The following is a 56,958-nucleotide window of genomic DNA, read 5'->3' on the forward strand; positions in this document are numbered from 1 at the left end:
CGGGTGGCTGGCAGGGAAGCCGTGGCCGAACTTCCAGGCGAATTCCGCGGCGTGCGCCTTCGAGATGAAGGGGGCGGCCAAGGGGACGGCCAGGGCGCCCGCCGCGGTGGCTGCCAGAAACTGTCTGCGCTTGATCGTCATGGTGGGCTTGATCGTCATGGTGGTTCCTCCCTTTTTTGCGTTCTCTGCTCCGGTTCGGCTCCCAGCGCCGGCCCCTATCGGCCCGGATGCGACCCTGGGCGGCGCCCCTCCACCGCCGCGGCGAGGATGCCGCGCACGGCCTCCTCGGTCACCGGTCCGGGGTTGTAGCGGTTGTCGGTCTCGACGGTGATGCGGGCGGCCTCCGCGATCCGGTCGGCGGAGAAGCCGACCTCGGTCAGGCGCGTCGGCAGGCCGACCGTTTCCATCACGTCGAAGATGGCGGCGCCGACGTCTGCCACCCCCATGGCGGCGGCAAGCCGCTCCATCGCCTGGGGGGCGAAGGGCGCATTGTAGGCCGCGACATGGGGCAGCACCAGCGCATGGGACAATCCGTGCGACACGCCGTAGGTGCCGCCCAGCACATGGGCGACGCCATGCTGGAGGGCGAAGCCGCCGGCCAGCGCCGCACCGGCGAGATGGGCGCCGTAAAGCAGGTCGGCACGCGCCTCCGGATCGTCCGGACGGGCGGCCACCCGCGGCAGCGCGTCCATGATCGCCCGCGCGCCCTCCATCGCCGCCGGCACGATCACCGGGCTGATGGTGGGGGTGTAGATGGCGTCGACGCAATGGGCGAGCGCGTTCATGGCGCTGGCCATGCTGACATCCACCGGCAGCCCGAGCGTCAGCGAGGGATCGTAGACGACGGTGCCGGCCAGCATGCGCAGGCTCTGGTGCATCCGCTTGACGCCGTCGATGGTGATTCCGCAGAAGCCGGTCATCTCGGAGCCGGAATAGGTGGTCGGCACGGCGATGATCGGCAGCCCGAGTTCCAGCGCGATGGCCTTGCCCAGACCGATGGAGGCGCCGCCGCCGACGCTGACCAGACAGTCGGCGCCCATCTCGCGCGCCCTGGCCCGGCCCCGGATGGCCAGTTCGATGGGCACCTGGGAAATCGCTTCCGGCAGGATGCCGATGCAGCGGCTACCGAGGCGGTCGGCGACACGCCCGCCCATGGCGCTGCGGCCGGGCGTGGAGACGACGAGCGCGCGTTCGGCCCCCAGCCGCTCCACCTCTCCGTCGATGCGGTCGACCGCGCCCGCCCCGAAGACGACCCGCGACGGCAGCGCGTTGAACACGTCGCCCGGGGTGTTGAAGTCTCTCATGATCGAAATCCGTCCGATGAAACAGGAAGGCCGCGCCTTACCGATTGCGGCTTACCAATCGACGATGGTGCCGTCGTCCAGGACGGCGGAGGTCGTGTGCATCACCTCCGGCTTGAAGGGGTGCTTGGCCGCCTCATCCTCGTTCACCTCGATGCCGAAGCCGGGAACGTCCGGCACCTCCCAGTGGCTGCCGGTGCGGCGGATCGGCGTCTGCACGACATCGTCGTACCAGGGCACCGCACCGCTCATCTCCTCCTGGATGACGAAGTTCGGGGTGGAGATGTCGAAATGCAGGGCAGCGACGCCGGCCAGCGGGCCGTTGGGATTGTGGGGCGCGATGCCGATCAGCTCCGCCTCCGCCAGTGCCGCGATCCTCTTCCCTTCCAGCAGGCCGCCGGTGTGGTTCAGGTCGGGCTGGGCGATGTGCACCGCCTTCTGGGCGAAGACCGGCATGAATTCCCTCAAGCCCACCAGCCGCTCGCCCGACGCGATGGGGCAGTCGGCCTGCTCGGCGATGCGGCGCAGCGCCTCGGTGTCGCCGGGCTGGACGGGCTCCTCGCAGAACATCGGCCGGTAGGGCTCCAGTTCGCGGATGTAGCCCATGGCGGCGGCGATGGAGCCGGGTCGGCCGTGGAAGTCGATCATGATGTCGACGCCGTCACCCACCGTGTCGCGCAGCGCCTGCATCATCTTGCCGACATGGCGCTGGGCCGGGACCGGGGCGCTATGGGCACCATAGGGGATGAACACCACCTTCAGCGCGTCGTAGCCCTTCTCCGTCACCGCGGCGGCGCGCTCCTTCAGCGAGCCGATGTCGAAGGTCTCGTACACCGACTTCATCTCGCCGAGGCCGAGATGGGTGTAGACCCGCACGCGGTCGCGGACCTTGCCGCCCAGCAGGCGCCACACCGGCAGGCCGACGCTCTTGCCGAAGATGTCCCACAGCGCATGCTCGATGCCGCTGATCGCCGTAACGCCGACCATGCCCAGCTTGTAATAGCTGAACTTGTTCATCGCGCGGACACACTGCTCGATGTCGCGCGGGTCGCGGCCGAGCACGGTCGGCTCCAGATCCTCGACGGCGCCGGTGACGGCCCGCGTCTTCCAGTTCAGGCTGGCCTCGCCCCAGCCATACAGGCCGGGCTGGTCGGTCAAAACCTTGACGAAGATCCAGTTGCGCATCTCGGCGTTGACGACGAAGGTCTTCACGCCGGTGATCTTGATCGGCACGCCGGCGCTGCGGCGGGCGAGGTCCTCGGTGTCTCGGATCATGGGAAGCTCGTGTTCTGTAAGGCGGGCCGCGCTGCCGGAGCAGGCGCCCGCACAAGGTTCAGCAGCGGTTCGCCGGCAATCAGCCGGTCGATGTTCCGGGCGATGAAGGCATAGCGGCGTTCGGGCAGCCGGGTGGTCCAGGCCGAGGAATGCGGGGTGCAGACCGCGTTCGGCAGATCCTCGAAGCGGAAGCGCGCGGGCGCCACCCGGTCGTCCGCCCCGGCCGGATAGCCGTACCAGACGTCGAGCACCGCACCGCCGATGGTCCGGCGCTGCAAGGCGCCGTACAGCGCCTCCTCGTCGGCGATGGGCGCGCGCGATACGTTGATCAGCACGCCGGTCGGCTTCATGGCGGCGAGTTCGGCCGCTCCGATCAGCCCGCGTGTTTCATCGGTCAGCGGGCAGGCGATCACCACGAAATCCGACTGCGCCAGCATCTCCGGCAGGCGGTCCGGCGGCAGGATCGCCTCGGCCAGACCGTCGGGGTCAGCCGCGAATTGATCCACGGCGAGGATGCGCATGCCGAAGGCCGCCGCCCGCCGGGCAATCATCCGCCCGATGCGGCCGAAACCGATCAGCCCCAGGGTCAGGCCGTGGATCTCGCCATGCGGCACGCGCGCCCGGTAGACGTCGGACCAGCTGTCGGTGGCGAAGGAGCCGCGCAGGGCATCGGGACGGATTTCCCAGTTCAGCATCGCCGCCATGACGAATTCGGCGATGGGAATCTCATGTTCAAAGACGTTGCACAGGCTGGCTCCGGACGGCAGGGAGGCCATGTCGATGCCGTCCAGCCCGGCCCCCGGCACATGCAGAAGTCGAAAATCCGGAACGGACCCATCGTTGCGGGAGAAACGCAAAGACACGACCACGTCGTCCGCGGTGATCGCCGAATCGAAGTCTGGCGAGTGGGCGGCCTCACGGGGAAGGGAAATGATCTCGCAGGGTGTCGTCAGGAAAGCGCCGAGCTTGTCCTTGTGATTGGCTGCTTCCCCAATCATGAAGACTTTCATTGGCTTGATCCTCCGTTATGCAAACGATAGGGCCAACGAACTGAGTAGGTCCAACTTTTAAAAATGATCGATTGATAAGGAGAAGTTTTCACCGGCCCTGTTTCTACCGGCGGAGATCGTGCCGGAGGCACGTTCGCTCAGGAGACCAGTTCACCGACGGTCGCGGCGACATCGAGGAATGTCTGGATCGCCGGGGATGTGTCGTCGCTCTGGTAGGCGACCCCGAGCGTCAGGTAGGGAGCTGGCCCGTCCAGCGGGCGGTAGACGACACCCGGCCGCGCGAACTGCTGAAGATCGGAGGCGATGAGCCCGATGCCGAAGTCGGCGGCGGCCAGCGCGATGATCGATTGGGCAGGCGAGGCTTCGAGGATCAGCTCCGGACTGAACCCCGCCTGCTGGCACAGGCTGATGATCTCGTCGTACAGGCGCGGACCGATCACGCGCGGGAAGATGATGAAGCGCTGCCTGGACGATATCCTCCAGCCGCAGGCGGGGCCTCTCCGCCAATGGGTTGCGGTCCGACAGCACGACATTGAAACGGATGCGCGCGATGAGGTGCGACGACAGCGACTGGTCGTCGAGCGGCGGATGGAAGATGCCGACATCGATGGCCCCCGCCCTCAGGGCCTCCTCCTGCTCGGACGTCGTCATGACATGCACGTTCACGCCGAAATTGGGCAAGGCCGTGCGGAACCGGTGCATGATCTCGGGGAAGACGATGTAGAGCGCCGGTGCGGTCATGCCGACCGACAATTGCCCGATCTCGCCGCGGTCGGTCTGGCGCGCGAGCTGTGCGGCCCGATCCATCTGGTTCAGGATCTTCCGGGCCTCGCCCAGGAAGGACTCGCCGGCCCTCGTCAGGGAAACCCGCCGCTTGTTGCGGTGGACCAGCTGGACCTGAAGCTCGTCCTCCAGCTGCCGCAACTGCTGGCTGAGGGCAGGCTGCGTGATGTGGCACCGCGCGGCGGCACGGTGGAAATGCAGCTCCTCGCAGAGCGCGACAAAGAACTGGAGCCTGCGACGATCCATGCTGCGGAGATAAGATCATTGGGCCAGCGCTGTAAAGGCGGGATGGGCGGTCCGGCGCGCCTGCGCCCGCCACCTGCGGCGGCAGGACGGTGCGCGCATTGCGATAGGCTGCTCCCGGTTCCCCAGAAAAATCCAATCGAGCCAAACATCTGTTGCACCGGCCAAGAGTCGATGACTATAGTGCGAACGATTCGCATTATCGATGCGAATGATATGCATTCTCTTATATAAGTCACACGTTCGACTGGCCTGGGGGGAACCGTGCCGGTCGGCGGTGTCGTGCTGCAACCATCGTCAGGCAGGGGAACCGATACTATGAAACTAGTTCGCGGCACGGCAGATGCCCGTTGCACGACCATTGCGTGTGGCGAGCGCTCGGCCGGGCCTGACGCCCGCAGGTCCGGCCTGCGTCCGGCGGCCATCGCGGCCGGGCTCGCCGCCGCGGTTCTGGCGGGTGGCGCGTTCCCGGTCTCCGCGGCCCATGCCCAGACGACGGCCGCCACCGTCAACGCCGACATTCCCGCCGGTCCCCTGGGCGAGGCGCTGAGCCGCTTCGCCGCGCAGGCGGGCGTGACGGTCCAGGCGGATCCGGCGATGGTCCGGGGCAAGACCTCGCCCGGCCTGAAGGGTGCCACCACGGTGGAGGATGGCCTGCGCCGCCTGCTGGCCGGCAGCGGCCATGGGATCGCGCGCACGGCGTCGGGTTATGCCGTCGTCGCGCAGAGCGCCGCGGACCCGGCTACTTCCCCGGACAGCACGACCCTGCCGGCCCTCCAGGTGACGGCCAACGCCGGACTGATGACCGGCGGTCTGGCGCAGCCCTATGCCGGCGGGCAGGTCGCGCGCGGCGGATCGGTCGGCCTGCTCGGCAGCGGCGACGTCATGGACACGCCCTTCAGCACGGTCAACTACACCTCCGACCTGATCGAGAACCAGCAGGCGCGCACCGCGGCGGACACGCTGATCAACGACGCTTCCGTCCGGCTGACCACCGGCAGCAACGGCTTCGACGACACCTTCCAGATCCGCGGTTATGCCGTCGGGTCCGGCGATGTCGGCTTCAACGGCATGTACGGACTGGTGTCGTCCAACCGCGTGCCGGCGCAGATCGTCGAGCGGATCGAGCTGCTGAAGGGCCCCGGCGCGCTGGTCAACGGCATTTCTCCCGGCGGCAGCATCGGCGGCGGCATCAACATCCTTGCCAAACGCGCCGGGGACGAACCGCTGACCCGCGTCACCAACACCTACATGAGCGACGCCAATCTCGGCGTGCATCTGGATGTCGGCCGCCGGTTCGGCGAGACCAAGGAATGGGGCGTCCGCTTCAACGGGCTGATGCGCAACGGCGAGGCGTCGGTCGACGGCGGCAACCTCCGCTCCGGCCTGGGAGCCCTGGCGGTCGATTACCGCGGCGAGCGGCTGCGCTGGTCGCTGGACGCCATCAGCCAGCGCGACGACACCGACAATTTCCGGCCGCAGATCAGCATCCTGCCCGCCACCACCGCCATCCCCTCCCCGCCCGACGCGCGCAGCAACTGGTATCCCGGCACGGTTCTGGTGCAGAAGGACGTCACCGTCGCCTCCAACATCGAGGTCGACCTGACGGACAGCCTGACCGCCTATGCCGGCATCGGCTACCGCAAGGGCGAGAACGACCAGACCTTCCCCAGTTCGACCACCGCGGTGAACGCGCTCGGCAACTTCACGGTCCGCAACGCCTATTACGATTCCTATTCCCGCACGGTCAGCGGCACCGCGGGCGCCCGCTGGCGCTTCGCGACCGGCCCGGTCCATCATCAGCTGAATGTCGGCTACACCGGCTTCAAGCGCGACGAGGGGAACGCCTACATCCAGTCGGCCGGCTCCGCCCTGTCGAACATCTACAACCCGGTGGCGCTGCCCGCCGTCACCGCCGCCCGCACCTCCGCGCGCAAGTCGGCGGAAACCTCGCTGACCAGCGTCGCGGTGGCCGACACCCTGTCGGTGCTGGACGACCGGGTGATGCTGACGCTGGGCGCCCGCCGCCAGAAGGTCCATGTCGACAGCTTCAGCACCGCCACCGGCGCCCAGACCGGCACCTACGATGCCAGCGCGACCTCGCCGCTGGCCGGCTTCGTCGTCAAGCCGCTGTCCAACGTCTCCCTCTACGCCAACTATGCCGAGGGGCTGACGCGCGGCACGGTGGTCGGCGCAGGCTACGCCAACACCGGCGCGGTGCTGGCCCCCTTCAAGTCGAAGCAGTACGAGGCCGGCGTCAAGGTCGACTGGGGGACGATCACCACCACGGCGGCGGTCTTCCAGCTGACCAAGCCGAACTCGATCCGCACCGCGGCCAACGAGCTGGCCTATGACGGCGAGCAGCGCAACCGCGGCCTGGAGCTGTCGGTCTATGGCGAGATCCTGCCCGGCCTGCGCGGCATGGCCAGCGCCGCCTTCATGGACCCGAAGCTGACGCGCACCGCCGTCGCCGCGGTGCAGGGCAACGACGCCGCCGGCGTGCCGGACAAGACCCTGTCGGCCGGGCTGGACTGGGAAACCCCGTGGGTCCAGGGCCTCGCCCTCAACGGGCGGGTGATCTACACCTCGGGCTCCTACCTGACCGACGCCAACACCCTGCGCTTCGACGGCTGGACCCGCTTCGACATCGGCGCGCGCTATGCCACCACGGTCGTCGGCACGCCGGTCACCTTCCGCGCCAATGTCGAGAACCTGTTCGACAAGAACTACTGGCTGACCACTGGCACCTACGTGACCGTCGGCGCGCCGCGCACGGTGCTGCTGTCCGCCTCCGCCGATTTCTGATCCCCACCCCCCGATCCAGCCGGAGTGATCATGACCAGACTGTCCATCGCCATCGTCGCCCTGCTGGGCCTCGCGGCACCCGCCAACGCCCACCAGATCTGGATCGAGCAGGCCGACGGCCAGAATGCGGTGATCCGCTTCGGCGAGTTCGGCGACAACCTGCGCGAGGCGTCGCCCGGCCTGCTCGACAAATTCGTCAAGCCGGCCGCCACGCTGGTCTCGGCCAAAGGCGAGCAGACGGTGGACGCGGCCAAGACCGCAACCGGCTTTACCCTGCCCTTCAAGGCCGGCGAGGGCGAAGCCATCGTCGCCGACGACCCGCTCTATCCGCTCTATCCGGGCAAGGACAACGGGAAGGAGACCGCCAACTGGTACCACCCGTCGGCGCGCCTGATCACCGGCTTCAAGGAGCAGCAGCCGAAGCTGCCCCTGGATCTGGTTCCCGCCGGCGAGCCGGGCCGCTTCAAGCTGTTCTTCAAGGGACAGCCCAAGGCGAAGACCAAGGTGTCGTTGGTGACGCAGTCCGGCTGGGCCAAGGAGGGCTACACCGACGAACAGGGCGTCGTCGGCTTCGACCTGCCGTGGAAGGGCACTTACGTCGCCGAGGCCAGCCTGACCGACCGCAGCCCCGGCGAGCGTCCGGGCGCCAAGGGTCCGGAACGCTATGACGCCGTGAGCTACGCCACCACGGTCACCTACGTCCACGGCGACGGCCTGCCGCCGCTTTCCGCCGGCCCGGCGGCAGCGCCGCACCAATGATGCCGCGGATCGGCCCTGTCCGCCGCGCCGCACCGGTCGCCTCGCGCATCGTCGCGGCGCTGTTCGGCGGCTATGCGCTGGCGGCGCTCGGCAGCGTGGCGGCGCTGGCATTGCCGATGAGCAAGCCGCAGGCCGTGCTGACCGGCATGCTGGCGAGCTTCGCGATCTATGCGGCGGCGGTCGTCTGGGTCTTCGCGGCGCGCAGCGCGCTGCGGGCCTGGGTCGGCCTGCTGGCGGCGGCGGCCCCGCTGCTGCTGGCGGCATGGTCGGTCTGGTGAGGGGAGAGGTCCTGTGAAGACGGACAACGTAAGGCGGGAAAGGGAACAGCGCCCCGCCGGCCGCGGCATCCGCCAGAGCATGTCGGGCCTGCACATCTGGGCCGGCCTGCTGATGGGCTGGATCCTGTACGCCATGTTCCTGACCGGAACGGTGTCCTACTTCAAGGACGAGCTGTCGCAATGGATGCGGCCGGAACTTGCCCATCTGGCAGAACCGCCCGATCCGGCCCTGGTCGCCCAGCGCGTCGCCGATGAGCTGGGCACCATCGCGCCGGGCAGCCCGCAATGGAGCATGCGCCTGCCGGATGGGCGCACCAACAGCGTCTACGCCTTCTGGCGCATGGCACCCGGAGAAGCGGGGGCGGCGTCCGGTCGCCGCTCCTTCGCGGAGGCCGCCTTCGATCCCGCCACCGGCGGCAAGGTCACCGCGCGTGAAACGCTGGGCGGCGATTTCTTCTACCGCTTCCATTTCCAGTTCCACTACATGCCGGTTCTGTGGGGACGCTGGATCGCCGGGGCGGCGGCGATGTTCATGCTGGTCGCCATCGTCAGCGGCGTCATCACGCACAAGAAGATCTTCATCGATTTCTTCACCTTCCGCGGCGGCAAGGGGCAACGGTCGTGGCTCGACGCGCACAATGCGCTGTCGGTGTTCGGGCTGCCCTTCCACGCCATGATCACCTACACCGGGCTGGTCACGCTGATGGCGCTCTACATGCCCTGGGGCGAGCGGACGGCGATCACGACACCGGCCGAGCGCCAGCAGCTGACCGCCGAACTGAACGCCTTCATCCAGCCGGGCAAGCCCAGCGGACAGGCGGTCCCGCTCGCCTCTGTCGCCGACATGGTGCGCCAAGCGCAGGAGCGCTGGGGCCAGGACGCCGTCGGCCGCGTCACCGCCACCAATTCCGGCGACAGCACCGCCCGTGTGGCGGTCGCGCGCGGCGAGGCCGGCCGTGTCTCGATGAGCCCGCAATACATGCTGTTCGACGGCCCGACCGGCCGTCTGCTGGAGACCCGCGAGGGGGTGGGGGCGGCGGCGGAGACGCGCGGCGTGCTGTATGCCCTGCATCTGGGGCGGTTCAGCGACGCGGTGACACGCTGGCTCTATTTCCTCGTCAGCCTGATGGGCACGGCGATGGTCGGCACCGGTCTGGTGATGTGGACGGTGAAGCGCCGCCAGAAGCTGGCCGATCCCGAGCGGCCCCATATTGGCTTCCGCATCGTCGAGCGGCTGAACATCGCCAGCATCGCCGGGCTGTCGGTCGCCATGACGGCCTTCCTCTGGGGCAACCGCCTGCTGCCGGCGGGACTGGCGGACCGGGGAGCCTGGGAGATCCACCTGTTCTTCGCGGTCTGGGCGCTGGCGCTGGCGCATGCCGTGCTGCGCCCGGCCAAGACGGCCTGGATCGAACAGCTGTGGGCGGCGACGGCGCTGCTGGCGCTTCTGCCGGTGCTGAACGCCGTCACGACCGACCGGCCGCTGTGGCACAGCGTGGCCGAGGCCGATTGGGTGTTCGCCGGCATGGATTTGATGTGCCTGTCACTGGCGGCGCTCCACGCCGTGCTGGCACTGCGCACCGCCCGCCATCGGCCGAAACCGCGGGCTGTGCCCGCCAAGGGGCGGGGCGGCGTTATCGGCGGCGCGCTGGAGGAGGGACGCTCATGATGCATCTCCTGTCCTTCGCGCTTTGCCTTGCCGCCTTCGCGGCGCTGGCCCTGGCGACGGAGCGCCAGCAGCACGACCTGTTCGGCCGTCCGCTGCCGCCGGCCGCGACGCGCCTTCTGCGGGTCGCGGGAACGGGCGTCATGCTGCTGGCGCTGGGTGTCCTGCTGGACTGGCAGGGCTGGGGCCTCGGCCTCGTCATGTTCAGCGGCCACACCAGCCTGGCCGCGGGCGTCGTGTTCTGCGCCGCCATCGGCCTTGCCGGTGCCCGCCGCCGTGGGAAATCGGCCGCTATCTCACCAGCGTCGCGGCGGGTCTGACGAAGCTCTTGCGGCCGCGCTTGAATCCCATCACGGGCGTGGCGATGCCGCCGAAGGCGTCGGTTTCGTCGTCGGCGTCGAGCACGATCAAATCCGCCTGTGCGCCGACCGCGATGCCGTAGTCGGCAATGCGCATCAGCCGGGCGGCCGTGGTTGAGACCATGTCGAGGCAATCGCCGAACCGTTCGGGCCCCAGATGCATCAGGTTCGCATAGAGGTTGCCCATCCGGATCAGCGAACCGTCGCCGAAGGGCGTGAACGGGTTCAGGACATTGTTGGTCGCGACCGAGACGGTGACGCCGCCGTCCGCCAGCAGATGGACCGGCGCCACCCCGCGCGGCGCCCGGTGCTTCTGATCGCGCCCATTCAGATAGAGATCCGTCGCCGGCAGGGCCGTCACCCCCACGCCGGCTTCGGCCAGGAGCACGGTCATCCGCTCCAGCGCGGCATCGTCGATGGCGGCGAGCTTGGTGGCATGGCCGACGGCGACCCGCCCCTGCCAGCCCGCCGCCACCGTCCGCCGGCAGATTTCCTCCAGATGTGACCAGCTGGGGTCGAGATCGAAATCCAGATGGAAATCGAGATCGACGTCATGCGCCACTGCCAGGGCGAAGAGGCGCTCCATCTGCAAGGACGGGTCGGCATCGGTGTAGGGACAGCCGCCCAGCAGATCGGCCCCCTCCGCCAGCGCCTCGACCAGCAGCCGTTCGACCGCCGGGTCGTTGGTCATCCCCTCCTGCGGGAAGACGCAGATCGACAGGTCAATGGCGAAGGCATAGTCGCGCTTGAGCCGCGTCATTGCCTCGAAACTGCGCAGGCCGACCAGCGGATCGAGTTCCACATGCGCCCGCATATGCATGGTGCCCTGCGTGATCGCCCGTTCCAGGGTGCGGGCGCCGCGCTGGTAGACATCCTCGACCGTGAATGCCCGCTTCAGGCCGGAGACCGCGGCAATCGCTCCCTTCAGCCCGCCGCCGGCATCGCGGCAGCGGCAGAGCAGGCAGGATTTGTCGAGATGGATGTGGGTGTCCACCAGCCCCGGCAGGACGAGGCGCCCGCCGATGTCCTCTTCCAGGACGGCGGTGCCCGTCAGGTCGGGGCCGATGGCGGCGATCCGTCCCTGCCTGACCGCGATGTCCTGCAAGCCCTGCCCTGCCCTGAACCGGGCGTTGCGCAGGAGAAGATCGAAACTGTTGGTCTGCGGCATCTCGAAATCCGGCGTGTCGTTTGCATGCGGAAATCGCATGCAGTTTTGATACCAATATGCCGACACTTACGGAGGTCCAGATGAGTGAGACGACTGAACGCGATCTGCAGGCGGTGAAGGATTATCTGGAGGCGTCGATGGCCCCCGATCCGGTGCGCGCGGCCAAACACGTGGCACCGGGCTTCATCTGCCGCTTCACCGGGCATCGCGTCTTCGACACGCCCAGCGGGCCGACCGGTTTCAATGCCGCGCGCTACAAATGGGTGAAGAAGCGGATCGAGCGCTATGACGTGGTGCCGGGCGAGACGGAAACCATCGTCTACAGCCTGGGCTACCTGTATGGCGCCTGGCCGGACGGCACGCTCTTCGACAACAACCGCTATGTCGACCGCTTCGTGGTGCGGGACGGACTGATCGTCGAAACCGATGTCTGGAACGACAGCGCCGAATGGATCCTCGATCCCTCCTGCGCCCGCTGAGTTAAGCCTGCCGGTCCTGGCGCCCTTATTCGGTGTAGGGCGCCAGGATATCCATGAGGTCGCGGCTCCGGGCGCCCGAGCTTTGCAGCAGCGCGCGGGAGGCCACGGCCTCCAGATGCTCGTCCATCAGGGCGCAGGCCTTGTCGGCGGGGCCGGTCCGGATCGCCTCGATCAGTTCCAGATGCTCATTCACTGCGCATTCGGACGAATGGGGCCGGCTGAAGACCGCCAGCGACAGCCCGGCGCGGTAACAGATCTCCGTCACATAGCGGATCAGCACGGGCTTGCCGGTCATCTCCGCCAGCCGGACATGGAACTCCGTCGCAAGGCGGATCGAAATCCCCTCGGCACCATGCCGGGCCTGATGCTCGGCCTCGACAATCGCCGTCAGCTGCTTGACCTGGGCCTCGGTCAGCTTGCCGGCCAGATGGCGGACGACCTGCCGCTCCAGATCGACCCGGATGTCGAAGATGTCGCGCGCATCCTCGAAGGACGGCACGGCGACCACGGCGATGCGGTTCCGGCGCAGATCGACGAGCCCCTCAGCCGCCAGCTGCCCGAGCGCGCTGCGGGCGATGGTCCGGCTGACGCCGAAGCGTTCGCCCAGCGAATCCTCGGGCAGCCGGTCTCCCGGCGACAGCGCCCGCTCGATGATCGCGCGCCGCAAGGCGGTGCAGATCGCCGCGACACGGTCGCCACCGGTTTTCCCTGAACGCTTCTGCTCGCGCTTTTCCTCGGCCATCACCGCCCCCGCCTGCTCCGCCTTCCATAAGCGAGGCCGGTTGGGAATGCAACTCGCCAAGTGCCGCATTTGAATGCAGCAGCTCCGTGCACATGCATAAAATAAGTGCATGCAAAAACTGTATGCACTTTTTGTCAGCCGGTTTGCGGCTTCTCCTCCGTGGAGCTTGGCCCCTCAACGAAACTGGCGCACCCGTTGCATACAGTTTCACCGATCCGCCACGAGGTACGCCGCATGTCCCGATCCGAAGCCCTCCCGCAAGGCCACCCGTCCATCTCCCCAGCCATAGCCCCGGCCATAGCCGTCGAGCTTTCGCAGGCCGCCGTTTCGTTCGGCAAGCCGGGCAAGACGGTCGCGGCCTTGCAGGAGACCAACCTTCGGATCGCCGAGGGTGAATTCGTCGCCCTGGTGGGGCCGTCGGGCTGCGGGAAATCGACGATCCTGCGGCTGACGGCCGGCTTGCTGAACCCCACCCGGGGGGCCGTCATCGTCGGCGGGCGCGAGGTGGGGGCCAAGGCGCTGCGCATCGGCATGGCCTTCCAGAACCCGACCATGCTGCCCTGGCTGACCATCGAGCGGAACGTCATGCTGCCGCTGAAGATCGTGCGGCCCTTCCGCTCCGACTATCGCGCCAAGCGCAGGACGGAGTTCCGCGACCGGGTGCATGCCCTGCTGGCCGATGTCGGGCTCGACAAGTTCGCTAACCATTATCCCTGGCAACTGTCGGGCGGAATGCTGCAGCGCGCCAACCTGTGCCGCGCCCTCATCCATGAGCCGAGCCTGCTGCTGCTCGACGAGCCGTTCGGCGCGCTCGACCAGTTCACCCGCGAGGAGCTGTGGGGGACGATGCAGTCACTCTGGCTGACGCGCAAACCCACCGTGCTGCTGATCACCCACGATCTGAAGGAAGCCGGTTTCCTCGCCTCGCGCATCTGCGTGATGAGCGCCCGTCCCGGCCGCATCATCGACGATAGCGCCGTCGTCTTCCCCCGGCCGCGCACGGTCGAGATGACCTTCGACGCCGATTTCGTCGCCCTCAACCAGCGCCTGCGCGACCTCATCATCGATGCGCGCAGCGACACCGCGATCCAGGGAGCCTGAGCCATGAGCTACGAGCTTCGCCGCCGCCTCTGGGCCGCCCTCCTCATCCTCGGCTTTTTCGCCGCCTGGGAGATCCTCTGCCTCGTCCTCCAGGTCTCCGACCTGGTCCTGCCGCGCCCGACCCAGGTCTTCGCGACGCTGGCCGCGCGCTTCGGCATCCTGTGGCCGCATGTGATGCAGACCCTCTGGACCACGATGATCGGCTTCGTCCTCGGCGTCACCGTCGGGGTGGTCATCGGGGCGGCCATCGGCGTCTCGCGCACCGCCTACGACACGGTCTATCCCCTGCTGATCGGCTTCTCCTCGATCCCCAAGGTCGCGGTGGTGCCTATCTTCGTGTTGTGGTTCGGATCGGGTGCCACGCCAGCCATCCTCACGGCACTCGCCATGTGCTTCTTCCCCATCGTCGTCAACATCGCGACCGGCCTCGCCACCACCGAGCCGGAGCTGGAGGACGTGCTGAAGTCGCTGGGGGCCAGCAAACTGGACATCCTGTGGAATGTCGGCCTGCCCCGCACCATGCCCTTCTTCTTCGCCTCGCTGAAGATCGCCGTCACCTTCGCCTTCGTCGGCAGCGTGCTGTCCGAAACCGTCGCCTCCAACAAGGGCATCGGCAATGTGATGATGACGGCCTCCTCCAACTTCGACGTGCCGCTGGTCTTCGCCGGCCTTTTCCTGCTCGCCGCCCTCGGCATCCTGCTCTACGTCGCCTTCTCGCTCGTCGAGGCGCACGTCACCGGCTGGGCCACCCGCCGCCAGGGCTTTGCCTCCGCCTGACCCATCCTTCCGAAACGGAGCCTCCCCATGTTGAAAAAGCTTCTCGCGACGCTTGCGCTCGGCCTTTGCCTGGGCGGGACGGCGTCGGCCGACACCGACATCAAGTTCACGCTCGGCTGGAAGACCCAGGGCTCCGACGCGCCGTTCCTGCTGGCGTTGCAGAAGGGCTATTTCAAGGCGGAGGGGCTGAACGTCACCATCGACCAGGGCGAAGGGTCGGCGGCCACCGTGACCCGCATCATGTCGGGCGCCTATGACGCCGGCTTCGGCGACATCAACGCGATCATCCAGAATGCGGCGACCCGCCCCGGCGACATTCCGGTTATGGTCTATCAGCTCTGGAACAAGCCGCCCTTCGCCATCGTCTCGAAGAAGGCGACCAACATTGCCACACCCGCCGATCTCGTCGGCAAGAAGCTGGGCGGCGCCCAGGGCACCCCGACCACCCGCCTCGTCACCGTGCTCGGCACGCTCAACAAGGTCGACATGACCAAGGTCGCCATCGAGAACATGGGGCCGAACCTGCAGGAGCCGATGCTGATCAAGGGCGACATCGACGGCGCCTTGGTCTTCAACATCACCAGCTGGTTCAACCTGATCAACAACCGCCAGGATCCGGCCAAGGACTACAACTGGCTGCTGTTCGGCGATTTCGGCCTCGACCTCTATTCCAACGGCATGATGGTTTCCCAGAAGCTGATCCGGGACAACCCGGCCGCCGTCGCCGGCCTCGTCCGCGCGGTCAACAAGGCGGCGGTCGAGATCGGCGGCGATCCGGCCGCCGGGCTGAAGGCGGTCCTGGCATACGACAATCTGGCCAAGGAAGACCTTGAACGCGCCCGCATGATCTTCTCCTACGAGCATCTCATCGTTTCGCCCGAAGTCGACAGGCTCGGCCTCGGCGATGTCGACGACGCCCGCCTCGCCCGCTCCATCGGCATCGTGGTGGAAGGCTATCAGCTGACCGCCACGCCCAAGCCGGACCAGGTCTTCACCCGCCGGTTCCTGCCGCCGCCGGCCGACCGCAAGCTCGCCTACAAGACCAACTGACAGCGGGCAACAGGCCCGGCCGCAGCGACGGCCGGGCTCCACCAGAGGGGGAAAGAGATGAACGCCGCCCGGCCCGGAATGGTCACCAGCCCGCATCCCCTGGCCTCCGAAGCCGGAGCCGCCGTTCTGGCAAGGGGCGGCACCGCCATCGAAGCGGCGGTCGCCATCGCCGCCTGCCTGTCGGTCGTCATGCCGCATTTCTGCGGGATCGGCGGTGACGCCGTCTGGCTGGTGGCGGACCGGCAGGGGCGGCAGCGCTGCTTCCTCGGCATCGGACAGGCGGCGGAGACCCTGCCCGTCTATGACGGTGCCATCCCTCTGCGCGGACCGGCCTCGACGGTCACCTCGGCCTGCGCGGTCGACAGCTGGGGCCATGCCCTTGCCTACGGTGCGGACCTCTGGGGCGGCACCCAACCCTTCGCCGACCTCCTCGCCCCCGCCATCGCCCTGGCCCGGGACGGCTATGTCCCCAGCCGCTCGCAACAGTTCTGGTTCGATTTCCGCCGCGCCGAGATCCCGCAGTGGGAAGGCTTCGCGGAGCATTTCACCGCGGCCCCCGCCGCCCTCTTCAGGCAGCCCGGCCTCGCCCGCAGCCTCTCCCTGCTGGCGGAGGACGGTTACCGGTCCTTCTATGACGGGCGGCTCGGCCGGCAGCTGGCAGAGGGGTTGGCCGCCGCCGGCTCTCCTCTCCGTGCCGCGGATCTGGCGGCGACCCGGACGCGCGACGAGGCCTCCGCAAGCCTGGACTATCGCGGGCTGACGCTGCTGGCGCCGCCAGCGCCGACGCAGGGGCTATCCACGCTGGCGATCATGGGCATCCTCTCCCACTTCGATCTGGCGGCACTGCCTCCCACCAGCCCGCTCCGTTACCATCTGCTGGTCGAGGCGGTGAAGCAGGCTTTCCTCGACCGGCCGCTGATCGCCGATCCGGATCGTGCCGAACCGCTCCCCCATGATTTCCTCGATCCGCAGCGTCTGGCCGCCAAGGCCACCGCCATCGATCCGGCACGTGCCCTGCCCTGGCCCCATCCCTACCGGCACGGCGATACGGTCTATTTCGCCGCGGCCGACGAGCAGGGACGCTGTGCCAGCGTCCTGCAAAGCACTTATTTCGACTGGGGCAGCGGTGTCCCCATCGGCGACACAGGCATCCTCTGGCAGAACCGTGGCGCGGCATTCTCGACCGTCCCCGGCGACCGCAACGGGATCGAGCCGGGCAAGCGCCCCTTCTACACCCTCAATCCCGGCATCGCCCTCAAGGACGGGAACCCTCACCTTCTCTACGGCACCCAGGGTGCGGACGGCCAGCCACAGACCCTGTCCGTGCTGCTCACCGGCCTGATCGATCACGGCATGACACCCGAGGAGGCGCTTGCCCAGCCCCGCTTCCTTCTGGGCAAGACATTCTCCGACAGCCGCGACAGTCTCAAGATCGAGGCGTCCCTGGGTGAGGCCACGATAGGGACTCTTTCCGCTCTGGGGCATGAGGTGGCGCCCCTTCCTGCCTTGTCGCCGATCTTCGGTCAGGCGGGAGCCATCAGGCTCACCGATGCCGGCACCTTGAGCGGCGCCCACGATCCGCGTGGCGAAGGCAACGCGATCCTATGCCAGAGTTAGGGCTGGTCCCCATCCCCAGCCGGTCGGATAGGCTTGGTTCGCCCAGGATGAAGGACGGACCTTGAGGTGGCCCCTCTTGCCAAACGACCACCTCGAACGCCCTTCAGATTACTCCCAGACAGGCATGGGAGCTTGACCTGTCGCTGACCGCCGCCGCGGAACCATGTCGCATAGAGACGGGGAGGAACAGCAGGATCAGTACCGTGCCAACCGCCGTACCGCCGATCAGCGTGTAGGCCATCGACCCCCAAAAGACGGAAAGCGTGAGGGGGATGAAGGCCAGCACCGCAGCGAGCGCGATCAGTATCACCGGCCGCGTCCACTGCACCGTGGCTTCGATGACGGCGTGATGATCGTCGAGGCCGGCGGTAGAGATGGACCCCAAACGACATCCTCGGCACTCCCCCGTGAAGGGCGCCGAACCGTCGATAGCACAGTAGGGGGACCAGCCTGCTGGCTTCGCCCTATGTGCCTGATGTGCAATGATTTCTAGGAAAGGTTGGTTGGGGGACTAGGATTCGAACCTAGGCTGGCGGAGTCAGAGTCCGCTGTCCTACCGCTAGACGATCCCCCAGACCGTCACCGGGGCGGCTCGTTCGCCGTGCCCCGTGGTGTGGGCGGGTTTATAGCGACCATGTGCCGGGCTGTGAAGAGCTTTTTTCGATCCCGATACATTTTTTTTCCAACAACCGCCGCCGGCCCGCTTTTCCCAAGGCCGGCGGCGGTTGTCGTCATCGCGGAACGATACCGGTCATCGGGGCGACGATGTGGCGAAGGTCTTCGTCAGCCTCCAACTCCTCCAGCTTGCGGGGAAGGCGGCGGCGCCAGTTGGGGTGCTGGTCCACCGTGCCGGGAAGGTTGGGCTGCTCGTCGTCGGCCAGCGCATCTTCGATCTGAACCATCACGATGCGGGATGGCGTGCGCGACAGATAGGCGTGGACAGCGGCGGACAGTGCGATGCGGAACGGCTGGTCGCCGTCCTCCGTGGGATAGCTGTCCGGGCGCAGCCCCTCCCGCGACAGGGCCTGCAACAGGCGCCAGCGGTCGACACCGCGGTCCCAGCGGTCCTTGTCGCGGCTGGCATCGTCGGGATAAAGGTCCAGCCGTTTGCGCCAGTCGAGGTCGCGGCCGGTCCAAAAGCCCTTGAAGGGTGCCAGATCATGGGTGCTGACCGTCGCCATCGAACCGGCCGGATACTCACCGGGGGACTTGAAGCCGCCGTCGGCGGTGCGCTCGAAATAGAGCACGCGGTAGCTGAGAATGCCGGCCTGCTCCAGGGCCGGGCGGAAGCCGTCCGGCACGGTGCCCAAATCCTCGCCGATCACGACGCATCGGTTGCGCCGGCTCTCCAGCGCCACAATGCGCAGCAGGTCGTGGAAGGGATAGGCGACATAGGCGCCGGGGCTGCCGTCCTCCGGAATCCAGAACAGGTGCTGCAACGCCATCACATGGTCGATGCGCAGCGCTGCGGCATGGCGCATGTTGGCACGCAGAAGCTCGATGAAGGGGCGGTAGGCGGACTCGCGCAGGCCCAGCGGCGACAAAGGCGCCAAGCCCCAGTTCTGGCCGTTCATGTTGAAATGGTCGGGCGGGGCTCCGACATTGGCGCCCTGCACCAGCATCGCCGGATCGGCCCAGGCGGAGCCGCCGCCGGGGTGGGCGGCAACGGCAAGGTCGCGGTAGAAGCCCATGGCAAGGCCGGCGGAGCGACCGCGCGCCGCAGCCTCGCCCAGCTGGCGGTCGGCTTCGAACTGCGCCCAGGCGAAGAAATCGACGCGGTCGGCGTGCGTCGCGGCGAAATCCGCCACCTCGGCGCTCTGCGGGTCCTGGAAGGCGGCCGGCCAGCTCCGCCACATCCACTGTGCGGAGTCCTGGCGGAAGAAATGCTCGTGCAGGGCATCGAACAGGGCATGGCGGTCGAGCGCCGCCCCCATCTCCTGCCGGAAGGCGGCATAGGCGGCCTTGCGCGGGTGGTCGTCGGGGAGGCTGCGGAAGCGGACGTGCAGGGCCTCCAGCAGCGGCAGCTTCAGCGCGGCGACGGCGGGGTAGTCGACCAGTTCCGCCTGCCGGGCCGACGCCAGCGCCGTCTGGAAGGCGGGCTCCGCGATCCGGGCCTGCAGATCGTCGGCACCGGCGAATTCGGGAACGGCAGCCGGGTCGATGTAGAGGATGTTGAGGAATTGACGGCTGGACGGCGAATAGGGGCCGATGTGGTTTGGGTCCGCCGGGAACAGGGCGTGCAGCGGGTTCAGCCCGACCAGCCCGGCGCCCAGCCGCCCGGCGACTTCGGCGAAGCCGGCGAGGTCGGCGAAATCGCCCATGCCCCAGTCATGCTCCGACCGCAGCGAATAGACCTGCAAGCCGATGCCCCAGCTGCGGCCGGCCGGCACCAGCTCCTCAACCGTCACGCAGCGTTCCGGCGCCACGATCAGGGTGGTGGAGCCCGACAACTCCGTCCCGCCACCGGCCTCGACATGCAGGTCCAGCCGGTGATAGCCGATGGGCAGGGACACCGGCAGAAGGGCGCCCAGCGCACGGCGCTCATAGGCCGTGCCGTCCAGGGTGGTGCGGTCGGTAACGGCCAGGTCGCGGACCGCGGCACGGCCACCCTGGGCGGTTCCCCCCTCCGGCGTCAGCTCCCACACAAGCGCGGCCTCGTCCAGGCCGGCCGGCAGGGCGACCTCCAGACCGATCCCCTGCCCTTCCCCGCCGATCAGGACCGGCGGCAGCGGACGGCTCCAGGACCGGCGTTCGACCGTGCGCAGGCTGTCGGCGACCTCCCCGTCCGTGGCGGCCTGCAACCCCATGGCGGCGATCAGCGCCCGCTTGGTGGCGGCGGACGTCTCCCGCCGGTTGCCCCAGATGTCGTGATAGTGGGGTTCAAGTCCAAGCAGATCGGCCAGCCGGTCGAGAGCACTCATGCAGGGTCCCCGCGGGTTGTACGGAAGGAAGGGTGGGGCTTAGGGATTGGGGCGGCAACGGCCGGCGTCAATGCCGCACGGCGGCCTATGCCATCGGCGCTCCCCAATCAGCCGGCTCCCATCAGCCGGCAGACAGGGCCGTGCCGGCGGCAGCCGGCAACGGGGCGGACAGTGCGACGGGCCGGGTCGCGCCCTCATTTGCGCCCTCGTCGGCCGCCGCGGCGGTGGAGGCCGTCAGCGCCGCCGCAGCGGCGGCCTTGGCCTGGGCGATCTGCTCCAGCCGGCTGCGGTAGCCGGCAACGGCCGACGACACTTCGTGCGTCATCGCCTCCAGCGCGCGGTCGGGATCGACGGCCTGCATCAGGGCACGGGACAGCGCCTGCAGCTGGTCGCGGTCGTCGGCGGCAACCGGACCGGTTTCGGCGGTGGCGCGCACCTTGTCGGCCAGCGTCTTGATCGCACGGGCGACCGCCTCGACGGGGGCATGGTCGCCGTCATCGCCCAGCCGGCGCAGCAGATCGTCCAGAAAGCCGCCGATGCGGCCGACATGGTCGATGGACATGCGGTCGGGAGCCTGCCGCGCCAAGCCGAGCAGAGCGAATTCCACCAGGAAGGCAACCTGGATGCTGGCGCGCAGCCGCTTCTGCGTGGTGACGGTGGCGACCGCCTCGTTCAGCAGCATGCGGGCGCCCGACTGCGTCCATTGGCCGGTCGCCTTCAGCCTCAAGGTGTTGGGAGCGTCCAGAACCGGAACCTGCGCCCCTTCGCGCGGCGATTTGCGGCGGTCGGGTCCGATGTAGTCGGCGGTGACGACAAAGCCCTTGCGCGCCTCGATCAGGCTGACGATGCGGTCGCGCACCTGTTTGGGCGACACCGGCTTCATCAGCAGGTCGTCGCCGCCGACATTGGTGACGCGGGTCAGCAGCGCCGGGGTCGGCGCCCAGGTGGTGACGATGACGCAGGCAAACGGGTTGGGCACCGTCGGTTCGTTGCGCAGGGCCCGGATGAAGTGGAAGGCCTCCGAATCCTCGCCGTCGGCATCGACCAGCACCAGATCGGGCATGACCGACCCCAGCAGGCCGGCGGCGGCCTTCACCGAATCGAACAGCTCCACCCGCCGGAAGCCCAGCCGGATCAGCACGTCGCGGAACACGCGCGCGGTGTTGAGCTGGCTGTCGATGATCGCGGCGTCGACCTGCGAGAAATCGTAATCCGGCATCGTCCTACCCGAAGCTCCGCTGCGGCTGTGACGGAAACGCGCCGCACAGCGTAACACACGTTGTCTCCGCCCGTCGCGGTAGCATCTCCGCCCGGCAGAGGGACAGTGGGCAAAGGATCGCAGGGCACCGCATGCCCCGTCTCCTGTCCAGCTCCTCACATGCCCGGCTGCTCCACCAGGGTGAAGACCAGGACCGTCCGCCCGTCGACCAGCGCCGACCGACCGGCCAGATGGATGCGCTCGTCTCCCGCCCCGTCGTCGATGCGGGTGTCCAGCACGCAGCGCCAGCCACGGCCGCCCGGCACGTCGGGCAGGGTCACGGTCAGGGTGTCGGCATGGGCGTTCAGCACGATCAGCAGGACGCCGTCGGACAGCGGCTGCCCGTCCGGCCCGACATGGGTGCCGGCACGGCCGTTCAGCAGCAGGACGATGCAGCGCGCCTGGGTGTTGCGCCAATGTTCCGCCGTCTTTTCCACCCCTTGCGCGTTGTACCAGACGATGTCCTTCAGCCCGTTTTCCGCCACCTCCCGCCCATGCAGGAAGAGCGGCCGGCGCAGCACCGGATGGGCCCGCCGGAGCGCGACCAGCCGGCGGACGAAGGACACCAGCGCCCCGTCGCGCCGGCTCCAGTCGAGCCAGGTGATGTCGTTGTCCTGGCAATAGGCGTTGTTGTTGCCGTCCTGGCTGTGGTCCAGCTCGTCGCCGGCCAGCATCATCGGCGTGCCCTGCGACAGCATCAGCGTCGCCAGCATGTTGCGCTTCTGCCGCGCCCGCAGCCCGGTCACCGCGGGGTCGTTGGTCGGCCCCTCCACCCCATGGTTCCAGGAGCAGTTGGAGGAATGGCCGTCGCGGTTCTCCTCGCCGTTCGCCCAGTTGTGCTTATCGTTGTAGGAGACGAGGTCGTGCAGGGTGAAGCCGTCATGGGCGGTGATGAAGTTCACGCTGGCCCAGGGGCGGCGCCCGCGCTTCTCGAACAGGTCGGCGGAGCCGGCGATGCGTCCGGCCAGTTCCGGCAGCATGCCGTCGTCGCCGCGCCAGTAGCGCCGCACGGTGTCGCGGTAGCGGTCGTTCCACTCTGCCCAGCCCGGCGGGAAATTGCCGACCTGATAGCCGCCGGGACCGACATCCCACGGCTCGGCGATCAGCTTGACGTCGGCCAGCACAGGGTCCTGGCGCACCGCGTCGAGGAATCCCGAGCCGGGGTCGTAGCCGTAGGGCTCCCGCGCCAGCACGGTGGCGAGGTCGAAGCGGAAGCCGTCGACATGCATCTCCGTCACCCAGTAGCGGAGGCTGTCCATCACCATCTGGACCACGCGCGGGTGGCTGAAATCCAGCGTGTTGCCGGTGCCGGTGTCGTTGATGTAGTGGCGCGGGCTGTCGGGCATCAGCCGGTAATAGCTGAGATTGTCGATGCCCTTGAAGGACAGGGTCGGCCCCAGATGGTTGCCTTCGGCCGTGTGGTTGTAGACGACGTCGAGGATGACCTCGATCCCCGCCTCGTGCAGGCGGGCGACCATCGTCTTGAACTCCGACAGGACGCCGGTGTTCATGTAGCGCGGTTCCGGCGCGAAGAAGCCGATGGTGTTGTAGCCCCAGTAGTTGGTCAGGCCGCGGGTGACGAGATGCTGCTCGTCGGCGACGGCCTGGACCGGCAGGAACTCCACCGAGGTGATGCCGAGCGCCCGCAGATACTCGACGACATTCTGGGTCGACATGCCGGCGAAGGTGCCGCGCAGATGGGCGGGCACGTCCGGATGGCGCATGGTGAAGCCGCGCAGATGGGTCTCGTAGAGAACCGTGTCGGTCCATGGCACCCGGCGGTGGCGGTCATGGCCCCAGGTGAAGGCGCCGTCCACCACCCGGCATTTCGGCATGCCACGGGCGTTGTCGCGCCGGTCGAAGGATAAGTCCTCCTTGGTCGAGCCGACCCGGTAGCCGTAATGGGCGTCCGACCATTTGAAACCGCCGAACAGCGCCCGCGCATAGGGGTCGATCAGCAGCTTGTTCGGGTTGAAGCGGTGCCCCTCCTCCGGCTCGTACGGCCCATGGACGCGGTAGCCGTAGAGCAGGCCGGGCCGGGCGTCGGGAAGATAGCCGTGCCAGACCTCATCGGTGTGTTCCGGCAGGGTAACCCGTTCCACTTCGCGCTGGCCGGTCTTGTCGAACAGGCAAAGCTCCACCCGCTCGGCATGGGCGGAGAAAATCGCGAAATTGACGCCGAACCCGTCCCAGGTGGCGCCGAGCGGATTGGGCTTGCCGGGCCAGACCGGGGTGCGCGCGGGGGAGAGGGGCATCAGCGGGCGGCCTGTGTGGTGGATGTCTTGGAGGTGATGGTCAGGGCCGGCGATGGGACGGGGAATCCGGCAGGTCGCCGGTCGGAAGGCCAGCGGATGGGACGTTTGGAACAGGATGAAACGGTTTTCGGGGCCTGTTCCAGTGTTCCACACCATCGGCAGCACCGCACCTTGCGGTTTTCCCGCTGGGTCCGCAACGCGTCATCAAGGGAGGGAACGGGGTTCCTGTTGACCATCAGCCAGCGCACGCCTCACCGGTTCCCCGAAAAGACACAAGGGATCCAATAAGAAAGCCTCCCCCCGGCGGCGTCAAGGGAGGTTGGCAACATGGGCGGGTGGTCGCATTTGGCGATGATCGCCCTCTGCCGTCTCGGAAGAGGGTGTGAAATGCACCGCACCGGTCAGATCGGGAACGAACCGAACGAGGTCGCGACAGTGCAGTATCCCGTACAAGTCGGGGCCGTGCCTTCGGCACCCCCTCATCCTAACCTTCTCCCCAGGGGGGAGAAGGGATGGGTGTCGGGTTGGAGGAGCCGGTGCGGGTTGGGCGGAAGACGCTACTCAGCCGTCCGCTCCAGGATCAGCGTGCCCAACGGCGGGATGGTCAGGTCCAGCGAGTGGGTGCGGCCGTGCCAGGGGATCTCCTCGGCATAGACGCCGCCGCCGGGGTTACCGATGCCGCTGCCGCCGTATTTCGCATCGTCGGTGTTCATCCGCTCGACATAGCGGCCGGGAAGCGGCACGCCGACGCGGTAGCCCTGGCGCGGCACCGGGGTGAAGTTGCACACCGCGATGACGATGTGCCCGGACTTGTCGGCCTTGCGCAGGAAGGTGAAGACCGAGTTCTCGTTGTCGTTCGATTCGATCCACTCGAAGCCGGATGGGTCGCAGTCGGTCTTGTGCAGCGGCTCCAGCTCGCGGTAGAGGCCGTTGAGGTCGCGCACGAGGTCGCGCATGCCGCGGTGCATCGGCTGGTCCAGCAGGTGCCAGTCCAGGCTGCGCGCCTCGCTCCACTCCTGCCACTGGGCGAACTCGCCGCCCATGAACAGCAGCTTCTTGCCGGGATGGGCGAACATGAAGCCGTAATAGGCGCGCAGGTTGGCGAATTTCTGCCAGTCGTCGCCCGGCATCTTGTTGATCAGCGAACCCTTGCCGTGCACCACCTCGTCATGGCTGAGCGGCAGCACGAAGTTTTCGGAGAACTGGTAGATCAGCCCGAAGGTCATCTCATGGTGATGGTAGCGGCGGTGGATCGGATCGCTCTGCATGTAATGCAGCGTGTCGTGCATCCACCCCATGTTCCATTTGTAGCCGAAACCGAGGCCGCCGAGGTAGGTCGGCTTCGACACCATCGGCCAGGAGGTCGATTCCTCCGCCACCGTCATGGCACCCGGCTGCTGGCCGTAGACCAGCTCGTTCATCCGCTTGAGGAAGGCGATGGATTTCGAGGTTCTCGCGCCCGCCAAACTTGTTGGGGACCCACTCCCCCTCCTTGCGGCTGTAATCGAGATAGAGCATGGAGGCGACGGCATCGACGCGCAACCCGTCCAGCTTGTACTGGTCGAGCCAGAACAGCGCGTTGCCCAGAAGGAAGTTCTGCACCTCCGTCCGGCCGAAATTGTAGATCAGGGTGTTCCAGTCCTGGTGGAAGCCCTGGCGCGGGTCGGCATGCTCGTAGAGATGCGTGCCGTCGAAATCGCCCAGCCCGTGCGGGTCGGTCGGGAAATGGCCGGGCACCCAGTCGAGCAGCACGCCGAGGCCGGCACGGTGGCAGGCGTTGACGAAGTCCTTGAAATCCTCCGGCGAGCCGTGGCGGGCGGTCGGCGCATAGAGGCCGATGGGCTGGTAGCCCCAGGAACCGTCGAACGGATGCTCGGTGATCGGCAGAAGCTCGATGTGGGTGAAGCCCATGTCCTTGGCGTAGGGGATCAGCCGCTCCGCCAGCTCCTGATAGGTCAGGAAACGGTTGTCCTCCTCCGGCACCCGCGCCCAGGATCCCAGATGGACCTCGTAGATCGAGATCGGCGCGGTGCGCTCGGAGGCGGCCAGCTTGCGGCTCTGCCACTCCTGATCGCGCCAGTCGTAGGACGACAGGCCGTGGACGACCGAGGCGGTCGCCGGGCGCATCTCCGCCTGGAAGGCGTAGGGATCGGCCTTGGCCGGCATCAGGTTGCCGTTTGGCCCGCGGATCTCGAACTTGTAGCGCTGGCCGGCATGGGCACCAGGCACGAAGATCTCCCAGACGCCGACCTCCACGCGCCGGCGCATCGGCATCCGGCGGCCGTCCCAGTTGTTGAAGTCGCCGACGACGCTGACGCTGCGGGCGCTCGGCGCCCAGACGGCGAAGGCCACGCCGGCCACGCCGTCGACCTCGCGCGGGTGGGCGCCCAGCTTCTCGTAATTGCGCAGGTGGGTGCCTTCGGCCAGCAGATGGACGTCCAGCTCGCCCAGCATGTTGCCGAAGCGATAGGCGTCCTCGAACTCCTGGGTCGCCAGCGGGTATTGGGCGCGCAGGCGGTAGCGGAAACGCTCCGTCCGGTCGGGCATCACGGCGAGATAGAAGCCGTCCTGATGGATGCGCTCCGCCTCGCCGGCCGGCTCGCCGGTGGCGCTGTCGATCACCCACAGCTTTTCGGCACCGGGCACGAAGGCGCGGACCTCCACCGGACGGCCGGGCGCTTCCTGCTGCATGCCCAGCACGGCGAAGGGATCGCCATGGTCGGCCCGCGCGATGGCGTCCGCCGCCGCGCGCAGGGCCTCGGCCCGATGGTCGGCAGCGCGCTGTTCGGGGGTGCGGCTTTCGGAGACGCCGGTTTGCGCCTGGTCCTTGCGGGTGTCCGTCGTCATGTCGCTCGCCATTGGCCAAGTGCCCTTCTTCGTGGAGGCTCTGTCGTCTCGTGGACCATACCTGTCCCAACGCCGTCATCCCCGCGAAGGCGGGAATGACGGCCGACGCCGGAACGCCTTCTCCGGACGTGAACATACCCGCGGCGGTTTCGTCACACCATGCCCGCCGCGGATTTGTCCGGTTATTCCTTCGCGCCCGCCCCGTCGGCATCGTCGAGAAGGCCCAGCACACCCTTCACCGGGATGCCGATCCAGCTCGGCCGGTTCGCCGCCTCGTAGCCGATCTCGTAGAAGGCCTTTTCCAGCAGGAACAGGGTCAGCAGGCCGCGCGCCGTGCTTTCCGCCTCCGGCCAGGCCGGGCAGCCCTCGATGGCCGTGCGGTAGCCGTCGAGGAAGGAGTCGACACTGCGGCGTTCCCAGTCGCGGGCGGCGGCCAGCGCCGGGCTGTCGCCGCTGTTGGCCCCCTCGCCGGCACTGTCCAGCCGGAACAGCGCCGCCCAGGCCGCATAGTTGAAGGAGCGCAGCATGCCGGCCACGTCGCGCAACGGGCTGGACTTGGCGCGGCGCTCCTCCAGCGTCTTGGCCGGCTCCCCTTCAAAGTCGAGGATGTACCAGTCGTTCTGCGCCCGCACGACCTGCCCCAGGTGATAGTCGCCATGGATGCGGGTCTTGACCCCGCCGGCCGGCATCGACGCCAGCGCCGAGATGCGCTCCATCGCCTCGGCCCGGCGGGCCAGCAGCTGTTCGGCGTCGGTCCGCACGTCCGCCGACAGGCGGTCGAGCGTCCCCGGCAGGGCGGCGAAGGCAGCCTCGGCCTGGGTGCGGACGGCATCGGCCCAGTTCGCCAGATCGCCGGCGGCGATCGGCTCGGGATCGAAGGCCGGATTGCCGGTGCTCTGCGCCAGCGCCCGGTGCAGTTCGGCGGTGCGCTGCCCCAGCGTGGTCATCATGACCAGATGCATGCCGAAGGGCTCGCCCGATTCGGCGGCGTCCTCGGTGCTGCCGGCGACGCCCAGGCGGATGTCCTCAAGCTGGCGCTCCAGCTCCTCCACCGTGCTGGCCCAGCCGTCGCCCTGGTTGCGGACGAAGGCCTGCGCCACCGCCAGGGCGGTCGGGGTGCCGTCGGCGGCGACCTGCTCCACCGTGCCCAGCAGGGCCGGGGTGTTGGCGAAGCCGACCTCGGTCAGGAACCGCCCCATCTCGACCTCGGGATGCTCGCCCTCCACCAGACGGCGCAGCACCTTCAGCACGATCTGGCTGTCGACCAGGACGGAGGTGTTGCTCTGCTCCACGCCCAGGCGCCGCACCTCGGGCTCCGGCGACAGCTCGATGGCGCCCAAAGCCTCTGTCGCGGTAAAGCGGATGCTGTCCTCGCCGGCGGTCGCCTTCAGCGTGTCGCCGCGCCGCAGCGCCTCGATCAGCGCCAGGGCGAAGCCGTCGGCCTGGACGGCATCGTAGATGGCGCCGGTCCGCGGTCCGCGCCGCACCTTGGCCAGCGTGTAGGGCAGCAGCGGCCAGCCGGTGCCGCCGGCCCCATCCTCCCAACTCATCGCCATCGGCAGGAAATAGCTCTGCTCCGCGGCGTCGCCGTCCAGGCCGACCCCACTGAGGCCGACCTGCGTCCGGACCAGCATGAAGCCCTCGCCCGGCCCCGGAAGCTGGGCGGCGAGCGTGACGTGCGAGCGGGTGATGCGGCGGTCCTTGGCCGAGAACCAGCGCTGCTGCGGCAGGAAGCCCTGGAGGACATCGCGGCCCAGCTCATCCGCCGCCTTGCCGGTGGTCAGGCTGTGCCAGCCGTCGCGGACGACGACGGTCAGCAGGTCGGGCACCGGCTCCGGCGGGGTCTCGTGCCAGGTCGGCAGCTCCGCCTCGGCGGTCAGGGCGAACCAGTAGAAGCCGTAGGCCGGCAGGGTCAGCAGATAGGGAAGGTCGCCGATGGGCGGGAAGACGGTGCGGCCCAGCAGTTCGACCGGGATGCGGCCCTTCCAGTTCTTGAGATCAAGCTCGACCGCCTGGGCCGAGCGCGACAGGTTGGCGACGCACAGCGCGATCTCCGACCCGTTCTCGGTCTCCAGGCTGCGGATGTAGGCGAGGACCTTGCGGTTGCCGGGATAGAGCAGCGCGAAGCTGCCGCGGCCGAAGCTCTGGCGCTGCTTGCGCACCGCCACCAGCCGCTTCATCCAGTTCAGCAGCGAGGAGGGGTTGCGGGACTGCGCCTCGACATTGACGGCCATGAAGCCGTAGATCGGGTCGAGCACCGCCGGCAGATAGAGCCGCGCCGGGTCGGCGCGCGAGAAGCCGCCGTTGCGGTCGATCGACCATTGCATCGGCGTGCGGACGCCGTCGCGGTCGCCGAGATAGATGTTGTCGCCCATGCCGATCTCGTCGCCGTAATAGAGCACCGGCGTGCCGGGCATCGACATCAAGAGGCTGTTCAGCAGCTCGATCTTGCGGCGGTCGTTCTCCAGCAGCGGGGCGAGGCGGCGGCGGATGCCCAGGTTGATCCGCATGCGCCGGTCGGCGGCGTAGAAGTTCCAGAGATAATCGCGCTCGGTGTCGGTGACCATCTCCAGCGTCAACTCGTCATGGTTGCGCAGGAAGATGGCCCATTGGCAATCGGCCGGGATGTCCGGGGTCTGGCGCATGATGTCGGCGATGGGATGCCGGTCCTCCATCGCCACCGCCATGTAGATGCGCGGCATCAGCGGGAAGTGGAAGGACATGTGGCATTCGTCGCCGCCCTTCTCCGGATCGCCGAAATAGGGCAGCACGTCCTCCGGCCACTGGTTGGCCTCGGCCAGCAGCATGCGGTCGGGATATTCGGCGTCGAGCGCGGCGCGGATCGCCTTCAGGACGTCGTGGGTTTCCGGCAGATTCTCGTTGTTGGTGCCCTCGCGCTCCTTCAGGTAGGGAATGGCGTCGAGCCGCAGCCCGTCCACCCCCATGTCCAGCCAGAAGCGCATGACCTTCAGCACCTCCTCCAGAACCTCGGGATTGTCGAAGTTCAGGTCGGGCTGGTGCGAATAGAAGCGGTGCCAGTAATAGGCGTTGGCGACCGGATCCCAGGTCCAGTTGGACTTTTCCGTGTCGCAGAAGATGATCCGCGTGCCCTGGTATTTCTGGTCGCTGTCGGACCAGACATAATAGTCGCGGTGGTTGGAGCCCGGAGGCGCCTCGCGCGCGCGCTGGAACCAGGGATGCTGGTCGGAGGTGTGGTTGATGACCAGCTCGGTGATCACCCGCAGACCGCGCTTGCGGCATTCCTCCATGAAGCGCCGGAAGTCATCCAGGTTCCCGTAGGTCGGGTTGACCGAGGTGTAGTCGGCGATGTCATAGCCGTCGTCGCGCAGCGGCGACGGATAGAAGGGCAGAAGCCACACGGCCGTCACACCCAGCTCCTGGATGTAGTCCAGCTTCTGGGTCAAGCCGGCGAAATCGCCGATGCCATCATTGTCGGCGTCGAAGAACGCCTTGATGTGCAGCTGATAAATGACGGCGTCCTTGTACCAGAGCCGGTCCTGCCGATCGATCATGAGTCCAGCACTTTCGAGAAGCGATTGACGGAACACGTGTCGCGGGAACACGGGACGGAAACAAGCCAGAGGGTCGAAGGTTTCACCCGGACGGCCGTCCGGCAACCCCTGACTTCCGGATAGGCGGGATGGCGGAAACCAAGGCGTACACCCTTCAGAGAGAGTGCCGGGGGATCCGTTCGAGTGCGCGGCAATCCGGAGTGGACATGGAGTGACACCGACGGATCGTGCGGGCGGCCTGATCGTACGTACCGCTTTGAGCGTATGCCGCAAGAGGAGGGGCGATGCATGGCTCCTTCATCGTCGTGACCGGCGGCGGAGCAAATGGCGAGGTCGCGTCAGCCGTTCGGCATGTCGACCGCCAGCCGCGCCAGATCGCGCACAGCGCGGTCGAGTGCCGCCGGGTCGTGGGCGGCGAAGCCGAGAAGGAAGCCGTTGCCGGTGACCGCGTCAGCGGTCTCGGCATCAGCGCGGTAATAGCCGGACAGGCATGGCGTGGTCAGGCCGATGCGGGCGGCGCGCCCGGCCAGGACATGGTCGGGGCAGTCCGGCGGCAGGCGGAGCAGGACATGCATGCCGGCCTCGCCCGCCTCGGCCGTGGCAAAGCCGGCGAAGGCAGTCTCTATCGATGCCAGGATGGCAGTGCGCTTGGCGGCGTAAAGCGAACGCATTGCCCGCAGATGCGAGGCAAAATGGCCGTCGGCCAGGAAGCGGTGCAATGCTGCCTGCGGCACCACGCTGGTCCCGCCGTCGAAATGGCGGCGCGCGGCGCGCACCGGCTCCACCAGATCGGGCGGCACGACGACATAGCCGAGCCGCAGCGCCGGGAACATCACCTTGCTGAAGCTGCCGACATAGATCACCCGGCCGGCGCCATCCAGCCCCTGGAGAGCGGCCAGCGGCGGGCCGGCATAGCGGAACTCGCTGTCGTAATCGTCCTCCACGATCCAAGCGTCGCGCGCCGCCGCCCAATCCAGCAGGCGCAGGCGGCGGGCCAGGCTCATCGTCACGCCCAGCGGGAACTGGTGGGACGGGGTGACCAGCGCCAGCCGGGCATCCGCCCCGCGGGCCATGCCGGCGGCGACGTCGATGCCCTCCCCGTCCACCGGCACCGGCACCAGCCGCGCCCCGGCGCCCAGCAATGCTGCGCGGTTGCCGGGCCAGCCCGGCTCCTCGACCCAGGCCGCGTCGCCGGGGTCGAGCAGCAGCTGCGCCATCAGCGCCAGCCCCTGCTGCGCGCCGGAGACGATGACGACCTGCTCCGGCTCGCAACGCACGGCGCGGACCGCCCGCAGATAGGCGGCGATCTCCGCCCGCAAGGGGCCGTAGCCCAACGGGTCCGGCTCCGTCGCCAGCGCCCGCCCGCCATGGCGCCAGCAGCGGCCGATCAATTGCGCCCACAGGGCGAATGGAAAGGCCTCCAGGTCCGGCGTGCCGAGCGCAAAGGGCCGCCCCACCCGGTCGCGGGCGATGGACGGCGCCTCCGCCAGCGCCCGGCCGCGGGCGGACAGCCCGACGCCCCGGCGCGCCTCATCGCGGCCGGCGGCACCGCCGGGTGCCGCATCGGGCAGGGAGGCGGCGACGAAGGTGCCGGCGCCGACCCGGCTGGTGACATACCCCTCCGCCAGCAGCGTGTCATAGGCGGTGACCACCGTGTTGCGCGACAGCGCCCATTCGGTGGCGAGCGCCCGGCTGGGCGGCAGGCGCTCGCCCGGGCGCAGACGGCCGTCCAGCACCGCCTGACGCAGCGCGCGGTAGAGCTGGCGGTGGAGCGGCTCCGCCCCATCCCGGTCGAGCGCCACCGGCCCCAGGCTGGACAGAACCGGACGTGCCGAGCGGGCCATGGCGATCCTCGCAAGGGTCAAGCAAAGCGGTCTCTGGAATTGGCCCCTATGGAATCGACATTCCGGACCTTTCAAAGGGACCATTTTGCCGGCCATTCTGCATCACCGCAACAGTCCGGCCTTGAGCACGACAATGACCAGCCTTCCCGCCGATTCCGCCCTCAACGATTCCGCCGCCGCCGCCGTTTCCTCCGCCGCTCTGGCACAGACTCCGCGCACCCGCCCGGTGCGTCTGGGCGACCGCGGCAGCCATGAGGTCGCCCAGATCCACGCCATCATCGACGAGGCGCCGATCTGCCACGTCGGCTTCGTCGACGATGCCATCAAGGGCCATGGGTCCCCCTCCCCCATGGTGATCCCGACGGTTCCCTGGCGGGTGGGCGACGAGCTGATGATCCATGGCGCCTCGTCCAGCCGGATGATCCGCCGGCTGCAGGAGGGGGGCGAGGCCTGCATCACGCTGTCGCTGATCGATGGCTGGGTGCTGGCGCGCTCGGCCTTCCATCACTCCGTCAACTACCGCTCGGTCATGCTGTTCGGCCGGCCGCGGCTGGTGTCGGAGGAGACGGAGAAGCGTGCCGCCCTCGATGTGCTGATGGAGAAGATCGAGCCCGGCCGCAGCGCCAAGGTGCGGGCGCCCAACGCGCAGGAACTGAAGGCGACCAGCGTTCTGGCCTTCCCGATTGCCGAGGCATCGGCCAAGCGGCGCTCCGGCCCGCCGTCCGACGATCCGGAGGATATGGCCCATCCGGTGTGGGCGGGCGTGGTGCCCCTGCGGCTGGTCGCCGGCGAACCGGAACAGGATCCGGCGCAGACCGCGGGCTGAGGCGCAGACGGCGCTCGCAGCTGAAAAAGAAAAAGGCCGCGACCGGGAAGCCCGGCGCGGCCTTTTTCTTGCGGTTTCTCCCGCAGGCGGGAAGGCCGTTCCGAAACCCCCGGAGCGGCCCCCTGCCAACCGTCCTTAGGACGACGGAGCGTTCAGCAGGCGCGGCAGGATCTGCGCACGACGGTTGGACGGCTCGCGGACGTTCGGACCGGTCTGGACCAGCAGCTGGCTCTCGCCCTTGCCTTCGGTCGTGATGTTGGCAGCCTGGATGCCCTTGGCGACCAGGGCCTTCTTGACCGCGTCGGCGCGACGGACCGACAGCTTCTGGTTGTAGGCCGGCGAACCCGAGGTGTCGGTGTGGCCGACGACGTGGATCTTGGCGCCACCGTTCTTCAGGATGGCCGACACCGCGTCACCGATCACGCGATCGGCGGCCGGGGTGATGTTCGACTTATCCCAGTCGAAGAACACCAGATATTCGCTCTGGACCGCGGCAACGGCGGCCGGAGCCGGAGCGGCAGCGGCCGGCGGGCACGGATAGCTGCCCTGATGGATGACGTAGCCGCCGTCAGCGGTGCGGGCGGCGACGCCTTCCGACACCTGACCGGTCCAGCCGATGACCGGGTTGCACCACTGGGTGCCCTTGCCGACCAGGCTCGCGTCCTGGGCATTGGCGGCCGCCGACAGACCGAAAGCGACGATGGCGGCCGGGATGGCAGCCAGACCCGCGCGAACAATAGTCTTCATTGTCTTCACTCCCTTCCAGAACCCTTCCCCATCAGAGTGCCTGCGGGGGATGAACGTATCAATCGAAGCAACGGCCCACGTGCAAGCGCGGCAGCGACCTTCCCAACATGTGGTGTGCGGCGATGTTCCGACACCTCAGCCGTTCGGCCGAACCGTACCTGTACCTTGACCTATGCTCCACTTCCATAGCAGCTTTTCCGGTATGATTCTGCCAAATCCGTATAACGGTGGCTGAGCACAGGAAAAACCGCGAGATCCTTTTCCGTAAGCTCGCGAACCGGTCTAGCAGGGCTGCCGGCCCACAAAAATCCGGACGTAACCCGCTTTCCGGGCGTCACCAGAGCACCGGCCGCGACCATCGCCCGCGACTCGACATAGGCCCCATCCAGGATGCAGGCCTTCATGCCGATGAAGCAGCCGTCTTCCAGCGTGCAGGCGTGCAGCAACGCCATGTGGCCGACGGTGATGTCGTCGCCGATGTAGGTGCCCTGCCCTTCGGAGGCCACGTGGATCACGGTGCCGTCCTGAATGTTGGTGCGAGCGCCGATTCGGATCTCGTTGACGTCTCCACGCACGGTGCAGCCGTACCAGATGCTGCTGTTCGCCCCGATCACGACGTCGCCGATCACCGCCGCCGTTTCCGCGATGAACGCGGTCGGGTCGATGGTGGGCAGGATGCCGTTGTAGGCGCGGACAAGGCCAGTCATCAGGTCGTACCGAAGTCGTGCATGACGGGCCGGATTGAAGCACCGTAAGGCTTAAGGCACCACCTGATTTCGCATTGACAGGCCAAAGCAAATCCCGATTGGTGCCTCTGTGCAACAGTGCGGACAGGGGGCCACAACGCTGTCACAGCCCCCCACCTATCCTTTCGCGGTAGCCGATTACGGGAAAAGCGGCGCCTGATCGATGCCGGTCGTCTCGCCCAGCCCCATCATGACGTTCATGTTCTGGATCGCCTGACCCGACGCGCCCTTCACCAGATTGTCGATCACCGACACGATGATGGCACTGCGCGGGGCGCGGTCGGCGACAACACCGATCAGGTTGTGGTTGGAGGCCCGGACATGGCGCGTCGCCGGCACCACGCCGGCCGGGGTCACGCCGACGAAGGGCTCGTCGGCATAGCGGGCGGCCAGCGTCGCCCGCAGATCGTCGGCGGTGACGCCGTCGGCCATGCGGACATAGATGGTCGCCATCATGCCGCGGTTCATCGGCACCAGATGCGGGGTGAAGGAGACGGTGACCGGACGGCCGGCGGCCAGCCGCAGCTCCTGCTCGATCTCCGGCATGTGGCGGTGATGGCCGACGCCATAGGCGTTGAAGCCTTCCGACACCTCGGTGAACAGGTTGGCCTGCTTGGCGTCGCGGCCGGCGCCCGACACGCCGGACTTGGCGTCGATGACGATGCCGCCCGGCTCGATCTGGTTCTCCAGCAGCAGCGGCAGCAGCGGCAGCAGCGAGCAGGTCGGGTAGCAGCCCGGATTGGCCACCACCCGCGCCTTGCGCACGCCCTGGCGGTTGAACTCGGTCAGGCCGTAGGCGACCTCCTTCTGCAGGTCGACGGCGCGGTGCTCATGCCCGTACCAGGTGGCGTATTCGGCCGGGTCGGTCAGGCGGAAATCGGCGGACAGATCGACCACCTTCAGCCCGCTCGGCAGGCCGGCGACCACCTCCTGCGTGGTGCCGTGCGGCAGGGCGCAGAAGATGAAGTCGAGGTTGTCCCACTTCAGCTCTTCGATCTTCACCAGATCCGGCAGGCCATAGCCGCCCAGATGCGGGAACACCTCCGCCATCGGCTTGCCGGCCTGTCGTTCGGCGGTCAGCGCGGCAATCTCCACGTTCGGGTGGCGCAGCAGCATGCGCACCAGTTCGGCGCCGGTGTAGCCGGAAGCGCCCAGGATGCCGACGCGGATTTTCGAACCGCCGGACGTGCTGCCGAGAATGCTGGTCGAGGCCATGGAGGCAATGTCCTTCGCTGAAGACGATCTGAAGACGGGTGGAATCTGTATCCGGGATAAGCGAAAGCGTGATGACAGCGCAAAAAGAAAGGGGCGCCCCTTCCGGGGCGCCCCTCGCTTGTACCGTAAAGCAGCAGGCCCGTGTAGGGATTAGCGCTTCGAGAACTGGAAGCTGCGGCGGGCCTTGGCGCGGCCGTACTTCTTACGCTCGACCGTACGGGCGTCGCGGGTCAGGAAGCCGGCGGCCTTCAACGGCGGGCGCAGGGCCGGCTCGAAGTAGGTCAGCGCCTTGGAGATGCCGTGACGGACGGCACCGGCCTGGCCCGACAGACCGCCGCCGGCAACGGTGGCGACCACGTCGAACTGCTCCGAACGCTCGGTCACGCCGAACGGCTGGGCGATCATCATGCGCAGCACCGGGCGGGCGAAGTAGACCGACTGGTCGCGGCCGTTCACGGTGACCTTGCCGGAGCCCGGCTTGATCCACACGCGGGCGACGGCGTCCTTGCGCTTGCCGGTGGCATAGGCGCGGCCCTGGGCGTCCAGCTTCGGAGCGGCGAGCTCCTCGGAGACGGTCGCGGTGGCGGCAGCGCCCGTCAGTTCCTTAAGGCCGGAGAGGGTGGTGGTGACCTGGGCCATGCTTACGCGCTCCGCTTATTCTTCGGGTTCAGGGCGCCGATGTCGAGGGCGACCGGCTGCTGCGCATCGTGCGGATGCGTGGCACCCTTATAGACCTTGAGGTGGGTCATCTGCTGGCGGCCGAGCGGACCGCGCGGAACCATGCGCTCCACGGCCTTCTCGATCACACGCTCCGGATACTTGCCGTCCAGGATCTGGCCCTTGGAACGGCCCTTGATCCCGCCCGGATAGCCGGTGTGCCAGTAGAAGATGTCGGCGTCGCGCTTGTTGCCGGTCAGCTTCACCTTCTCAGCATTGATCACGACGATGTGGTCGCCGCAATCCATGTGGGGGGTGTAGGTCGGCTTGTTCTTGCCACGCAGGATGTTCGCCAGGATGCTGGCAAGCCGGCCGAGAACGAGGCCGTCGGCGTCGACGACATACCACTTCTTCTCGATTTCGGTCGGCTTCAGATTGAAGGTCTTCATCGCCACACTCGTTTCTTCGAATACGGATCGGCTGGCCGCCGATACCGGGGCGCCGAAGCGGACGGTTTTCTACGGGCCGGAACATGCCTCTGTCAATGGAAAAATTATCCTTTCATTTCAATGATTTGCAATCGCGGTAATAAGATACCGCTCTGGCAAACCCATTGATCTGAAACGACTTTTTATGAGGCTTCATCGGTACGGTAATGAGATACCGCAACGGTGACAGGGTCATGCGGCGGGATCGAGTAGGTTCCGGTGACATGGGCGACCGGCTCCGGATCGCCTTCGGAGAACAGCAGGATCTCGCCATAGGCCAGCCGCTTGCCCAGCTTCAGGACGCGCGCTTCGGCGACGATGGCGACGGGCGGCGGACGGCGCAGGAAGTTGATGGTCATGCTGGTGGTGACTGCCAGCTCAACCCGGCCGATCAGGCTCAGCACCGCACCGTAGAGCGCCACGTCGGCCAGCCCGAACATCGCCGGGCCGGTGACGGTGCCGCCGGGACGGACGAAATCGTCCTTGTAGGGCAGGCGCAGGCGGATCGTGCCGGCCCCCAGGCTTTCGACGACGACGCCGAAGTTTCCGACCAGCGGAACCCCCTCGCGGATCAGATCCTCCAGCTCCTCCTTCGTCATCGCGGGAACGGGAGCGGCGGCGGAACGGTCGACGGCGGACATGGGGCCTCTGTCGGTGATCTTGGTTGGACCATCGAACTGTGCGCCATCCCGTCCATTCGGACAAGTATGGTGCTACTCGGCCGGCTTGGTCTCCACCGGAGCCGAGGGAGAGGCAGGCGACGAGGCGGGAGCCGCCGCTGCGGGTTCCGCCCCCGCCGTGGGAACGGTGGGGACCGGGCTGGTGGGGGGATTGTCGGTGGGGGCGGTCAGGCGGACCGGCCCACCGCCGCTGGAAGGCTGCGCCGGGCTGGTGGCGGACTGCTCGGCGGGAGCGGCTGCCGGGGCGGGCTCGGCAGGCGGAGCGAGCGGCACCGCCTTGATGTCCGACTTCGGGGTTTCGGGCCGGGGCGTTTCAGTTTTGGCCGGCTCGGCCTTGGCGGCCTCGGACTTCGCCGAATCGGCCTTCGCAGGCTCGGGGTCGGCGGGGGTGGAATAGTCGGGGACGATGCGGGCCTGGCTGCCGGTGATGACCAGCACCTTCTGCCCGATGGGCAGCGGCTGCGGCTCCTTCTGGGTCAGCGACAGCAATTCGCCGTTCGACTTGCGGACGATGTATTCCCAGCCGTTGGTGTCGCCGGCGATGTGTTCCATCGCCGTGCCCAGCAGGCCGCCGATCGCCGTGCCGCCGACCGTGCCGAGCGCGGCGTTCATGCCGCCCGTCCCGACCTGCGCGCCCAGGATGCCGCCGGCCGCACCGCCGCTGACGGCGCCGACGGTGCCGTTGGCGCTGATCGCCACCTGACGGAAGCCGACGACGATGCCCGGCTCGACCTTGTTGGCCTGCTGGACCGCGCTGGAGGCGTAGGTGTTGGGAGAATAGTCGGAGGTGCAGCCCGCAAGACCGCCGACCGCGGCGATGAACAGGCAGAGAGAGACCGATCGAAGCACGGGCAAACCATCCGTTTTGAAACCCCGCCAAGTTTCTTACGGCAAAGCCCCCCGAACTCGTCACCGTTCAAAATCCGCACGCGACGGGAATGCTGCATTGCAGCAGCGCGATGGCCGGGGAAAACCTGACGGCCCCGGCCATCATCAACGCGGAACGGGCGTCAGCGGCCGGCGGTCCGGTCGCTGGCCTTCAGCGACAGGTACTTCAGCGTCAGCGTCGGCACATTTTCGAGCACCCAGGAGGCCATCGCCTCCTCTTCGCGCAGCGAAGTCTGCAGCAGCGGCGTGGCGAAGGCGAAGTTGCCGGCCTCCGCCACTGTCAGCAGCGACCGGTAGCTCGCCACCTCGAAATTCTCGAAGGCGTAGTTGGCGAAGGAGTTTTTGAGGATCTCGTCCTCGGCGAAGCTGTGGCCGAGTGCGGCCAGATTGCCCATGATCGACAGGGCGGTGTCCTTCAGCCCGGAATGGGTTTCCTGAAGCTGGTCCAGGATCTGCTCGATGCGGGTGATCTGGCCTTCGGTCTCGCCACGGTGCATGCGCAAATGGTCGGAGACCTCGGGATAATTCACCAGACGGTCGAGCTGGCGGTCCATCAGGGCCAGAGCCTGCTGTTCCACCGCATGGGCGTTGCGCAGGCCGGTAACGAACAGCGCGCGCGTGAGGTCCGCGGGATAGGCAGCCATGTGTTTCTCCTGTGGCATCAACGCTCCGTTGAACGTCTGCCCGCACCAACAGCAGGGCACCGTCTTCGATGCTTACCGCTTGCGCCATACCGCAAAGGGGCAAACCTCCGGCTGTGGTGCCCCAGTACCCGTTGAAGCCCGGTTGGGGTAGCGGCTGGAAGTGCCCCGACCGGGACACGGACGCGCGGTTGCCGGATGCGGCGGGCTGCGGGGAAATGGCTCCATGATCCGCACCGGCACCTCAGCAAAAGACATCCCCGCCATGACCGTCACCCTGCCCGGCTCCGTCGGTGCAGTCGTCGCCCTCATCCTGATGCTGACGGCCCTGGCCGCCTGGCGCCGGGTGGAGCCCGACGATCTGACCGCCTGGCGGACCGAAAGGCTGGCGACCTACCATGTCTGGCAGGCAGGCAGCCCGGCACGTGAGGTCTGGGACCATCCAGACGCCCCCGTCCTGGTCACCATCCCGGCCGGCAGCTACCTCCAGGGCTCTCCGGCGACGGAGACGGAACGCTTTCCCGACGAGCCGCCGCAAACCCCCGCGTCGGTCCAGCATCCCATCGCCGTCGGCAAATATCCGGTCACCCGCGGCGAATATGCCAGCTTCATCCAGGACAGCGGCTATCGGCCACGGACGGTCTGCCGCGGCTATGCCGGAGAGACGGAGCTGTTGCCGCGCTGGCATTTCTCCTGGCGCCGGCCAGGGTTCGCGCAGACGAACAACGACCCGGCGGTCTGTGTGAGCTGGTACGACGCCAAGGCCTATGTGGACTGGCTCAGCCGCCGGACCGGCAAGCGCTATCGCCTGCTGACGGAGACGGAGTGGGAATATGCGGCCCGCGCCAGCACCCGGACCGCACGCTGGTGGGGTGACGATCCGGCCAGGGGCTGCGATGCGGCGAACGTCGCCGACCTGACGGCCAAGGACCGCTTCACCGACTGGGAGGTGGCGAACTGCCGCGACGGCGCCCTGTTCACCTCGCCGGTCGGCAGCTACCGCGCCAACGGCTTCGGCCTTTACGACATGCTGGGCAATGTCTGGCAGTGGGTGGAGGACTGCGCATCGGACGGCCGGTCCGGAGAGAGCTGTTCGCAGCGGACGATGCGCGGCGGGTCATGGCACAGCAACCCGCGCTATGTCCGCTCCGCCGTGCGCCGGGTGGACGCGGCGGAGAGCGGCTATGCCGCCTACGGCATCCGCGTCGCCCGCGATCCCTGACCATGCGATTCCTGACCATGTGACCCCTGACGTGGCTGCGGATCAGCTGCGCAGCACCTCCAGAGCCGACAGGCCCTGCACCGCATGGTCGAGGAAGGCACGCACCCGGCCGGGCATCAGCCTTGCGGTCGGCACCACGACATGGACCGGCAGCGGCTCCGGCTCGGCGTGCGGCATCAGGCGCACCAGCGTGCCGGCGGCGAGATCGTCCGCCGCCTGATAGGACAGCGGACGGGCGATGCCGTGCCCGTCGCGGGCGGCAAGCAACGCCGGCTCGATGTGGCTGACCGCCAGCTTCGGCGTCACCCGCAGCACCCGCTCCCGCCCGTCGATCAGAAAGCGCCAGTCCGGCGGACCGGGCCGGGCCGTCGTCAGGATGATGTCGTGGCCGGACAGATCCTCCGGCATCGACGGCGTGCCGCGCCGCGCCAGATAGCCGGGGCTGGCGACCAGAAAGCGCCCGACCTGCCCCACCCGCCGGGCGACGAGGCCGGAATCGGGCAGCGGGCCAATGCGGATCGCCACGTCCAGCTCCTCCTCGATCAGGTCGAGGTTGCCGTCGGACAGCGTCAGCTCGACGCGGATGTCCGGAAACTCCCGCATGAAGTCGAGGACCAGAGGCGTCACATGCTTGCGCCCGAACATCACCGGTGCGGTGACGCGCAGCCGCCCGCGCATCGGCCGGTCGGTACCGGTGGCGGCCAGCGCCTCGTCATAATCGGCCAGCAGCCGGCGGGCCTGCTCGGCCAGCCGCCGGCCGGCATCGGTGGGGGCGAGATTGCGGGTGGTCCGCTCGATCAGCCGCACACCCAGCCGCTCCTCCAGCCCCGACAGCGCGCGGGTGACGGCGGGCGCCGACCGCCGCAGCCGCTTGGCCGCCCCAGCCAGACTGCCGGTCTCCAGGATCGCGACGAAGATCGTCAGTTCATCCAGCCGGTCCACAATTCTTCCAATTCCTGAAAGAGTCCCTTTTCATCAAAACCCATTCCTGCGGAGCGGCGCAAGTGGTTGGCTGTGGGCATCCGCGATCCACAGAGAAGGAGGCCTTGCCATGGGCACCAGCACCGATCCCGCCATTACGCTCTACGGCACGCCGCTGTCGGGGCATGCCCACCGGGTCGAAGCCTTCCTGAACATCCTTGGCCTGCCCTATCGCTATGTCGAAGCAAACGCCGAGGTTCGCCGGTCGGATGCCTTCCTCGCCCTGAACCCCTTCGGACAAATCCCGGTGCTGGTCGACGGCGATCTCGTCCTGCCGGACTCGGTCGCCATTCTCGTCTATCTCGCCGACCGCTACGACGCTTCCGGCCTGTGGAACCCGAAGGCGCCGGACCAGGCGGCGCAGGTGCAGCGCTGGCTGTCGGTCGCCGCCGGAGACCTGCGCTTCGGACCGGCGCTGGCGCGCATCCTGACCCTGTGGGGCGGGCCTGGGACGCTGGCCGACGCGCAGAGGGTCGCGGAACGCCTGCTGCGCTTCATGGACAGCCATCTGAGCGATCGCGACTGGCTGGCGGCGGAGCGGCCGACCATCGCCGACATCGCCTGCTATGCCTATGTCGCCCGCGCTCCCGAAGGGCACATCCCGCTCGCCCCCTATCCGGCGGTGCGGCGCTGGCTGGAACGGGTGGAAGCGATCCCGGCGCTGACCCCGATGCCGGAAAGCGCCATCCCCCAGCCGGCCTGAAGACCCGCCGCCGATTACCGTGACGCAAGCGTAACCGATTACCGTGACGCAAGCGTCACGGGACCGTCGCCAAGCACCCGAATCTGTGCTTCGATGACAGTTCCATGACACTTGATGGATGGATGAGTCGATGCGCAATTCCGCCTGTTCCGGGCGCTGGTCGCTGCTGTCCGGTGCGGTTGCCCTTTCCCTTCTGGCCGGCCCCGCCCTGGCGGCCGATCCGGCTCCCCAAGGCCCGGTGCCGCAAAGCGATCTGCTGAACGCCGAGCTGTGGATGCAGCGGTCGGTCGAATACAAGGCGAACTCGCTGGCGGTCTATGCGCTGGGCCGGATGCAGCTGGACAAGGCGCTGGCCGAAAAGACCTGGACCGCGGCGACCGAGCAGACCGGCAACTACCAGGATCTGCCGCCGGCGGTGGTGCTGGACCTGGACGAGACGGCGATGGACAACTCCGCCTATCAAGCCGGGCTGGTCACCAGCAACGGCGAATTTTCGCCCAAGACGTGGGATGCCTGGGTGAAGGCGGAGAAGGCGACGGCGGTGCCGGGGGCGGTCGAGTTCACCCAGTATGCCGAATCGAAGGGCGTGAAGGTGTTCTACGTCACCAACCGCAACGCCGACCAGGAAGAGCCGACCCGCCGCAACGCGCAGGCGCTGGGCTTCCCGATGGGCGGCAATGTCGATACCTTCCTGATGTCAAAGGAAAAACCGGACTGGGGCTCGGCGAAGGGGACGCGGCGCGCCTACATCGCCAAGGATTACCGGATCGTCCTGCTGTTCGGCGACAATTTCGGCGACTTCAGCGATGCCTACAACGGCAGCGAGGCCGACCGACTGAAGGCGTTCGAGGCGGCGAAGGAGCATTTCGGGCGCGACTGGCTGATGCTGGCCAATCCCGGTTACGGCTCGTTCGAGAGCGCGCCCTTCGGGCATAATTTCAAACTGTCGGCGGACGAGAAGCGGGCCAAGAAGATCGGCGCGCTGGAGCCCTGGGTGGCACCGGCCCAATAACGGCCTGCCCAATAATGGCCTGAAAGGACGGTGCGCCGGGCCTGGAGGTTGACCTTCAGAAGATCAGGCGCACCGCTTCCACGATCAGCAGCCACGGCGTGCCGATCATCACCGCCCACACCGCGAGGCGCGGCAGGCCGCGCATCTTGCGGACCTTCGGTTCGGTGACGGGAACGGCTTCGAACGAGGTGGCGTTGTAGATCGACATGGCCCGCTGCTCCATGAGCAAGATGACGTTGAAGCCATCATGCGGTTTCGATCCTTAACGACTGTTAAAGAGCGCCGCCTGCGAAGTCGGCGTTTGCGCATTACCTCGACCGGATAAGTATACTCCTGCAAAGGCGGCGCCATGGCGCTGGGCGGCAGTGCCATGGCGCCGCCGAGGAATGGAGCGTTAGGGCTTCGCCACGTGCCAGACGTTGTTCACGCCGTCGCCGGTGGTGTCGCCGGGCTTCGCATCCTTGGCCCAACTGTAGAGCGGCTTGCCGTTGTAGGCCCACTGCCGGCTTCCGTCGTCGCGGGTGACGACACTGTATTTGCCCATCGGCTTGGCGGAGGCGGGAGCCATCAGCGGCGGCCAGTTGGTCGCACAAGGCCCGTTGCAGGCGGACTTGCCGGCACCGTCCTTGTCGAAGACATAGAGCGTCATGCCCTTCGCGTCGGTCAGGACAGGGCCCATCGCGGTCTTGCCCGTCATGGCCGGTTCCTTGTCCTGAGCAAAAGCGGGGGCGCCGGACAGGACAGCCCCCAGGCCAATGGCGGCAGCGGCGATACGGAGTGCGGACTTCATTGCGCAGTTCCTCCCGAAACAGGCCCGCCGGACGGCAGGCCCGATGGATCAAGGACGCAACGGGGCCGCGGATATTCCGCCCGTCACCGGCCGGAACGCCATGCCATCGGGGTTATACCGTCAGGTATTTGCGGACCTCCTGCTCGTCCAGGCCGCTGCGCGGACCGGACAGCATCACCTCGCCGCGCTCCATCACCACCCAGTCGTCGGCAAGGTCGCGGGCGAAGTCGAAATACTGCTCGACCAGCAGGATCGCCATGGTGCCCTTGTCGCGCAGGTAGGAGATGGCGCGGCCGATGTCCTTGATGATCGACGGCTGGATGCCCTCGGTCGGCTCGTCCAGCACCAGCAGGCGCGGACGGGTCACCAGGGCGCGACCGATGGCGAGCTGCTGCTGCTGGCCGCCCGACAGGTCGCCGCCGCGGCGCTCCAGCATGGATTTCAGCACCGGGAACAGCTCGAACACCTCGTCGGGAATCGAGCGCTGGGCGCGCGGCAGCGGGGCGTAGCCGGTCAGCAGGTTTTCACGCACCGTCAGCAGCGGGAAGATCTCACGCCCCTGCGGCACATAGGCAATGCCGCGTCGCGCCCGGTCGGCCGGCGCCATCTTCGTCACGTCGGCGCCATCCCAGCCGATGGAGCCGCCCGACACCGGCTTCAGCCCGACGATGGCGCGCAGCAGGCTGGACTTGCCGACGCCGTTGCGCCCGACCAGACAGGTGACCTTGCCGATTTCGGCCTTCATGGAAACGCTGCGCAGAGCCTGGGCGGCGCCGTAATGCAGATCGAGGGAACGAACGTCCAACATGCTGGGGTCTCCCGTCAGCGGCCGAGATAGGTGTCGATGACCTGTTGGTTGGCGCTGACCGCGTCCAGCGAGCCTTCGGCCAGGACCGAGCCCTCGGCCAGCACCGTCACCTTGACGCCGAGCGCGCGGACGAAGCTCATGTCATGCTCCACCACGATCACCGAATGCTTGCCGGCGATGCTGCACAGCAGCTCGGCGGTTTGTTCGGTCTCGGCGTCGGTCATGCCGGCGACCGGCTCGTCGACCAGCAGAAGCTTGGGATCCTGGGCCAGCAGCATGCCGATCTCCAGCCACTGCTTCTGCCCGTGCGACAGGCTGCCGGCCTGCCGGCTGCGCAGGGCCGACAGGCGGGTGATGTCGAGGATCTCCTCGATGCGGGCACGGTCGTCGCGGCTGATGGCGTAGGTCAGCGTCTTCAGCGGCCGGCGCGGCGCCTTCAGCGCCAGTTCCAGATTGTCCCACACCGTGTGCGGCTCGAAGACGGTGGGGCGCTGGAACTTGCGACCGATGCCGAGGTTGGCGATGGCCGCCTCGCGCAGGCGGGTCAGGTCGGTGTCGCCCTCGAACAGGATGGTGCCGGTGTCGGGACGGGTCTTGCCGGTGATGACGTCCATCATCGTCGTCTTGCCGGCGCCGTTGGGGCCGATGATCGCCCGCATCTCGCCGGGCATCATCACCAGCGACAGGCCTTTCAGCGCCTTGAAGCCGTCGAAGCTGACCGACACGCCGTCGAGATAGAGAAGGGTCGATTCCGCGCTCATGGGTCAGGCTCCCTTCTGGCCAGCGGTCTGGCCAGTGGCTTGGTTCGCGGTTTGGGCGGTGGGGAGAGGGGAGGACTTGCGGCCCGGCAGCTTCGCCTTCAATTGCGCGCCCAGCCCGAGCAGACCCTTGGGCAGGAACAGGGTCACCGCCACGAACAGGCCGCCAAGGGCGAACAGCCACAGCTCCGGCAGGGCGCCGGTGAAATAGCTCTTGCCCATGTTGACAAGAACAGCACCCAGGATGGCGCCGGCCAGCGTGCCGCGCCCGCCGACGGCGACCCAGATCACCGCCTCGATCGAGCTGGCCGGGGCGAACTCCGACGGGTTGATGATGCCGACCTGCGGGACGTAGAGGGCGCCGGCCACGCCGGCCATGCAGGCCGACAGGGTCCAGGCGAACAGCTTGTAGCTCTCGGTGTCGTAGCCCATGAAGCGGACGCGGCTCTCGGCGTCGCGCAGCGCCACCAGCACCTTGCCCAGCTTCGAGCCGATGACGCCGGACGCGATCATGTAGGAGAGCGCCAGCGCCGCCACCGTCGCCACGAACAGCGCAACGCGGGTGGTGTCGGCCTGGATGTCGTAGCCGAGGATGTCCTTGAAGTCGGTCAGGCCGTTGTTGCCGCCGAAGCCCATGTCGTTGCGGAAGAAGGCCAGCAGCAGGGCGAAGGTCAGCGCCTGGGTGATGATCGACAGGTAGACGCCGGTGACGCGGCTGCGGAAGGCGAACCAGCCGAAGGCGAAGGCCAGCGCACCCGGAACCACCAGCACCATGATGGCGGCGAACCAGAAATGGTCGAAGCCCAACCAGTACCAGGGCAGCTCCTTCCAGTTCAGGAAGACCATGAAGTCCGGCAGGACCGGGTTGCCGTAGACGCCGCGCGGGCCGATCTGCCGCATCAGGTACATGCCCATGGCGTAGCCGCCGAGCGCGAAGAAGGCGGCATGGCCGAGCGACAGGATGCCGCAATAGCCCCAGACGAGGTCCAGCGCCAGCGCCAGCAGCGCGAAGCACAGGTATTTGCCCAACAGCGAGACGGTGAAGATCGACAGGTGGAAGGGCGAGTCCGCCGGGACCCACAGCGTCATTGCCGGGACGGCGACCGCCAGGATGGCGAGGATGGTCAGCACGATCCCGGCCTTGCGGTCCAGCCCCATCAGGAAAAAGCGCAGCAGCATCGGATCAGGCCTCCACCGCGCGGCCCTTCAGCGCGAACAGGCCGCGCGGACGCCGTTGGATGAACAGGATGATGAAGATCAGCACCAGGATCTTGCCCAGCACCGCACCGGCATAGGGTTCGAGGAACTTGTTCATGGTCCCCAGCGTCAGCGCGCCGACCAGCGTGCCCCACAGGTTGCCCACCCCGCCGAACACCACGACCATGAAGCTGTCGAGGATGTAGCCCTGGCCGAGGTTCGGGCTGACATTGTCGATCTGGCTCAGCGCCACCCCGGCCAGCCCGGCGATGCCGGAGCCGAGGCCGAAGGTCAGCGCATCGACCCGCGCGGTGCGGATGCCCATGGCGTTGGCCATCGGCCGGTTCTGCGTCACCGCGCGGATCGACAGGCCGAACCAGGTGCGCTTCAGCGCCACCAGCAGGGCCGCGAAGACGGTGAAGGCGAAGATGACGATCCACAGCCGGCCGTAGGTGATGGTCAGGCCGCCCAGCTCGAAGGCGCCGGACATCCAGCTGGGTGCGCCCACCTCGCGGTTGGTCGGGCCGAAGATGGAGCGGACCGCCTGCTGGAGCGCCAGCGACAGGCCCCAGGTGGCGAGCAGCGTTTCCAGCGGACGGCCGTAGAGCCAGCGGATCACGCTGCGCTCGATGACGATGCCGACACCGCCCGACACGAGGAAGGCGGCGGGCAGCGCCACTAGGATCGACAGGTCGAACAGGCCGGGGGCATGGGCGCGGAAGAACTCCTGCACTAGGAAGGTGGTGTAGGCGCCGATCATCACCATCTCGCCATGGGCCATGTTGATGACGCCCATCACGCCGAAGGTGACGGCCAGCCCGATGGCGGCCAGCAGCAGCACCGACCCCAGCGACAGCCCGTACCAGAGATTTTGCAGCGCGGCCCAGAAGGCCAGCTTCTGTTCCAGGGTGGAGACGGCGGCGGCGGCCGACTTCTTGGTGATGTCGGACGCGCCGGAACCGGCGACCATGTTCAGCAGCACCAGCGCGTCGCGGTCGCCGCGCGCGGTCAGCGTGTCGGTCGCCGACTGGATTTCGGCGTCGGTCATCTTCGACGCGGCCTCGCCGGTCAGCAGGATGGCGGCGCGCGCCTGCTCCATGGCGGCGCGCACGCCCTTGTCCTGCTCCTTGGCGATGGCGGCGCCGAGCGTCTCCAGCGCGGAGGCGTCGCGGCTCTTGAACACCGCGTCGGCGGCGGAGCGGCGGACGCCGGCATCGGGGCTCATCAGGGTGAGCGCACCGAGAGAGGCGCTGATGGCGCGGCGGAGCGAATTGTTGATGCGGATCTTCTCGACCGCGGCGGCCGGCGCATCGCCGAGCGCGGCGCGGGTCAGCGGGTCGGTCAGGGTGAAGGCATCGCCGGCCTTGCGGGCGACGACGACGGTGCCGTCGGCCTTGCGCACATAGAGATCGCCGGCCTGGAGCGCCTCGATCACCGGCACGGCGGCCGGGTCGCCGGCCTCCGACAGTTGCGTCAGGGCCTTTTCGGTTCCGGAATAGCCGCCGCTGCCCAGGGCCTGGACGAGCGGGCGCAGATCAGTTGCTCGGGGATCGGCGGCGTAAGCGGCGGTCGATGTGGCGACCACCACACAGACGGCCATCAGCCAGCGGAGAGCGCGTCGCATCGGGAGTCCTTCGGTGCAGGGGCGATCCAGGGGCGGTGCGGGAGGAGCGGTGCGGGGGGCTGGAAACGCGAAACGCTTGCCCTCTCCCCTCCCCCGCCCGGCGGGAAAGGGGAAAGGGCAAGCGTCGCAACCACTCAAGCTCAGAAAGGGCAGGTCAGAGAGGGAACGCGGCCCTCACGACCCCTTGCCGCCGCACTTGCCGGTCTTCACGTTGAAGTTGCCGCAGGACATCGGCTTGCGCCAATCGGCGATGAGAATCCTTGCTGTCCGGCAGATAGTCCGACCACTCGTCGCCCGGGACGAGGCCCGAAGTCTTGGAGACGACGTCGAACTGGCCGTTCTCCTGCACTTCGCCGATCAGCACCGGCTTGGTGATGTGGTGGTTCGGCAGCATCGCCGAATAGCCGCCGGTCAGGTTGGGCACGGCCACGCCGACCATGGCGTCGATGACCTTGTCCTGCTCGGTGGTGCCGGCCGCCTCGACCGCCTTCACCCACATGTTGAAGCCGATGTAGTGGGCTTCCATCGGGTCGTTGGTGACGCGTTTGTCGTTCTTGGTGTAGGCCTTCCAGGCCTTGATGAAGTCGGTGTTGGCCGGGGTCTCGACCGACTGGAAGTAGTTCCACGCGGCCAGATGGCCCAGCAGCGGCTTGGTGTCGATGCCGGCCAGCTCTTCCTCGCCGACGGAGAAGGCGACGACCGGGATGTCCTGCGCCTTGACGCCCTGGTTGCCCAGTTCCTTGTAGAAGGGAACGTTGGCATCGCCGTTGATGGTGGATACCACCGCGGTCTTCTTGCCGGCCGACCCGAACTTCTTGATGTCCGCCACGATCGACTGCCAGTCGGAATGACCGAACGGCGTGTAGTTGATCATGATGTCTTCGGGCTTGACGCCCTTGCTCTTCAGGTAGGCTTCGAGGATCTTGTTGGTCGTGCGCGGATAGACGTAGTCGGTGCCGGCCAGCACCCAGCGCTGGACCTTCTCCTTCGACATCAGATAGTCGACGGCCGGGATCGCCTGCTGGTTCGGGGCGGCGCCGGTGTAGAAGACGTTGCGCGAGGACTCCTCGCCCTCATACTGGACCGGGTAGAAGAGGATGTTGTTCAGCTCCTCGAACACCGGCAGAACCGACTTGCGGCTGACCGAGGTCCAGCAGCCGAACACGGCCGACACCTTGTCCTTGCTGATCAGCTCGCGCGCCTTTTCGGCGAACAGCGGCCAGTTGGAGGCGGGATCGACCACCACCGGCTCCAGCTTCTTGCCCAGCAGGCCGCCCTTCTTGTTCTGCTCGTCGATCAGCATCAGCATGACGTCCTTGAGCGTCGTCTCGCTGATCGCCATCGTGCCGGACAGGGAGTGCAGGATGCCCACCTTGATGGTGTCGTCCGCCGCCTGGGCGGGCATCGCGAAGGATGCCATCGCACCCATGGCCAGACCGGCCAGCGCGCTGATCCCGAAGCTCGACGTCAGTTGCTTGGTCCGCATGAAGTTGCCCCCTTCCTTTGGCGCCCCGGTTGCTCCGGGGCTTCGCCACATCGTCGAAGGAAAAGCTACCGCGCATGCGAAAGGCGGTATCTACGTCAAATGACACATACGGCCACGCCCCCGGCTCCATGTCCGACTTCGCGGCGTTACCTCCTGTGAAGGTTCGGAATAAATCGGTCGCCACGGCGTCCAACCGGTGGATGAGCGCGTGTAACGGCAACATCTCTTGACGGGTGAAGCGGCGATGCAAGGGAGCAACAGTGTGAACAGCAGGGCTGTCGTCACCAAATGTCGCTTGCGATTCACGGGAGGCTTGTCGAAGGTTGCAGCGTTCGATCCTTTCCGTTCACGTTCCGGTCCCGTCGCCATGCATGACATCCGTCGCCCGATCTCCCGCCGTTCCGCCGCCCTCTGCATGGTCGGCGGGCTGGTCGGCATCGTCCTGAGCGGTCCGGCGCTTGCCGCGGCGGCGAAGGAGGCCGTGCACGCCGCCAAGCCGCCGCTGGTTGCCGGCTGGGCCGCGGCGCTGGAACAGCGTGCCCTGGAGGTGCAGAACGCGCCCAAGGCACAGGTCACCCGCATCGGCTACGGCGCCGTCGTCAAGAAGGGTGACGGCGGCATGGTCGAGAGCGTCGCCCCGGCGATGGACGTGCCCCCTGCCGACGTGCAGCAGGCGCAGGCCCCCACCCTGCCCGGCCTGGAACCGGTGGAGCCGGCGCCGCCGGTGGTCATCACCGTGCGCTCGCCGCTGGCCGACCGCGTCGGCAAGGTGTCGCGCCGCCTGATCGAGATGGGCTTCCTGTCCGCCGACAAGTGGACCGACAGCTTCAACGACGATGTCGAGACCGCCGTGCGCGCCTTCCAGCTCGCCGAGGGGCTGCAGCCCGACGGCAAGGTCGGCGAGGTGACCCGTCAGGCGATGGACCGCACCCCGGCGCAGACCGTGGCGCTTCTGCGCCGCGCCGCCGCGGCGATGCGGGCGCAGCAGGCCTCCATCCCCGACACCACCATCCTGGTCAACCTGCCCGGCCAGTCCGTCACCCTGATCGAGCATGGCCGCCCGACCTTCACCATGCGGGCGGTGGTCGGCCGGCCGTCGCGCAAGACGCCGCTGCTCCAGGACAAGGTGACCAGCGTCACCATCAACCCGACCTGGACCGTGCCGCCGACGGTGCTGAGCGAGGACAAGCTGCCGGCCTTGCGCAAGAAGGGCACCACCGGCATCAAGAACGCCGCCGTCTATCTGGACGGGTCGGAGGTCGCCAACACCCAGTCGGTCAACTGGTGGTCGGTCGATCCCGGCCGCGTGCGCATCGTCCAGAGGCCGGGCGACGACAACGCGCTGGGCCGCTTCCGCTTCAACCTGACCAACGGCGACGGCATCTTCCTGCATGGCACCAACGACCCGCGCCTGTTCAGCCGCGACCTGCGCGCCGCCAGCTCCGGCTGCGTGCGGCTGGAGGATGCCCGGATGATGGCAGAGACGCTGCTGGGTGCCGCGAAGATGACGCCGGCCGGCATCGGCCAGCAGCTCGACACCGGGGAGACCAAGACGATCCGGCTGCCGAACGCCATCCCCGTGCGCTTCGTCTACTGGAACGCCTCGGTCGACACCGCCGGCGTGGTGCGCGTCCATCCCGACATCTACGAGGATCCGCCCACGCTGGCGACGCCGTCGGGCCAGTCGGGCTCTGCGGCACCGGCGATGTCGGCCAACCCGGCAACTGCCAATCCGGTGACACCGGTGTCGACGCCGCGCCCGCTGTCGAAGCCGGCGCCGTTGCCGGTCCCGACCGCCCATGCGCCGACGTCGCTGTCCTCGGCCTCCACCCCGGCTCCGGCCAAGCCGCTGCCGACGTCGACCGGCATGTGAGGATAGGTTTCCAAGCCGCAAGGAAGGTTGGAGGTCGACATGCCGGTTCACCACTCTTCCAGCGGCTATGAAACCGGTGCCAAAGCCTATGTCCTAGGCCGCCCCAGCTATCCGGCCGAAGCCCTGGCATGGCTTCGCGACGTGCTGGGCGTCGGTCCTGGCCGGAAAGTCCTGGAGGTCGGTGCCGGCACCGGCAAGTTCATCGCGGTGCTGAAGGAGTGCGGCGGCGAGATCGTCGCCGTCGAGCCGATTCCCGGCATGCGCGAGCAGCTGGTCCACAGCTTCCCCGACCTGACCGTCCTGGCCGGGACCGCCGAGACGATTCCCCTGCCCGACGGCTCCGTCGATGCGGTGGTCTGCGCGCAGGCGTTTCACTGGTTCGCCACGGCCGCCGCCTTGCAGGAAATGCGCAGGGTCCTGGCGCCGGGCGGAAGATTGGGACTGATCTGGAACGTGCGGGATGAAAGCAGGCCCTGGGTGGCGGCACTGTCCGCCATCACCGACCCCTGGGAGGCCGGCACCCCGCGCTACCGGACCGGCGACTGGCGCCGGGCCTTCCCGGCACCGGGCTTCGAGGCCATTGACGAACGCCATGTCCGCCACACCCATGTCGGAAGCCCGGACGACGTCATCGTCAGGCGTACGCTTTCGGTCAGCTTTATCGCAGCACTTCCCTCCGACCTGCAGGCGGAGGTCGAACGGGATGTCCGCGCGCTGATCGCGAACACGCCGGAACTGGCGGGCGCAACCGAGATCGCCTTTCCCTACGAAACGGCGATGTTCGCCTTTCGCAAGGTCTGACGGCTCCCGGCGACGCTCGACCGATCTCAGCGCGCCTGAAGCACCCCAACCGCACCGCGGGCGACCTCGTGCAGGTCGGCTTCGCCGCCGGACTGGACATGGGCGAACAGGCCGGCGCGCATGCGCGGATCCCAGAACTTGCGGATGTGGGTCGCGGTTTCCGTCACCGCCTCCTCATGCGGGTAGGTGGCGAAATGGACGGCGATCTGGTTCGCCATCCGGACCAGATCCTTGGCGTGGTTCGTGTGGCTCATCGGTGTCTCCGGAAGGGGTTGGTGTCAGCGGAACAGGATGACGGTGTCGCGGCGCGACAGGGCACCCAGGGTCAGGTTGGCGTTGCGTGCCAGCTCCAGCGCCAGCGCAGTCGGCGCCGAGATGGTCGCCAGCAGCGGGATGCCCACCGCGGCGGTCTTCTGCACCAGTTCGAAGCTGCAACGGCTGGTCATCACCACGAAGCCGGTGGCCGGGTCGGCGCCCGAGCGCACGACGGCGCCGATCAGCTTGTCCAGCGCGTTGTGGCGGCCGACATCCTCGCGGGCCATGCGGATGGCGCCGTCGGGCGCGCACCAGGCGGCGGCATGGACCGAGCGGTTGGCCCGGTTCATCGGCTGGTGGTCCGGCAGGGCGCGGAAGGCGGCGGCCACGGCGGCCGGGTCCACCTCCAGCGAGGTCTCGATCTTGCGGGGCTCCCGAACGGCGTGGACAAGACTGTCCACGCCGCACAGGCCACAGCCGCTCCGCCCCTCCATGGAGCGGCTGCGCAGACTTCCGCGCAGGAGCCGCAGGGGATCGACCGTCAGGTTGACGACGAAGCCCAGCGGGGTTTCCCGCACGGCGATGTTCTCGATATCGGCGGCGGACCCGACGATCTCCTCGGCCAGGCTGAAGCCCAGCGCGAAGTCTTCCAGATCGGCGGGGGTCGCCATCATCACGGCATGGGACCGGCCGTTGTATTCGAAAGCGACCGCGGTTTCCTCCGGCACCTGCCATTCGACGTCCGCGCCCTCCTCCATCCCGACACCGGCGGAAAAGCCGGTGCCGGTGACGGCGATGGAGCACATCGCCGTGGAGAGCGGGGACTTATCGTCGGGAGGGATGGACCCAGAAGGCATCGCGGTCATGCTTCCCACTCCTCAGGCCGTCACTCGGCGGCGATCACGTTGGCGGCGGCGATGCGCTTGCGCTCGACGTCGTTCTTCGCGTAGTCAACCTGCCAGTCCGACGGTTGGTTGCTGCGGGCGACCTGCACCGCCGTCACCTTGTATTCGGGGCAGTTGGTCGCCCAGTCCGAATTCTCGGTGGTGATGACGTTGGCCCCGGTCACCGGGTGGTGGAAGGTGGTGTAGACGACGCCGGCCGGCATGCGGTCGGAGATGACGGCGCGGAGCGTCGTCGCCCCCATGCGGCTGGCAAGCGACACCATGTCGCCCTCCTTGACGCCCCGGATCTCGGCGTCCACCGGGTTGATCTCCAGCACGTCCTCCGGATGCCAGGCCACGTTGGCGGTGCGGCGGGTCTGGGCACCGACATTGTAGTGGGCGAGGATGCGGCCGGTGGTCAGCACCAGCGGGTACATCCGCGTGGTCCGCTCGTCGGTCGGCACATATTCGGTGATCACGAAGCGGCCGAGACCGCGGGCAAAGCTCTCCTCGTGCATGATCGCCATGCCGGTGTCGTCGTCCTCGAAGCCGGTGCAGGGCCACTGGACGCTGCCGACGCGGTCGAGCTTCTCAAAGCTGACGCCGCGGAAGGTCGGGGTCAGACGGGCGATCTCGTCCATGATCTCGGACGTGGTCTCGTAGTGCATCGGATAGCCCATCGCCGTCGCCAGCGCACAGGCGACCCAATGCTCGTCCCGGCCGACCTTCGACGGCATCGCCTTGCGGACGCGGTTGATGCGACGTTCGGCGTTGGTGAAGGTGCCGTCCTTCTCCAGGAAGGAGGTGCCGGGGAAGAAGACGTGGGCGAAGGCCGCCGTCTCGTTCAGGAACAGGTCCTGGACGATGACGATGTCCAGCGATTCCAGCGCCGAGGTGACGTGGTTGGTGTTGGGGTCGGACTGGACGATGTCCTCGCCCTGCACGAACAGGCCGCGGAAACTGCCGTCATGCGCGCTGTCGAACATGTTGGGGATGCGCAGGCCGGGTTCCGGATCCAGCGTGACGCCCCAGGCGGTCTCGAACTCCTGGCGGACAACATCGTCCGACACATGGCGGTAGCCCGGCAGCTCGTGCGGGAAGGAGCCCATGTCGCACGAGCCCTGCACGTTGTTCTGGCCGCGCAGCGGGTTCACGCCGACGCCCTCGCGGCCGATGTTGCCGGTCGCCATCGCGAGGTTGGCGATCGCCATCACCGTGCTGGAGCCCTGGCTGTGCTCGGTCACGCCGAGGCCGTAATAGATCGCGGCGTTGCCGCCGGTGGCGTAGAGACGGGCGGCGGCGCGGACCTGATCGGCCGGGACGCCGGTACGCGATTCCAGGTACTCCGGCGAGTTGCGGTGCTCGGCGATGAACGCCTCCCACTTCGCGAACTCCTTGGGATCGCAGCGCCCCTCGACGAAGGAGCGGTTGACCAGCCCTTCGGTGACGATGACATGGGCGATGGCGTTCACCACGGCGACGTTGGTGCCGGGCTGGAGCTGGAGATGGTATTCGGCCTGGACGTGCGGGCTGCGCACCAGATCGATGCGGCGCGGATCGACGACGATCAGCTTGGCCCCGGCGCGCAGGCGCTTCTTCATGCGCGAGCCGAACACCGGGTGACCGTCGGTCGGGTTGGCGCCGATGACCAGGATGACGTCGGACTTGTCGACGCTCTTGAAATCCTGGGTGCCGGCTGAGGTGCCGAAGGTCTGCGACAGGCCGTAGCCGGTCGGCGAATGGCAGACTCGGGCGCAGGTGTCGATGTTGTTGGTGCCGAAGGCGGCCCGGATCATCTTCTGGACGACATAGACCTCCTCGTTGGTGCAGCGCGACGAGGTGATGCCGCCGATGGAGCCGCGGCCGTACTTGGCCTGCACCGCCTTCAGCCGCTCGGCGGCATAGGCGACCGCCTCCTCCCACGACACTTCACGCCACGGGTCGGTGATCTTCTCGCGCACCATGGGCTTCATGATGCGGTCCTTGTGGGTGGCATAGCCCCAGGCGAAGCGGCCCTTGACGCAGGAATGGCCCTCATTGGCGCCGCCGTCCTTCCATGGCGTCATGCGAACCACCGTGGTGCCCTGCAGTTCGGCCTTGAAGGAGCAGCCGACGCCGCAATAGGCGCAGGTGGTGATGACGCTATGCTCGGGCTGGCCGTGCTCGATGATCGACTTCTCGGTCAGGGTCGCGGTCGGGCAAGCCTGGACGCAGGCGCCGCAGGACACGCACTCGCTGTCCATAAAGCTCTCGTTGGCGCCCGGCGACACCGAGGAGGCGAAGCCGCGTCCGTCGATGGTCAGCGCGAAGGTGCCTTGGGTCTCCTGGCAGGCACGGACACAGCGCGAGCAGACGATGCACTTGGAAGCGTCGAAGGTGAAGTACGGGTTGCTTTCGTCCTTCGCGGCGGCACGGTGGTTTTCGCCTTCGAAACCGTACCGGACGTTGCGCAAGCCCACGGCACCGGCCATGTCCTGCAACTCGCAGTCACCATTGGCCGCACAGGTCAGGCAGTCCAGCGGGTGGTCGGAGATGTACAGCTCCATCACGCCGCGGCGCAGCTTGGCCAGCTTGTCGGTCTGGGTATAAACCTTCATGCCGGGGGCGACGGGGGTGGTGCAGGAGGCCGGGGTGCCGCGGCGCCCCTCGATCTCCACCGCGCAGAGGCGGCAGGAGCCGAAGGGCTCCAGGCTGTCGGTCGCGCACAGCTTGGGCACGGTGATACCGGCGTCCATCGCGGCGCGCATCACGGACGTGCCGTCGGGAACGGTGATGCTGCGGCCGTCGATCTCCAGCGTCACCAGGGTCTCGGAGACGCGGGCCGGGGTGCCGTAGTCGGTCTCGTGGATGAGGGTCATCTCGGGTGCTCCTGGGGTCGCTCGTTATTCGGCGGCGATGTGGGTGACGCGGACGGCGTGCTGCTTCTTGCGGAAGTCTTCCGGGAAGTGCTTCACGGCGCTGCGCACCGGATAGGGCGTCATGCCGCCCATGGCGCAAAGCGAGCCGTCCACCATCACGTCGCAGAGGTCGGCGAGCAGGTCCAAGTTCGCATCGACGTTCTTGCCGGCTATGATCTTGTCCAGCGTCTCCATCCCGCGGGTCGAGCCGATGCGGCAGGGGGTGCACTTGCCGCAGGATTCGGCGACGCAGAACTCCATGGCGAAGCGGGCCTGCTGGGCCATGTCGACGCTGTCGTCGAAGACGACGATGCCGCCATGCCCGACCATCGCCTCCTGCGCCGCGAAGGCTTCGTAATCCTTGGGCAGGTCGAACTGCGAGGGCGGCAGATAGGCGCCCAGCGGACCGCCGACCTGCACCGCGCGGATCGGCCGGCCGGTGATGGTGCCGCCGCCGAAGTCGTAGAGCAGCTCGTGCAGGGTGATGCCGAAGGCCTTCTCGACGATGCCGCCGTTCTTGATGTTGCCGGCGAGCTGGAAGGGCAGCGTGCCGCGCGACCGGCCGACGCCGAAGTCGCGGTAATACTCGCCGCCCTTGTCGAGGATGATCGGCACCGAGCAGAGCGACAGCACGTTGTTGACCACGGTCGGCTTGCCGAACAGGCCTTCCAGCGCCGGCAGCGGCGGCTTGGCGCGCACCATGCCGCG

General features: G+C 67.7%; 48 protein-coding genes, 1 tRNA gene and 3 pseudogenes (2 of these 52 cut by a window edge). 16 read left to right on the forward strand and 36 right to left on the reverse strand.

Features of this window, described 5'->3' with window-relative positions; all coding sequences use genetic code 11:
- The 6 genes and pseudogenes from ACWPN3_RS04265 to ACWPN3_RS04290 all read right to left on the reverse strand — a co-directional run.
- Positions 1–159 carry the 5' portion of a TRAP transporter substrate-binding protein gene (locus ACWPN3_RS04265; RefSeq protein WP_376960419.1) on the reverse strand. Its footprint begins 879 nt before the window's first position, so only the first 159 of its 1,038 coding nucleotides appear in the window; it begins with the start codon at positions 157–159; its stop codon lies beyond the left edge, outside the window.
- 56 nt (positions 160–215) lie between these two features.
- The gene (locus ACWPN3_RS04270; protein WP_492242442.1) at positions 216–1,304 is read right to left on the reverse strand and encodes a maleylacetate reductase; all 1,089 of its coding nucleotides are present in this window, start codon (positions 1,302–1,304) and stop codon (positions 216–218) included.
- Positions 1,305–1,355: 51 nt separating this feature from the next.
- On the reverse strand, positions 1,356–2,576 hold the full coding sequence (locus tag ACWPN3_RS04275) for an enolase C-terminal domain-like protein (protein ID WP_199237607.1): 1,221 nt from the start codon (positions 2,574–2,576) through the stop codon (positions 1,356–1,358).
- Positions 2,573–3,574, reverse strand: a complete 1,002-nt coding sequence (locus tag ACWPN3_RS04280; RefSeq protein ID WP_492242441.1) for a 2-hydroxyacid dehydrogenase — start codon at positions 3,572–3,574, stop codon at positions 2,573–2,575. Before ACWPN3_RS04280 ends, ACWPN3_RS04275 begins: the two co-directional genes overlap by 4 nt.
- Before the next feature lie 149 nt (positions 3,575–3,723).
- A complete protein-coding gene (locus ACWPN3_RS04285; protein ID WP_492261117.1) occupies positions 3,724–4,026 on the reverse strand; it encodes a LysR family substrate-binding domain-containing protein in 303 nt (100 codons plus the stop codon).
- Between the two features lie 58 nt (positions 4,027–4,084).
- Positions 4,085–4,615: pseudogene (locus ACWPN3_RS04290) on the reverse strand (LysR family transcriptional regulator); the annotation flags it as partial.
- 315 nt (positions 4,616–4,930) lie between these two features.
- Here ACWPN3_RS04290 and ACWPN3_RS04295 point away from each other — a divergent pair.
- The 5 genes from ACWPN3_RS04295 to ACWPN3_RS04315 are packed head-to-tail and all read left to right on the forward strand — an operon-like array spanning position 4,931 to position 10,440.
- Complete coding sequence (locus ACWPN3_RS04295) at positions 4,931–7,417, forward strand: TonB-dependent siderophore receptor (protein WP_492242439.1); 2,487 nt, start codon at positions 4,931–4,933, stop codon at positions 7,415–7,417.
- A 30-nt stretch (positions 7,418–7,447) separates the two neighbouring features.
- A complete protein-coding gene (locus ACWPN3_RS04300) occupies positions 7,448–8,176 on the forward strand; it encodes a cobalt ABC transporter substrate-binding protein (RefSeq protein WP_492242438.1) in 729 nt (242 codons plus the stop codon).
- Positions 8,173–8,454, forward strand: a complete 282-nt coding sequence (locus ACWPN3_RS04305; protein WP_492242437.1) for a DUF3649 domain-containing protein — start codon at positions 8,173–8,175, stop codon at positions 8,452–8,454. Before ACWPN3_RS04300 ends, ACWPN3_RS04305 begins: the two co-directional genes overlap by 4 nt.
- A gap of 13 nt (positions 8,455–8,467) precedes the next feature.
- Positions 8,468–10,123 carry a PepSY-associated TM helix domain-containing protein gene (locus ACWPN3_RS04310; RefSeq protein WP_492242436.1) on the forward strand — a complete coding sequence of 552 codons (1,656 nt, stop codon included), beginning with the start codon at positions 8,468–8,470 and terminating at the stop codon, positions 10,121–10,123.
- Positions 10,120–10,440, forward strand: a complete 321-nt coding sequence (locus ACWPN3_RS04315) for a DUF3325 domain-containing protein (RefSeq protein WP_492242435.1) — start codon at positions 10,120–10,122, stop codon at positions 10,438–10,440. The genes ACWPN3_RS04310 and ACWPN3_RS04315 overlap by 4 nt, the downstream gene beginning before the upstream one ends.
- Here the strand turns inward: ACWPN3_RS04315 and ACWPN3_RS04320 are convergent.
- Positions 10,412–11,647, reverse strand: a complete 1,236-nt coding sequence (locus ACWPN3_RS04320) for an amidohydrolase family protein (RefSeq protein ID WP_492242434.1) — start codon at positions 11,645–11,647, stop codon at positions 10,412–10,414. The genes ACWPN3_RS04315 and ACWPN3_RS04320 overlap by 29 nt on opposite strands.
- An 80-nt stretch (positions 11,648–11,727) precedes the next feature.
- On the opposite strand from ACWPN3_RS04320, the gene ACWPN3_RS04325 reads away from it, so the two are divergent.
- Positions 11,728–12,126: a nuclear transport factor 2-like protein gene (locus tag ACWPN3_RS04325; RefSeq protein ID WP_492242433.1), complete on the forward strand. Its 399-nt coding sequence runs from the start codon at positions 11,728–11,730 to the stop codon at positions 12,124–12,126.
- Positions 12,127–12,151: 25 nt separating this feature from the next.
- Here ACWPN3_RS04325 and ACWPN3_RS04330 read toward each other — a convergent pair whose 3' ends face one another.
- On the reverse strand, positions 12,152–12,868 hold the full coding sequence (locus ACWPN3_RS04330) for a GntR family transcriptional regulator (RefSeq protein ID WP_109447464.1): 717 nt from the start codon (positions 12,866–12,868) through the stop codon (positions 12,152–12,154).
- A gap of 234 nt (positions 12,869–13,102) precedes the next feature.
- Between ACWPN3_RS04330 and ACWPN3_RS04335 the strand changes: the two genes are divergently transcribed.
- Genes ACWPN3_RS04335 through ACWPN3_RS04350 form a run of 4 tightly spaced genes read left to right on the forward strand, consistent with a single transcriptional unit; the run spans position 13,103 to position 17,413 of the window.
- Positions 13,103–13,969 (forward strand): ABC transporter ATP-binding protein, encoded by an 867-nt coding sequence (locus tag ACWPN3_RS04335; protein ID WP_199237605.1) that lies wholly within the window; start codon positions 13,103–13,105, stop codon positions 13,967–13,969.
- 3 nt (positions 13,970–13,972) lie between these two features.
- Positions 13,973–14,746, forward strand: a complete 774-nt coding sequence (locus tag ACWPN3_RS04340) for an ABC transporter permease (RefSeq protein ID WP_109447462.1) — start codon at positions 13,973–13,975, stop codon at positions 14,744–14,746.
- A gap of 27 nt (positions 14,747–14,773) precedes the next feature.
- Entirely contained in the window at positions 14,774–15,796 is a 1,023-nt protein-coding gene (locus ACWPN3_RS04345) for an ABC transporter substrate-binding protein (protein ID WP_492242432.1), read from the forward strand.
- A 57-nt stretch (positions 15,797–15,853) separates the two neighbouring features.
- The gene (locus ACWPN3_RS04350; RefSeq protein WP_492261118.1) at positions 15,854–17,413 is read left to right on the forward strand and encodes a gamma-glutamyltransferase family protein; all 1,560 of its coding nucleotides are present in this window, start codon (positions 15,854–15,856) and stop codon (positions 17,411–17,413) included.
- Positions 17,414–17,516: 103 nt separating this feature from the next.
- On the opposite strand, the gene ACWPN3_RS04355 is transcribed toward ACWPN3_RS04350, so the two are convergent.
- The 8 genes and pseudogenes from ACWPN3_RS04355 to pdxR all read right to left on the reverse strand — a co-directional run bounded on the left by ACWPN3_RS04355 (position 17,517) and on the right by pdxR (position 32,071).
- A complete protein-coding gene (locus tag ACWPN3_RS04355) occupies positions 17,517–17,798 on the reverse strand; it encodes a hypothetical protein (protein ID WP_492242430.1) in 282 nt (93 codons plus the stop codon).
- Between the two features lie 115 nt (positions 17,799–17,913).
- Positions 17,914–17,987 (reverse strand) — tRNA-Gln (locus tag ACWPN3_RS04360).
- 157 nt (positions 17,988–18,144) lie between these two features.
- Positions 18,145–20,334 (reverse strand): 4-alpha-glucanotransferase, encoded by a 2,190-nt coding sequence (malQ, locus tag ACWPN3_RS04365; protein WP_492242429.1) that lies wholly within the window; start codon positions 20,332–20,334, stop codon positions 18,145–18,147.
- A gap of 121 nt (positions 20,335–20,455) precedes the next feature.
- Complete coding sequence (locus ACWPN3_RS04370) at positions 20,456–21,553, reverse strand: response regulator (protein ID WP_492242428.1); 1,098 nt, start codon at positions 21,551–21,553, stop codon at positions 20,456–20,458.
- Positions 21,554–21,708: 155 nt separating this feature from the next.
- Positions 21,709–23,847, reverse strand: coding sequence for a glycogen debranching protein GlgX (gene glgX / locus ACWPN3_RS04375; protein ID WP_492242427.1), 2,139 nt, complete (start codon positions 23,845–23,847; stop codon positions 21,709–21,711).
- Between the two features lie 557 nt (positions 23,848–24,404).
- Positions 24,405–26,706 (reverse strand): annotated as a pseudogene (glgB, locus tag ACWPN3_RS04380) (1,4-alpha-glucan branching protein GlgB).
- A 170-nt stretch (positions 26,707–26,876) separates the two neighbouring features.
- Positions 26,877–30,227: a maltose alpha-D-glucosyltransferase gene (treS, locus tag ACWPN3_RS04385; protein ID WP_109447451.1), complete on the reverse strand. Its 3,351-nt coding sequence runs from the start codon at positions 30,225–30,227 to the stop codon at positions 26,877–26,879.
- A gap of 338 nt (positions 30,228–30,565) precedes the next feature.
- Entirely contained in the window at positions 30,566–32,071 is a 1,506-nt protein-coding gene (pdxR, locus tag ACWPN3_RS04390) for a MocR-like pyridoxine biosynthesis transcription factor PdxR (protein ID WP_492242425.1), read from the reverse strand.
- A gap of 133 nt (positions 32,072–32,204) precedes the next feature.
- Here pdxR and ACWPN3_RS04395 point away from each other — a divergent pair, with 133 nt between their 5' ends.
- On the forward strand, positions 32,205–32,897 hold the full coding sequence (locus tag ACWPN3_RS04395; RefSeq protein WP_492242424.1) for a pyridoxamine 5'-phosphate oxidase family protein: 693 nt from the start codon (positions 32,205–32,207) through the stop codon (positions 32,895–32,897).
- Positions 32,898–33,032: 135 nt separating this feature from the next.
- Here the strand turns inward: ACWPN3_RS04395 and ACWPN3_RS04400 are convergent, their stop codons facing one another.
- From ACWPN3_RS04400 to ACWPN3_RS04435, 8 genes are all read right to left on the reverse strand, one after another.
- Positions 33,033–33,644 carry an OmpA family protein gene (locus tag ACWPN3_RS04400; RefSeq protein ID WP_109447445.1) on the reverse strand — a complete coding sequence of 204 codons (612 nt, stop codon included), beginning with the start codon at positions 33,642–33,644 and terminating at the stop codon, positions 33,033–33,035.
- Positions 33,645–33,814: 170 nt separating this feature from the next.
- The gene (locus tag ACWPN3_RS04405) at positions 33,815–34,351 is read right to left on the reverse strand and encodes a gamma carbonic anhydrase family protein (RefSeq protein WP_492242423.1); all 537 of its coding nucleotides are present in this window, start codon (positions 34,349–34,351) and stop codon (positions 33,815–33,817) included.
- Between the two features lie 177 nt (positions 34,352–34,528).
- Positions 34,529–35,605 carry an N-acetyl-gamma-glutamyl-phosphate reductase gene (argC, locus tag ACWPN3_RS04410; protein ID WP_492242422.1) on the reverse strand — a complete coding sequence of 359 codons (1,077 nt, stop codon included), beginning with the start codon at positions 35,603–35,605 and terminating at the stop codon, positions 34,529–34,531.
- 150 nt (positions 35,606–35,755) lie between these two features.
- A complete protein-coding gene (gene rpsI / locus ACWPN3_RS04415; protein ID WP_098737139.1) occupies positions 35,756–36,244 on the reverse strand; it encodes a 30S ribosomal protein S9 in 489 nt (162 codons plus the stop codon).
- Between the two features lie 2 nt (positions 36,245–36,246).
- Positions 36,247–36,711 (reverse strand): 50S ribosomal protein L13, encoded by a 465-nt coding sequence (rplM, locus tag ACWPN3_RS04420; RefSeq protein ID WP_109447441.1) that lies wholly within the window; start codon positions 36,709–36,711, stop codon positions 36,247–36,249.
- 182 nt (positions 36,712–36,893) lie between these two features.
- Positions 36,894–37,391 carry a PaaI family thioesterase gene (locus ACWPN3_RS04425; protein WP_492261119.1) on the reverse strand — a complete coding sequence of 166 codons (498 nt, stop codon included), beginning with the start codon at positions 37,389–37,391 and terminating at the stop codon, positions 36,894–36,896.
- Positions 37,392–37,463: 72 nt separating this feature from the next.
- On the reverse strand, positions 37,464–38,279 hold the full coding sequence (locus tag ACWPN3_RS04430) for an outer membrane lipoprotein (RefSeq protein ID WP_492242421.1): 816 nt from the start codon (positions 38,277–38,279) through the stop codon (positions 37,464–37,466).
- Positions 38,280–38,440: 161 nt separating this feature from the next.
- Entirely contained in the window at positions 38,441–38,962 is a 522-nt protein-coding gene (locus tag ACWPN3_RS04435) for a ferritin-like domain-containing protein (protein WP_109446496.1), read from the reverse strand.
- 223 nt (positions 38,963–39,185) lie between these two features.
- Here ACWPN3_RS04435 and ACWPN3_RS04440 point away from each other — a divergent pair, with 223 nt between their 5' ends.
- Positions 39,186–40,181 carry a formylglycine-generating enzyme family protein gene (locus ACWPN3_RS04440; protein WP_247872980.1) on the forward strand — a complete coding sequence of 332 codons (996 nt, stop codon included), beginning with the start codon at positions 39,186–39,188 and terminating at the stop codon, positions 40,179–40,181.
- A 42-nt stretch (positions 40,182–40,223) separates the two neighbouring features.
- Here ACWPN3_RS04440 and ACWPN3_RS04445 read toward each other — a convergent pair whose 3' ends face one another.
- The gene (locus ACWPN3_RS04445; RefSeq protein ID WP_098737142.1) at positions 40,224–41,123 is read right to left on the reverse strand and encodes a LysR family transcriptional regulator; all 900 of its coding nucleotides are present in this window, start codon (positions 41,121–41,123) and stop codon (positions 40,224–40,226) included.
- 109 nt (positions 41,124–41,232) lie between these two features.
- Between ACWPN3_RS04445 and ACWPN3_RS04450 the strand changes: the two genes are divergently transcribed.
- Together ACWPN3_RS04450 and ACWPN3_RS04455 are read left to right on the forward strand one after the other, a co-directional pair.
- Positions 41,233–41,865, forward strand: a complete 633-nt coding sequence (locus tag ACWPN3_RS04450) for a glutathione S-transferase family protein (RefSeq protein ID WP_492242419.1) — start codon at positions 41,233–41,235, stop codon at positions 41,863–41,865.
- Between the two features lie 118 nt (positions 41,866–41,983).
- A complete protein-coding gene (locus ACWPN3_RS04455; protein ID WP_492242418.1) occupies positions 41,984–42,877 on the forward strand; it encodes a 5'-nucleotidase, lipoprotein e(P4) family in 894 nt (297 codons plus the stop codon).
- A gap of 55 nt (positions 42,878–42,932) precedes the next feature.
- Here the strand turns inward: ACWPN3_RS04455 and ACWPN3_RS04460 are convergent, their stop codons facing one another.
- From ACWPN3_RS04460 to urtA, 7 genes and pseudogenes are all read right to left on the reverse strand, one after another.
- A complete protein-coding gene (locus ACWPN3_RS04460) occupies positions 42,933–43,085 on the reverse strand; it encodes a hypothetical protein (RefSeq protein WP_492242417.1) in 153 nt (50 codons plus the stop codon).
- 186 nt (positions 43,086–43,271) lie between these two features.
- Positions 43,272–43,574, reverse strand: a complete 303-nt coding sequence (locus tag ACWPN3_RS04465; RefSeq protein ID WP_247872979.1) for a COG4315 family predicted lipoprotein — start codon at positions 43,572–43,574, stop codon at positions 43,272–43,274.
- A 205-nt stretch (positions 43,575–43,779) separates the two neighbouring features.
- A complete protein-coding gene (urtE, locus tag ACWPN3_RS04470; RefSeq protein ID WP_109048892.1) occupies positions 43,780–44,475 on the reverse strand; it encodes an urea ABC transporter ATP-binding subunit UrtE in 696 nt (231 codons plus the stop codon).
- Positions 44,476–44,489: 14 nt separating this feature from the next.
- A complete protein-coding gene (urtD, locus tag ACWPN3_RS04475) occupies positions 44,490–45,236 on the reverse strand; it encodes an urea ABC transporter ATP-binding protein UrtD (protein ID WP_109446490.1) in 747 nt (248 codons plus the stop codon).
- Between the two features lie 3 nt (positions 45,237–45,239).
- Positions 45,240–46,412 (reverse strand): urea ABC transporter permease subunit UrtC, encoded by a 1,173-nt coding sequence (gene urtC / locus ACWPN3_RS04480; protein WP_492242416.1) that lies wholly within the window; start codon positions 46,410–46,412, stop codon positions 45,240–45,242.
- A gap of 4 nt (positions 46,413–46,416) precedes the next feature.
- Positions 46,417–48,054: an urea ABC transporter permease subunit UrtB gene (gene urtB, locus ACWPN3_RS04485; protein ID WP_109446486.1), complete on the reverse strand. Its 1,638-nt coding sequence runs from the start codon at positions 48,052–48,054 to the stop codon at positions 46,417–46,419.
- A gap of 174 nt (positions 48,055–48,228) precedes the next feature.
- Positions 48,229–49,540, reverse strand: a pseudogene (gene urtA / locus ACWPN3_RS04490) (urea ABC transporter substrate-binding protein).
- A gap of 367 nt (positions 49,541–49,907) precedes the next feature.
- On the opposite strand from urtA, the gene ACWPN3_RS04495 reads away from it, so the two are divergent.
- On the forward strand, positions 49,908–51,413 hold the full coding sequence (locus ACWPN3_RS04495) for a L,D-transpeptidase family protein (protein ID WP_109446482.1): 1,506 nt from the start codon (positions 49,908–49,910) through the stop codon (positions 51,411–51,413).
- A gap of 39 nt (positions 51,414–51,452) precedes the next feature.
- A complete protein-coding gene (locus ACWPN3_RS04500; RefSeq protein ID WP_492242415.1) occupies positions 51,453–52,214 on the forward strand; it encodes a class I SAM-dependent methyltransferase in 762 nt (253 codons plus the stop codon).
- Between the two features lie 26 nt (positions 52,215–52,240).
- Here ACWPN3_RS04500 and ACWPN3_RS04505 read toward each other — a convergent pair whose 3' ends face one another.
- The 4 genes in view from ACWPN3_RS04505 to ACWPN3_RS04520 are tightly spaced (at most 24 nt apart) and all read right to left on the reverse strand, a layout consistent with a single transcriptional unit that may run on beyond the window.
- Positions 52,241–52,468, reverse strand: a complete 228-nt coding sequence (locus ACWPN3_RS04505) for a formate dehydrogenase subunit delta (RefSeq protein WP_109446480.1) — start codon at positions 52,466–52,468, stop codon at positions 52,241–52,243.
- A gap of 24 nt (positions 52,469–52,492) precedes the next feature.
- On the reverse strand, positions 52,493–53,335 hold the full coding sequence (gene fdhD / locus ACWPN3_RS04510) for a formate dehydrogenase accessory sulfurtransferase FdhD (RefSeq protein WP_492242414.1): 843 nt from the start codon (positions 53,333–53,335) through the stop codon (positions 52,493–52,495).
- A gap of 20 nt (positions 53,336–53,355) precedes the next feature.
- Positions 53,356–56,211, reverse strand: a complete 2,856-nt coding sequence (gene fdhF, locus ACWPN3_RS04515) for a formate dehydrogenase subunit alpha (protein WP_492242413.1) — start codon at positions 56,209–56,211, stop codon at positions 53,356–53,358.
- A 24-nt stretch (positions 56,212–56,235) separates the two neighbouring features.
- A protein-coding gene (locus tag ACWPN3_RS04520; protein ID WP_492242412.1) for a formate dehydrogenase beta subunit crosses the window boundary here: on the reverse strand, positions 56,236–56,958 show its 3' portion. Its footprint extends 858 nt past the window's final position; the window shows 723 of its 1,581 coding nt (coding positions 859–1,581); its start codon lies off the right edge, out of view — the gene reads right to left on this strand; the stop codon is at positions 56,236–56,238.

It is taken from the genome of Azospirillum sp. UENF 111221 (genome assembly GCF_058780625.1).

Coding starts and splice junctions, on each gene's coding strand:
- ACWPN3_RS04505 (WP_109446480.1), bottom strand. CDS start 52,468: ATGAGCCACACGAACCACGCCAAGGATCTGGTCCGGATGGCGAACCAG.
- ACWPN3_RS04320 (WP_492242434.1), bottom strand. CDS start 11,647: ATGCCGCAGACCAACAGTTTCGATCTTCTCCTGCGCAACGCCCGGTTC.
- rplM (WP_109447441.1), bottom strand. CDS start 36,711: ATGAAGACCTTCAATCTGAAGCCGACCGAAATCGAGAAGAAGTGGTAT.
- ACWPN3_RS04465 (WP_247872979.1), bottom strand. CDS start 43,574: ATGACGGGCAAGACCGCGATGGGCCCTGTCCTGACCGACGCGAAGGGC.
- ACWPN3_RS04345 (WP_492242432.1), top strand. CDS start 14,774: ATGTTGAAAAAGCTTCTCGCGACGCTTGCGCTCGGCCTTTGCCTGGGC.
- ACWPN3_RS04460 (WP_492242417.1), bottom strand. CDS start 43,085: ATGTCGATCTACAACGCCACCTCGTTCGAAGCCGTTCCCGTCACCGAA.
- ACWPN3_RS04295 (WP_492242439.1), top strand. CDS start 4,931: ATGAAACTAGTTCGCGGCACGGCAGATGCCCGTTGCACGACCATTGCG.
- ACWPN3_RS04405 (WP_492242423.1), bottom strand. CDS start 34,351: ATGACTGGCCTTGTCCGCGCCTACAACGGCATCCTGCCCACCATCGAC.
- ACWPN3_RS04435 (WP_109446496.1), bottom strand. CDS start 38,962: ATGGCTGCCTATCCCGCGGACCTCACGCGCGCGCTGTTCGTTACCGGC.
- ACWPN3_RS04305 (WP_492242437.1), top strand. CDS start 8,173: ATGATGCCGCGGATCGGCCCTGTCCGCCGCGCCGCACCGGTCGCCTCG.
- ACWPN3_RS04450 (WP_492242419.1), top strand. CDS start 41,233: ATGGGCACCAGCACCGATCCCGCCATTACGCTCTACGGCACGCCGCTG.
- ACWPN3_RS04440 (WP_247872980.1), top strand. CDS start 39,186: ATGATCCGCACCGGCACCTCAGCAAAAGACATCCCCGCCATGACCGTC.
- ACWPN3_RS04455 (WP_492242418.1), top strand. CDS start 41,984: ATGGATGAGTCGATGCGCAATTCCGCCTGTTCCGGGCGCTGGTCGCTG.
- glgX (WP_492242427.1), bottom strand. CDS start 23,847: ATGCCCCTCTCCCCCGCGCGCACCCCGGTCTGGCCCGGCAAGCCCAAT.
- argC (WP_492242422.1), bottom strand. CDS start 35,605: ATGGCCTCGACCAGCATTCTCGGCAGCACGTCCGGCGGTTCGAAAATC.
- ACWPN3_RS04275 (WP_199237607.1), bottom strand. CDS start 2,576: ATGATCCGAGACACCGAGGACCTCGCCCGCCGCAGCGCCGGCGTGCCG.
- ACWPN3_RS04325 (WP_492242433.1), top strand. CDS start 11,728: ATGAGTGAGACGACTGAACGCGATCTGCAGGCGGTGAAGGATTATCTG.
- treS (WP_109447451.1), bottom strand. CDS start 30,227: ATGATCGATCGGCAGGACCGGCTCTGGTACAAGGACGCCGTCATTTAT.
- ACWPN3_RS04330 (WP_109447464.1), bottom strand. CDS start 12,868: ATGGCCGAGGAAAAGCGCGAGCAGAAGCGTTCAGGGAAAACCGGTGGC.
- pdxR (WP_492242425.1), bottom strand. CDS start 32,071: ATGGCCCGCTCGGCACGTCCGGTTCTGTCCAGCCTGGGGCCGGTGGCG.
- ACWPN3_RS04395 (WP_492242424.1), top strand. CDS start 32,205: ATGACCAGCCTTCCCGCCGATTCCGCCCTCAACGATTCCGCCGCCGCC.
- urtE (WP_109048892.1), bottom strand. CDS start 44,475: ATGTTGGACGTTCGTTCCCTCGATCTGCATTACGGCGCCGCCCAGGCT.
- ACWPN3_RS04300 (WP_492242438.1), top strand. CDS start 7,448: ATGACCAGACTGTCCATCGCCATCGTCGCCCTGCTGGGCCTCGCGGCA.
- ACWPN3_RS04400 (WP_109447445.1), bottom strand. CDS start 33,644: ATGAAGACTATTGTTCGCGCGGGTCTGGCTGCCATCCCGGCCGCCATC.
- ACWPN3_RS04335 (WP_199237605.1), top strand. CDS start 13,103: ATGTCCCGATCCGAAGCCCTCCCGCAAGGCCACCCGTCCATCTCCCCA.
- urtC (WP_492242416.1), bottom strand. CDS start 46,412: ATGCTGCTGCGCTTTTTCCTGATGGGGCTGGACCGCAAGGCCGGGATC.
- malQ (WP_492242429.1), bottom strand. CDS start 20,334: ATGAGTGCTCTCGACCGGCTGGCCGATCTGCTTGGACTTGAACCCCAC.
- ACWPN3_RS04340 (WP_109447462.1), top strand. CDS start 13,973: ATGAGCTACGAGCTTCGCCGCCGCCTCTGGGCCGCCCTCCTCATCCTC.
- ACWPN3_RS04315 (WP_492242435.1), top strand. CDS start 10,120: ATGATGCATCTCCTGTCCTTCGCGCTTTGCCTTGCCGCCTTCGCGGCG.
- ACWPN3_RS04270 (WP_492242442.1), bottom strand. CDS start 1,304: ATGAGAGACTTCAACACCCCGGGCGACGTGTTCAACGCGCTGCCGTCG.
- ACWPN3_RS04425 (WP_492261119.1), bottom strand. CDS start 37,391: ATGTCCGCCGTCGACCGTTCCGCCGCCGCTCCCGTTCCCGCGATGACG.
- fdhD (WP_492242414.1), bottom strand. CDS start 53,335: ATGACCGCGATGCCTTCTGGGTCCATCCCTCCCGACGATAAGTCCCCG.
- rpsI (WP_098737139.1), bottom strand. CDS start 36,244: ATGGCCCAGGTCACCACCACCCTCTCCGGCCTTAAGGAACTGACGGGC.
- ACWPN3_RS04370 (WP_492242428.1), bottom strand. CDS start 21,553: ATGCCGGATTACGATTTCTCGCAGGTCGACGCCGCGATCATCGACAGC.
- ACWPN3_RS04500 (WP_492242415.1), top strand. CDS start 51,453: ATGCCGGTTCACCACTCTTCCAGCGGCTATGAAACCGGTGCCAAAGCC.
- ACWPN3_RS04350 (WP_492261118.1), top strand. CDS start 15,854: ATGAACGCCGCCCGGCCCGGAATGGTCACCAGCCCGCATCCCCTGGCC.
- urtD (WP_109446490.1), bottom strand. CDS start 45,236: ATGAGCGCGGAATCGACCCTTCTCTATCTCGACGGCGTGTCGGTCAGC.
- urtB (WP_109446486.1), bottom strand. CDS start 48,054: ATGCGACGCGCTCTCCGCTGGCTGATGGCCGTCTGTGTGGTGGTCGCC.
- fdhF (WP_492242413.1), bottom strand. CDS start 56,211: ATGACCCTCATCCACGAGACCGACTACGGCACCCCGGCCCGCGTCTCC.
- ACWPN3_RS04280 (WP_492242441.1), bottom strand. CDS start 3,574: ATGATTGGGGAAGCAGCCAATCACAAGGACAAGCTCGGCGCTTTCCTG.
- ACWPN3_RS04495 (WP_109446482.1), top strand. CDS start 49,908: ATGCATGACATCCGTCGCCCGATCTCCCGCCGTTCCGCCGCCCTCTGC.